The organism is Pseudomonas sp. I2 (assembly GCF_040984075.1).
Classification (GTDB): Bacteria; Pseudomonadota; Gammaproteobacteria; order Pseudomonadales; family Pseudomonadaceae; genus Aquipseudomonas; species Aquipseudomonas guariconensis_B.
The window spans coordinates 168,792-209,871 of sequence record NZ_JBCGFQ010000003.1; the positions used below are offsets into that span (position 1 = coordinate 168,792).

Below are 41,080 nucleotides of genomic sequence, written 5' to 3' on the forward strand. Positions count from 1 at the left end.
TGCGCCAACGACATTTTCGCGTCCAGGCCGTCCAGTTTCAGGCCATAAAGTGCCGCCACCGCGCCCAGCTCGGCATCCCCTTCGAGGACGAAGTCGCCGAAGAAGCGCAGGTCCAGGCCACGCTGCGGCGGCTGGCTGAACAGTTTGCCCAGGGCTGGCAGGTCGTGCTCATGGCCGATCACGCAGAGCATGTCGTTGGCTTCCAGTACCGTGCTGCCCGAAGGGTGCAGCAGTTGCTCGCCGCGAAACAGCGCGGCGATACGGGTGCCTTCGGGCATCTTCAGTTCGCGCAGGGCGGCGCCGATGCACCACTTCTCGGCGCCCAGGCGATAGACGAACAGCTCCCACTCGCTGGTGATGTGCACTTCCAGTGCGGAACGGGAGATCGGCGCGGGGTTGGGCGGTACCGTGACCTTCAGCAGCTTGGCCATCCACGGCAGGCTGGTGCCCTGCACCAGCAGCGATACCAGGACGATGAAGAAGGCCAGGTTGAAGAACAGCTGGGCATCCGGCAGGCCGGCCATCAGCGGGAACACGGCCAGGATGATCGGCACCGCGCCGCGCAGGCCGACCCAGGAGATGAACGCCTTCTCGCGGCCGTGGAACGCCTTGAACGGCAACAGGCTGGCGACCACCGACAGCGGCCGGGCGAAGAGGATCATCCACAGCGCCAGGCCCAGGGCCGGCACGGCGATGGGCAGCAGGTCGTGGGGCGTGACCAGCAGGCCGAGCACCAGGAACATGCCGATCTGCGCGAGCCAGGCCATGCCGTCGAGCATGTGCAGGATGCCATGACGGCTGCGGATCGGCCGGTTGCCCAGCACCAGGCCGCACAAGTACACGGCGAGGAAGCCGCTGCCGTGCAGGGCGTTGGTCAGGGAGAACACCACCAGACCGCCAGCGACTACCAGGATCGGGTACAGGCCGCTGGCCAGGTTGATGCGGTTGACCAGTTGCAGCACCAGCCAGCCACCGCCCAGGCCGAGCAGGCCGCCGATGCCGAATTCGCGGACCAGATGGCCGAGCAGGCCCCAGTCCAGGCCTGTCTGGCCGCTGGCGATCATGTCGATCAGGGTGACGGTGAGGAACACCGCCATCGGGTCGTTGCTGCCCGACTCGATCTCCAGCGTGGCCATGACCCGTTCGTTCAGACCCTTGCCACCGAGCAGGGAGAACACCGCCGCAGCGTCGGTGGAGCCGACGATGGCGCCAATCAGCAAGCCCTGGATCAGGTTGAGGTCGAACAGCCAGGCCGCGACCATGCCGGTCAGCCCGGTGGTGATCAGCACGCCCACGGTGGCCAGCGACAACGCCGGCCACAGGGCCACGCGAAAACTGGCCACTCGCGTGCGCAGGCCGCCGTCGAGGAGGATCACGGCCAGGGCCAGGTTACCCACCAGGTAGGCGGTCGGGTAGTTGTTGAAGATGATGCCGCCACCATCGACGCCCGCGACCATGCCGACGGCGAGGATGATGACCAGGATAGGAATGCCCAGGCGGGACGAGAGCGAGCTGACCAGGATACTTGCGCCCACCAGCAATGCGCCGATCAGAAACAGGCTATTGATGGTGCTCGCATCCAAAGGCAGTACTCCGGGGAAAAGCGAAGGGAGGGGCGACTTGCGCGCGCACAGGCTGTGTGCCAAGCGATTCTAACCTGATGCCGCAGCGGGCTGTAAAGCGTTACCGCACGGCTATCCGAGACTTAGGGTTCAGTGGGGCTCTTTAATAACGAAGCGAAGGTCGAGCGCCATGAGTACCCACGATGAACCGACACTGGAGATGATTGCCAAGCGCTACCTGGGGCAGTTTCCTGATCTGCAAGGGCTGGCCCGCCAGGCCGCCGGCCATGTACTGAGGCGACAATTGGGCTATTGGCTCGATCCCGACAAAATCTATTGGCATGGCTTCGATACTGCAATCGGCAGCCGGCGCAGTTATACCGGTTGGCAGCACCTTGGGCGGCCGCGCAGGTCCTTGACCCTTACGGAGCTGGTGATACAGCGTTTTAGTCCACAGCAGCAGGACAATGCCGATCTGCTGGCGACCTACGGTGGCTTTTATCGCGTGGACGGCAGCCATGCGTGCTATGACGAGCGCAATGAGCTGCGCCTGGCACCGCAGGCGGTGCTCGAGATGTTCTGGGCAATGGATTTCGCCCAGGTGTACGCGCGTCGGCTGGTGCGTTTCCAGACGCAGCGTGGCGAAGACTTCTGCGTATTGGCGCGGGCGCGCTTTCTAGCCGCGGTCGCTCGGGCATCGCTCGAAGCGCAGGAGCGCAAGCAAGTGCTTGCCGCTGCCTTGGGCAAAGCGCAAACCCCCCTCACGCTCGAGGCCCTGCGGGCGCCTCGCGAGCAGGGGGCAGCTCGGGGTTTCGGTATGTTGATGGTCGATGGGATCCCGGCGCGTACCCTGCTGCACCTTGTGCTGGATACGGGCAGGCACTGCCTGTATGCGGCGGACGACCAGGGCGCGCTGATGATGTTCAAGGGGCTTCGGGGTCTTGAAGACTGGATGCGGGGACTCGTCGGTACGATGCAAGGTCGCGAGCGCTTCATGGCGTATTTTCTCGGCGAGGATGCGCACGCCCGGTCGATGCGTCCGCAGTTGGAGAAAATCTGTGAGCGGTTACACGCCTCGCCCTCCACGGTCCGTATTGAAAACCAGCAAGTGCCCGGCGATGTATTCGTGCGCCTGCGCGACCAGGCCATGGATGAACTGGCGAGCAACGCCCACGAGCGCCTGACCACCAATGCCCAGTTGCGCAAGGCCAATTGGTTGTCAGGGTTGCACACCGCGACCCTCGTCATCGCGCCCATGGCCCCGCTGGGGTGGCCTGTTGCGCTGACAGCGCTTGGCGTCGGCATGGGCAGCCTGGCTTTGCATCTGGACCAAGCGATCGCTGGCAAGACGGCGTGGCGCGCAGCCGCCTGGTGGGCTGTGTTGCTGGATGTGCTGTACATCATCCTGGATTCCCTGATGATCCGCTCAGGCGCGTTGTTCAGTGAGGCGCCGCTGCCGCGACAGGTAGCGCCAGAAATAACCACGCCCACGGATTCGTGGTGGGGCCGCTATATGCGTCCGGCGGCGGATGAACTCCTGCAACTCTCGGATCAGGCGCTGGTACGTCAACGCGGGCTGCTGGGGCAGGTGCCGTGGTGCGATGGGCAGTCGGTCGACGCGGTGGGGCGGTACCTGGATAGCTTTGGCGAGCCCTATGCGGTGTACCAGGATGGGCTTGGCTTTGGCTCACGGGCCATTCGTGAATACACCCACGCGCCGAACCGCTACAACAACCTGTGGCGTGGCCTGCCTCTGGAGGATGATCTTGCTGCGAATATCAGGCGTAGCCATGACCTTGCTGAAGCCTTGGAGTACATCGGTGCCAATGGCCAGGTACGGCTGTATCGAGCCGTATCGGCCTGTCGAGGGACCGGCATGGCGGCCTGGCATGAAGGGCGGTTGGGGGTGGGCGATGTGCTGGTCACGACAGACTTCACCTCGTTCACCGAAAACCCTTATGTCCTCTGGGAGACATTCAACGATCCGGCGGCGCAGGTGAGTGGCAGGGGGGTATTCGACGAAACCGCTGTCGTGTATGTGCTGGAACCGGGGGAATTGGCACATGCGGTACCCGTGGCGCCTTTTTCCGATTTGCAGCACGAGGCCGAATCGCTGGTGATGCCGGGGAGGTATCTGAGGGTCGAGGAGGTGAAGGCGGTGGAGGGGGAAAACTACCGTTTCATGCAGGTACGCCTCAGGGCCTTGGACAAGCCGGCACCTGGCGCTGCTGTGCATGACCTGTACAACGGTGAGCTATTCGACCGGGAGGTATTGGCGCAGCGCCTTGGGGGTGGCGACGACTCTTTGATGCGCCGGTTCTTTGCGCTGGCTTCGTGAGTCTGACGATCCGCAGGGCTTGCGAATCAGGGCTGCCATGCCGCCCATCGCTGGCAGGCCAGCTCGACTCTTGGGTTGCTTAGAACTTTTCAAAAGCCATTGAGTCGCCCCCAGGTTCACCGCAACGTTCAGGAACGGCGGCGAACCCTGTGGGGTCGGCTTGCCGGCGATGGGCCGCGCAGCGGCCCCGCGGGGTCAGCCCTGCTTCACTTCACGCATCGGCTTGCCCTTGACCGGCGCATCACCCGCCACATAGTACTTGGCGGTGCTGCGTGGCAGTGGCTGGCGGCCACGGATCCGGTCGGCGATCTTCTCGGCGATCATGATCGTGGTGGCGTTGAGGTTGCCGGTGATGATGATCGGCATGATCGACGCATCGACCACCCGCAGGCCCTGCATGCCATGCACGCGGCCCTGGCCATCGACCACCGCCATGTCGTCGTCGCCCATCTTGCACGAGCAGGACGGGTGGAAGGCGGTTTCGGCGTGGGTGCGGATGAACTCGTCCAGTTGCTCGTCGGTCTGCACGTGCTCGCCCGGGCTGATCTCGCGGCCGCGGTACGGGTCCAGCGCCGGCTGGTTCATGATCTCGCGGGTCAGGCGGATGCCGTCGCGGAACTCCTGCCAGTCCTGCTCGGTGGCCATGTAGTTGAACAGGATGCTGGGGTGCTGGCGCGGATCCTTCGACTTGACCTGGACGCGGCCACGGCTCGGCGAGCGCATCGAGCCCATGTGCGCCTGGAAACCGTGCTCCTTCACGCCGTTGGAGCCGTTGTAGTTGATGGCCACCGGCAGGAAGTGGTACTGGATGTTCGGCCATTCGAACTCGGGACGGGTGCGGATGAACCCGCCGGCCTCGAACTGGTTGCTGGCGCCGATACCGGTGCCGTTGAACAGCCACTCGGCACCGATGGCCGGCTGGTTCCACCACAGCAGCGACGGGTACAGCGAGACCGGCTGGGTGCAGGCCCACTGCATGTACAGCTCCAGGTGGTCTTGCAGGTTCTCGCCGACGCCCGGCAGGTCATGCACCACCGGGATGTCCAGGCTTTCCAGCAGGGCGCGCGGGCCGACGCCGGAGCGCTGCAGCAGCTGCGGCGACGCGATGGCCCCGGAACTGACGATGACTTCCTTGCGTGCACGGGCTTGCACGCGCTCCTCGCTGTCGCCGACCAGGTAGGTCACGCCGATGGCACGCTTGCCGTCGAACAGCACGCGGTCGCTCAGGGCGTGGGTGACGATGGTCAGGTTGGGGCGCTTCCTGGCCTGGTCCAGGTAGCCACGGGCGGTGCTGGCGCGGCGGCCTTTCGGGGTCACGGTGCGGTCCATCGGACCGAAACCTTCCTGCTGGTAGCCGTTGAGGTCTTCGGTACGTGGGTAGCCCGCCTGTACGCCGGCCTCGACCATGGCGTGGAACAGCGGGTTGTTGCCGGCCTTGGGCGTGGTCACGCTGACCGGGCCGTCGCCGCCATGGTAATCGTTGGGGCCGATGTCACGGGTTTCGGCCTTGCGGAAGTACGGCAGGCAGTCCAGGTAGCTCCAGTCTTCCAGGCCTGGCAGCTTGGCCCAGCCGTCGAAGTCCAGGGCGTTGCCGCGGATGTAGCACATGCCGTTGATCAGCGACGAGCCACCCAGGCCTTTGCCGCGGCCGCACTCCATGCGGCGGTTGTTCATGTGTGGCTCCGGGTCGGTCTCGTAGGCCCAGTTGTAGCGGCGTCCCTGCAGCGGGAAGGCCAGGGCGGCCGGCATCTGGGTGCGGAAGTCGAGGCGGTAGTCCGGGCCGCCGGCTTCGAGCAGCAGGACGCTGACGTTGGCGTCTTCGGTCAGGCGGGTGGCCAGCACGTTACCGGCAGAGCCGGCGCCGACGATGATGTAATCGTATTCCATGGGGTTCTCCCATTTGAGCGGCAGGCTTCAAGCGACAAGTAAGGGTAGTCGTGCGAAGCGTGCGAATGGTTGAGGTCTGCAAGGGCCGGTGGCGCAACGCCGACCGGCTCTTTCTTGCAGCTTGAGGCGTGGCGCTTGGCGGTCGGTCAGAATACCGACGTGTAGTCACCCAGCTCGACCTGGACCGACTTGATACGGGTGTACTGGGCCAGCGAGCTCACGCCGTTCTCACGGCCGACACCCGACTGCTTGTAGCCGCCGACCGGCATTTCCGCCGGCGACTCGCCCCAGGCGTTGATCCAGCAGATACCGGCCTCGAGCTTGTGGATGATGCGGTGCGCGCGGCTGATGTCGTTGGTGCACACGCCGGCGGCCAGGCCGTACTCGGTGTCGTTGGCGCGGCGGATGACTTCGTCTTCGGTTTCGTAGGTCAGGATGCTCATGACCGGGCCGAAGATCTCTTCCTTGACGATGGTCATGTCGTCGCGGCAATCGGTGAACACGGTCGGTGCGACGAAGGCGCCCTTGGCGAAGTCACCCTCGGTCATGCGCTCGCCGCCACACAGCACGCGGGCGCCTTCTTCCTTGCCCTTGGCGATGTAGCCGAGCACGCTTTCCATGTGCGGGAAGCTGACCAGCGGGCCGAAGTTGGTGTTCTCGTCTTGCGGGTTGCCGGCGCGGATGCGGGCCACGCGCTCGACGATCTTGGCTTCGAAGGCCTCTTTCAGCGCAGCCGGGACGAACACGCGGGTGCCGTTGGTGCAGACCTGGCCGGAGCTGTAGAAGTTGGCCATCATGGCGATGTCGGCGGCCTTGTCCAGGTCGGCGTCGTCGCAGATGATCAGCGGCGACTTGCCGCCCAGTTCCATGGTGACTTCCTTGAGCGAGGAGCTCGAGGCGCTGGCCATGACTTTCTTGCCGGTGGTGGTGCCGCCGGTGAAGGAGACTTTCTCGATGCGCGGGTGTTCGGTCAGCCAGGTGCCGACTTCACGGCCGCTGCCGGTCAGGACGTTGAACACGCCGTCCGGCAGGCCGGCTTCGGTGTAGATCTCGGCCAGCTTCAGGGTGGTCAGCGAGGTGACTTCCGAAGGCTTGAAGATCATCGCGTTGCCGGCGGCCAGGGCCGGGGCGGATTTCCACAGGGCGATCTGGATCGGGTAGTTCCAGGCGCCGATGCCGACGGTCACGCCCAGTGGCTCGCGGCGGGTGTAGACGAAGGAGCTTTCGCGCAGCGGGATCTGCTCGCCCTCGATGGCCGGGACCAGGCCCGCGTAGTACTCCAGCACGTCGGCGCCGGTGACGATGTCGACGTAGCGGGTCTCGGAGTAAGACTTGCCGGTGTCCAGGGTTTCCAGCATGGCCAGCTCGTCGTTGCGCTCGCGCAGGATCTCCACGGCACGGCGCAGGATGCGCGAACGCTGCATGGCGGTCATCGCGGCCCAGACCTTCTGGCCACGTTCGGCGCTCTCGACCGCGCGCTCGACGTCAGCTTCGGTCGCGCGCTGTACATGGGCGAGGACTTCGCCGTTGGCCGGGTTGATGGCTTCGAAGGTGGCATCGCTGCCAGCGTCGACATAACCACCATCGATGTAGAGTTTTTGCGTTCCGAAACGGGCCATAGTGTCCTCGCAAGTGCAGTGTGTGGTGGGCTATCCGCGTCGTGCTCCTGCCGTTTGGGCAATCGCTTCGCGCGGGTGTTCAGAGGCCTGGTCGATCGTGTCCGGGCGCTGCTGCTTAGCCAGTTGTAGTTCCATGTATTCGTAAGCAATCCGTATCGCCTGGTCGGTGTCGAATGCGTCTCCCGACAGGGCTCCACGCAGCCACAGGCCGTCGATCAGGGCCGCCAGCCCGCGGGCTGCCGTGCGCGCTTGATCCAGCGGCATGGCGCGGCGGAACTGGCAGCACAGGTTGGAATACAAGCGGTGGTCGTTGATCCGCTGCAACCTGTGCAAGGACGGCTGGTGCATGCTGGAGGCCCAGAAGGCCAACCAGGTTTTCATCGCCGGGCCGTTCACCTGGCTCGCATCGAAGTTGCCCTCGATGATCACCTTCAGGTGGGCGCGCGGGCTGTCGTCCGTCAGTGCCTGGCGCCGTGCTGCCACGCCTTCGTTGAGCATGCTCATGATGTAGCGCATGGTCGCTGCGATCAGGCCGTTCTTGTCCCGAAAGTAGTGGCTGATGATGCCGTTCGACACCCCGGCCAAGCGGGCGATCAGCGCAATGCTGGCATCTCCCAGTCCGACCTGATCGACCGCCTGCAAGGTGGCTTCGATCAACTGCTGGCGGCGGATGGGTTGCATACCGACCTTGGGCATCTTGCTATCTCCTCAGGCCTGCGAGCAGACGACGAGCGGCTGACTCGGCGAAGGCCAGTCTATTTTGTTTTGATTGAACGTTCAATCAATAAAGAATAAGCTCTGCGACAATTTGTGCCATTGACAGTTTTTCAGGCGGTCGAGCAGGCACGGATTGACACCCCAGGAAATCGCGTAACCCCCGGAATACAAGGCGTTGACGGGCATGAGCGATGCATGTGGCAGATTCTGCCGAACGGTCGTTGGCTGTGCGGCAAGCCCTCGGAGCGGGGCTTCGGTCTGTTTTTTCGCATCGATTCGATTCGGGATCACGGTTTCCAAGGTGCTTTTATAACACCTGACGCAGTGGGGCTATTGCACCATTTGCTCGGGAAAAGACTGATTAGCCTCCACTCCCGCACTGCCCGGAGCATTCGTGCAATGAGTTCTGCCTCCCTAACCAAACCCCCCGCCGAGAGGGTCCGGGTCAACAGCGTGGTGTTCTACACCTCGGCGCTGCTGATCCTCGTGTTGACTGCCTTGCTTATCGCTGTCCCTGACACTGCCGGCCGTGTGCTCGGCGTCGCCCAGTCGTGGCTGACGCGCACGTTCGGCTGGTACTACATGCTGGTGATCTGCGGCTACCTGCTGTTCGTGATCGTTCTTGCCTTCTCCGACTTCGGCAAGCTCAAGCTTGGCGGCAAGGATGACAAGCCGGACTTCAGCTATGGCGCCTGGGCCGGCATGCTGTTTTCCTCTGGTATCGGTATCTCGCTGCTGTACTTCGGCGCCTCCGAGCCGCTGGACCACTACTTCAACCCGCCGGAAGGCACGCCCGCCAGCCTCGAGGCTGCACGCCAGGGCCTGCAACTGACCTTCCTGCACTGGGGGCTGCACGGCTGGGCGATCTACGCCCTGGTGGGCCTGGCCGTGGGTTACTTCGCCTATCGTCACAACCAGCCGCTGGCCCTGCGCTCGGCCCTGTACCCACTGGTCGGCGAGCGTTGGGTCAAGGGTGGCGCCGGCCATGCCGTGGACATCTTCGGCATGTTCGTCACCCTGTTGGGCCTGGTGACCAACCTGGGGATCGGTTCGATGCAGGTGGCATCGGGCCTGGAATACCTGTTCGGCATGGACCACAGCAAGACCAACCTGCTGGCGGTGATCCTGACCATGAGCAGCGTGGCCACCATCGCCGCGGTGTCGGGCGTGGAGAACGGCATCCGCCGCCTGTCCAACCTGAACATCCTGCTGTTCAGCGGCTTGCTGGTGTTCGTCCTGCTGGGCGGCAACACCCTGCACCTGCTCAACGGCTTCGTGCAGAACGTTGGCGACTACCTCAACGGCATCGTGCTCAAGACCTTCGACCTCTACGTGTACGAGGGCGAAAGTGGCAAGTCCGAGCGCTGGCTGGGTCTGTGGACCGTGTTCTACTGGGCCTGGTGGATTTCCTGGGGCCCGTTCGTCGGCATGTTCATCGCCCGTATTTCCAAGGGCCGCACCGTGCGTGAACTGGTCGCCGGTGTGTTGCTGATCCCGCTGGGCTTCACCCTGGCCTGGCTGTCGATCTTCGGCAACACCGCGTTGGACCTGGTGATCAACCAGGGCGCGGTGGAGCTGGGCAAGACTGCCTTGGAGCAGCCGTCGATGTCGATCTACCAGTTGCTGGAATACTTCCCGGCGGCCAAGATCGTCGTCGGTGTGGCGGTGTTCGTCGGCTTCGTGCTGTTCCTCACGCCGGCCGACTCCGGTGCGGTGATGATGGCCAATCTGTCGTGCAAGGGCGGCCAGGTGGATGAAGACGCGCCCAAGTGGCTGCGCATCTTCTGGTCGGCGGTGATCACCCTGGTGACCATCGGCCTGCTGTTCGCTGGCAACTTCGAGGCGATGCAGACCATGGTGGTGCTGGCCGGCCTGCCGTTCTCGGTGGTCCTGGTGCTGTTCATGTTCGGCCTGTACAAGGCCATGAAACAGGATGCCCAGGTCGAGCAGGAGCGTGCCGAGCTGGCTGCCCGTGGTCGTCGTGGCTTCAGCGAGCGCCTGACCCAGCTCGAGCTGCAGCCGACCCAGGCCGTGGTCCAGCGCTTCATGGACAAGCAGGTCAGCCCGGCCCTGAAGGAAGCCGCGGCGCAGTTGCGTACCCTGGGCTTCGAGGTCGAGACCCGTGTCGGCCAGTCCCGTGCCCTGATGGGCCTGCGGGTGATGATGGAGGAGGGCAACCCCTTCGTCTATGAGGTGAGCCTGGATGGCTACCTGGCCGCGCCGAGCGAGGCGCCGGTCGAAGGTGAACCGCAAGTACGCCAGCGCTTCTACCGCGCCGAGGTGTACCTGCACGATGGCAGCCAGGAGTACGACCTGATGGGCTTCACCCCTGACCAGATCGTGCGTGACGTGCTGGATCAGTTCGAGAGCCACCGCCAGTTGCTGGGGCGCGTGTACAGCTGATCGAGGCTGAAGTGGGCAGGGGCCCGGCGTGCGAGCGTCGGGCCCCTGTCGTTTCGGGAGCGGTAAGTCGTCAGTTGCAATATGTAGTGCCTGTGGCGAGGGGATGCGACGCATCGTTGGCGGCTCATCAACCAGCAGGCCAATCCCATGACGCACCCATCGACCCCGATATTCGATTTCAAAGCCGCTGCCGCCAGGCAGTTCGCCAGCCGACCGACCCTGCGCCAGGTGGTGAGCAAGCAGGTCCTGGACCTGTTGCTCCAACAGCTTCCCTGGCTGGCCTATGTCGAACCCAAGCTGGTGGACGCCGATCCGCTCATGCTCGACAGCCCCGATCCCGATACCGAGTACTGGACCACCGAACCCTTGGTGGACGTGGTGCTGCAGGCGATGCTGGAGGGCAAACCGCTGGACCTGGAGCCCATTGGCGCGCGTGCCCATAACCTTGGGCTGGCGGACACCCATCGTTTTCCTGGTTCCCACAGCGCGTTCGATACACGGCGCCTGGCGGGAACGAGCGAAGCGTTCAACGAACTCCTGTCACGTTTGACGGAGCACTTCTGCCAGGCGCAGGTGGACTACTGGCGTGGTCAGGGGACCTCCGGCAAGAGCCGTGATCAGTGGTTGCAGTTGCTGTTGAAGATGGCGCTGCTGCGCAACCTGCCCCTGCAAGGGTTGGACGAGCAGCAGCAAGCTGTCATTCGTGGCTTGGTCAAGGGCGGTGCGCAGCAACCCCCGGTCTTTGTCGTGCAGGCCCATCTGACGGTGGGCGATCGGCATTTCAACGAGGTGCAGCCTGGTCTGCTGGTCACCGGTGAGTGGGATGAGCGGCACGTTGTCCTGTGGTGTTCGCCATCGAGTCAGGTCAGGGCATTCGATACCCTGGATGATTTTGCCCTGGCGCTGCGCGACGAACTCGCCCTTCGCTACCATTTCGACGCCCTGCGCTGGGACCGCCAGGCACTCGAAGGCGATGTGTTCGCCCAACAATGCACGCTGCTGCTCGCCCGCATGCTCGACAACATCGGGCGGGCGCGCTACCGGGACCTCACCGTGGCGCAGATGGAGCGCCTTTTCGCCGACCTCAGCGACCCTGCGCAGTGGTTCGTCGAGGGTTACTACATCGAGGAAAGCGCCACGGTCATACCGCCACCCGGCATCCACTGGGCGTCGGCCAACGACAGCTTCGCCTACCAAGAGGCGCTGTTGGACCTGGCGCTGGATCACGCCGATGCCGGCGGGCTGGCGGCGCTGGATGGCGTCCTGGACCTGCAAAGCTACACCCGCCAGCGCCTGCGGGAGCGGATGCTGGCGGACTACCCGGTGGAGGCCAACTACTTCCCTGACGATCTGATCCTGGAGCTTGAAATCGCCCGTGGCATGCCGGGTGGCGCCGCCACAGGCAGTGGAGGCGGCGAGCCGCTGGAGCCGGCAGGCGAAAAGACCCTCACCGAGTTCGCCATCGGCAACCTCAGTTCGCTCGCAGGCGCCGTCATCAAAGGGATCAGGCATCGGGACGATCAACTGATCATGCCTTGGATGAATGCCGACTACCTCAAGTCGCTGGTGCAGGCCGTCGATATCGGGGGCAACTATCCCCGCTACGTGGCCGATGCCCTGAACGACCCGCAGACGCGTTCCGAGCGTACCAGGCGGTTTGCCCGGGAATGGCGCCAGTCCTTGGTGTTCAGCGCCCTGCAGGCGAAGCTCGATCGCAAGATCACGGAGCTGGGGCTGCAATGCATCGTCGACTTCTGCAGGGGCCATGTCGATAGTGTGTTGCCGAACATCGCGCTGATCCCGCTCGCCTTCAAGCGTCAGCCCCATTCCGCGAAGCATGACCTGGTTCGCGGCATGTATGTGCTTTTTTCGGCCGAGCCTGCCGTGGTGCTGCTGTATCGCCCCCTGTATGGCCATGATCCGCTACGGCAGTTCGCCAGCATCGAGGCGATGATGGCGGGTATCCGTGAGTCCGAGTCGCTCCAGGCCAGCATGGTGAACTGGATGGAACCCCATGTGCGGCATATCTATGACCACGGCGGGTTCACCGAACCCCATGTCACCAGCATCGGCATGGACCCTTACGACCTGCCTGAAAAGCCCGAGCCCGCTGCACTGGGTGCACGCCTGTGGCTGACCGACGTGGATGAAAAGCTGTACACGGCGAACTACGAGCTGTTGCTGGAACTCGCCAACCGGCAGGCAACCTCCACTGCGCAAAGCCGCTGGGCGATCCTCAGCCAGGGCGCCTGGCTGCTGTTCGACCTGGCCACGCTGCTGTTGCGCGGGCCCGTCGCTTCGGCAGCCTGGCTCGTGCAGGCTATCTCCAGCCTCGAGCGCGATACCGGGGCTTTCGAGCAAGGCAGCGAATTCGACCGCAGCGCTGCCACCGTCGACCTGATCGTGAACCTTGGCATGGCGTTGTTGCATGCGCGCCTGCCAAGCGAGGCCCCGGCAAGCTCGCAGCCGCTGCCCGGCGCTGCCGCTTTCGATGGGCCGCCCGCGCAAGACGGCGGCTACCAGGCAATGCGTGTCAGGCCAACCCAGGGCAAGGTCGGCATGGCCGGGCCGTTGGCGTTTGCGTTGGCGCCGAGCGAGGCGGGCCTGCAGCTCGATTTCTCCTGGCGTGGCAATCGGGGCTTCAACTGGCTGGCGCCGGAACAGCGCAAGGCATTGATGGCCATGCGTTCGAAGGTCGGTCTCGATGGTTTGCAGTCTTCGGCGGATGGGCTCTATCAGCTCGGCGAGCAGCGCTATGTGACGATGCTGGGTGAAACCTTTGCCGTGAGTGTGCTGGAGGAGGGCGTCCGAGTCGTCGATGCCGCAGGCAACCTGGGGCCTTGGCTGTCGTTCGAGCTAGGGGCCTGGCGTATCGACTCGCAATTGCGCTTGAGAGGGGGCGCGCCCGAAGGGCGTGTCAAGCAGGCCTTTGGCAGACTGTACGCGTCCTCCAACGACCTCACCCGCAGGACCAACGAGGCCGGGGAGGTTTTCACTCACCTTGGCAGGGAGATCGTCACCTTGCAGGGCAAGGTCGATAGCCTCGAAAAATTGAAGGAGGCCGAGAACGCCAGGCGCAAAGCGGCCGAGGAAGACAAGAGCGTGCCCTTTGACTGGGCTGGCTCCGACAGGATGATCGACTCCTACGATAAGCGCTGCGCCGAATTCGCTGCACAGGTGAAATCCAAGCGGTTGCTGGCTGTCGAGCATCTCGAGATCACGGTACGGCTCGACCGCGAGCAGCGTGGTGTCCTGGAGAGCATGCTCGAAGCCAAGTATGGCTCCTTTCTCAATGACCAGCTTGAAGAGAGCATAAGGCAGCAGAGGATCCAGGTCGTGACCAACCTGATCCGTAACAGTGACTTTATCCTTAACGAGCTCAAGAGCCTGGCGGATTATCCGCATATCAACGAGCTGATGAGGCGGCACGAGGGACGTGTCATCTCGGAAGTCCGCGAGGGCTACCAGGAGCTTCGCGTTTATCTACAAGCGTTGACCGAGTTTCAGGAGCGTATGCTCGATGCCATGGGCGTATTGGACGAGCTGTTGACCGAGGCACCCCGTGACCTGGATATCGGTATGGTGGATACCCGGCGGACAGTGACCGAACTGATCGATGAGCGAAAATACTCAACCGTCGACTTTCGTTTCCAGCATGCCCTGGTCCTGGCGGAACTGACCTTGCATCTGGATCTCGCCACGGGAGAGCGACGGGTGGCGCGGATCAGGGAAGGGCTTGCAGGTACTCGGCTCAGAAGTGCAGCCAACGCTCATGGTGAGTCGCTCATGTCCAACCTGGATGTGGCCGACAGGATCAGCATCCTGCAGGAGGCATGGGACGAGTATGCCGCGGCGATCATCCGTACCTTGTACATCGAGCGTACGGGTGGGGCGATGATCGATGTCGCGATGCTCGCGCGCTACCGGACGCACATGCAACTGCTCAAGGACGACGCCGGGCGTCGATTGGTCGCTGCCATCGCCGAGCAAGACGGTACGCCGCTTCCATCCCCGACGTACTCGGCCTACAGGATTTCCAGCGATCACCAGCGAGTGCTGCACAACAACGCAGGCCAGATCGTCATCGCCACCGAAGTACAGGAAGATGGGCGCACCGTCTATGAAGTGCGCGCCCCATTCAACGGAGACATCCTGCAGGTCTTTGACTTCAAGGACGGTGCCTGGGTAGAGCGCCCTGGCCAGCCGCTCAAGCCGATCCCGTTGGACGAAGGGAGCGACGATGCGCAGGTACAGGCCTTGCTCAACGACAACCAGGAGGTTATCTCCATCGCCAGGGCGTATGTTGACGAGGGCGCAAACGGCGCGGCACTGGAGGCCCTGCTTCAACGTCAGGTGGATCGGTTGCAGCACGCGGCTGCGGAGTTGGCCGAGCGGGGGGCGGGCGAGGGTGTGAGGGCTCGTCTGCACACCGGGGTACAGGACCTGGAGTCGCTCAGGATCAGCCTGTTGACCGAACTGTACACGCGCACCAAGTACCCGACCGCCGATGCCTTGCGCTTCCTCCATGACCAGCGATTGATCAAGGTGGATTATGTCAGGCGCGATACGTCGGCCATGACCAGCCCTTTCGACGAGTTCAAGATCACGCGCTTGAATACTCCCGGTGTCGACAAGGGGAGGGCCATCTGGGCTGCGCATTTTCATCTGCTTTCGCAGGATGCGCCGCTGGCGGACTTCACCCATGGGCACCTCAAGCTCTGGACCCATCGGCACTTGGGGCGGCGCTACGAAACCGTCAGTGGTGAGCGGGTGCATCGGGGGCGCCTGACGCATGCCGATGTGGCAGGCATCATTCCCTTGACGTAAGCGGCTTAGCGGTTCGTGTAACGGCCTTGCCTGCCATGAGCAGGCATGGCCTGGTTGCCGCGTTCGGCGATCATCTGCTCAAGGCCGATCAATTCGATGCCCTGGCTCCGTAGCCGGGGCATTTCCTTTTCCAGCACCTCGAGGGTCTGGGGGTAGGGGTGACCGATCAGCACCGCCGAGCCCTGTTTGCGCGCCAGCTCGATGCCTTGGCGCAGTTGCCCGGCGATGGCTTCGCTGGTGCGTACGTCATCCAGGAACACGTCTCGCGAGACGTGCGCCAGCCCCTGCGCTTGCGCCTCGGCCGCCGCCACCGTGGCCGCGCTGGTGCGGCTGTCGACGAAGAACAGGTGGCGCCGCTGCAGCTCGCTCATCAGCCAGGCCATAGGTTCGCGGTGGGCGGTCATGCGGCTACCCATGTGGTTGTTGATCCCGGCAGCGAAGGGCACCTTGGCCAAGGCGGCGTCCAGGCGCCGGGCCAGTTCCTCGATCGGCGTGCCGGGGTGCCAGGCGTAGGGGCCGGTGGCCGGGTCCATGGGCATGTGCAGGATGACCGTCTTGCCAGCCTTGTGGGCCTGGCGAGCGAAGTCGGTGGCATGGGGCGTGTCGGGCATGATGGCCAGCGTGACCGGGCCAGGCAGGGCGAGGGTGCGGTTGTCGCGTTCGATGCTCTGCCCCAGGTCGTCGATGATGATGCTCATGTAGGCCTTGGCCGGCGCCGCGTGAGCGACACCGGCCAGCAGGCAGGACAGGGCCAGCAACAGCAAGCGCATGGGCTGGGTCAGTCGCCCTTGGTGATGTTCAGGCCCTTGAGCAGGCTCAGGGCCTGGCTGAGCTGGAAGTCATCGTCCTGCGGGCGCTCCTTGCGCTTGCTGCTGCCGGATGGTCGGTCGGCGCCGCCATTGCCATTGCCCAGGTGGCCCTGCAGGTCGGCTTCCTTGAAGTTGTCGGTGTCGGCCTCGGCGGTGAGTTTGGCCGGGCGCACCTCGATGTCCGGGACGATGCCCTGGGCCTGGATCGAGCGGCCGTTGGGGGTGAAGTACAGCGCGGTGGTGAGCTTGAGCGCACGGTCGTTGGCCAGCGGCAGCACGGTCTGCACCGAGCCTTTGCCGAAACTGTCGGTGCCCATGAGCACCGCGCGTTTCTGGTCCTGCAGGGCGCCGGCGACGATTTCCGAGGCCGAGGCGCTGCCGCCGTTGATCAGCACCACCAGCGGAACGCGCTCGCTGGCGTCGGCAGGGTTGGCGGAGAAGCGCAGCTCGGAATTGGCGATGCGGCCCTTGGTATAGACGATCAGGCCCTTGGTGAGGAAGTGGTCGGCCACTTCCACCGCCGACTGCAGCACGCCGCCGGGGTTGTTGCGCAGGTCCAGGACCAGACCGCGCAATTTCTTGCCGTTGTCCTTGCGCAGCTTGGCCAGAGCCTTGCCCACCTCGTCGCCGGTCTTGACCTGGAACTGGGTGATGCGGATGTAGCCGTAGTCGTTCTCCAGCAACTGGCTCTTGACGCTCTTGACCTGGATCACCGCGCGGGCGAGCGTCACGTCGAATGGCGTACCGCCATCGCGCACCAGGGTCAGGGTGATCTTCTCGCCGACCTTGCCACGCATCTTGTCGACCGCTTCGGTCATGCTCTGGCCGCGGGTCGGGGCGCCGTTGATCTTGACGATCAGGTCACCTGCCTCGATGCCCGCGCGCGAGGCGGGGGTGTCGTCGATTGGCGACACCACCTTGACGAAGCCGTCCTCCATGCCGACCTCGATGCCCAGGCCGCCGAATTCGCCGCTGGTGCTTTCCTGCAGCTCCTGGAAGTCTTCCGGGCCGAGGTAGGCCGAGTGCGGGTCTAGGTTGCTGAGCATGCCCTTGATGGCGTTCTCCAGCAGGGTCTTGTCGTCCACCGGCTCGACGTAGGCGGCCTTGATGCGGTCCATGACCTCGGCGAAGGTGCGCAGTTCGTCCAGCGGCAGGGGGGCCTTGGCCGTCACCTCGGTGGCGGGCACCGCGGCAGGCCTGGTCGGTTCGGCGGCGATGGCCAGGGGCGCGCCGACCACCAGGGCGATGGTCAGGGCCAACTGGGTGAGGCGAGGCGAGTGCAGCATGTCGAACGAACTCCTGATCCTGTTGGCGCTCCGCGAGGAGCATCGGCGCAGCCAGGGCCTGCGCTACGCCGTAAGAGAGTGAATGTGCCTAGTGGCCTGCGTGCTCGATTCGTGCACTCGAATCAACCGCCCGGGCCACTAGCCACGGCACCATTGCGCAGGGTCGGTCGGGCGGCCCTGCTGGCGAATGGCGAAGTACAGGCCTGCGCTGTCCTGCCCACCGCTGTCGCCGACGGTGGAGATGGCCTCGCCGGCCTTGACGATGTCGCCGGCGCTCTTGAGCAGGCTCTGGTTGTGGCCGTACAGGCTCAGGTAACCGTTGCCATGATCGAGAATGACCAGAAGTCCGGCGCCGCGCAACCAGTCGGCGAACACCACGCGTCCGCCGTGCACGGCACGTACCTGGGTGCCCGGCGCGGCACCGATCATCACGCCGTCCCACTTGGCCCGGGCATCGCCGCCTCGCGCATCGCCGAAGCGTGCCAGCAATCGACCATTGACCGGCCATGGAAGTTTGCCACGCGCGGCAGAAAATGCGCCGCCGTAGCTGGCGCCAGTACTGGACACCATCGGGCCGAGGGTGGTGCGGGCCTTTTTCGGTGCCTCTTCCTCGCGGTTGGCCGAGGCTTGCTGCTGGCGGCGTCGCTCGGCTTCCTGCTGGGCCAGGAGCGCCTTCTTGCGTGCCTCCTCGGCTTCGCGGGCCTGGCGCGCCAGGGTTTCCTCGATGGTCTTGAGTACCTTGGTCAGCTCGGCCTGGTCCTGCTGGCGGGCCTGGAGCTTCTTGTCGCGCGCCTTCAGGTCGCTGTCGAGTTTGGCCAGGACCTGCCGGCGCTCACTGCGCACGGCCTCGAGCGCCTGGCGACGGCTGTCGAGGTTGCCGCGCTGGACCAGCAACTGGGCCTGCTGGCGGCTGATGTCCTGTTCGACGCTGGCCAGTTGGCGCAGGGTTTCGTTGAAGGCGCGCAATTGCTCCAGGCGCGCCTTGCTCAGGTAGTCGTAGTAGGTCAGGGTGCGGGCGAATTTCTCGGGGTTCTGCTGGTTGAGCAGCAGCTTGAGGTATTCCTCGCGGCCGTTCTGGTAGGCGGAGCGGGCCTGGATGGCGATCAGTCGTTGTTGTTCAACGCGGGCGCTCTGGAGTTTTTTTTTCTCGGTATCAAGGCGCTCCAGCTCGCCCTCGGTCTTTTTTAGTTCCTGTTGCAGAGCCTCCACCTGCTTTTCGAGATTGCCGATGTCGGTCTCGGTGGCCTTGAGGTCTTTCTGCACGCCGGACTTCTCCGCCTGCAGCTTGCCCAGCATCTTCTTCAGCTCGGCGATGTCCTGGCGGGTGGCGTCCAGTTGTTGCTGGGTCTGCGCGCGCTCATCGGCGAAGGCCGGGCTGAGCAGGCAGGACAGGGCGAGTAGGATCAGGGCGCGGAGCATGGAGTCGGGCGTACCAGGGATGGAGACTGGCCTAGTATGCCCGCCTGGGGCTGCAAAAAAAACGTTTCGCGGTATCAGCGGCAAGCTTCGAGCTGCAAGCGGCAAGAAAAAGCTCAACTGGCGGCCTGTGCTGTCAGTCAGGCGGGGCCTTGTGATCCTGGGGCTGCAAGCCGGCTCCCACAGGGACCGCGCCGCTCTTGAGGTTGGCGCAGAACCTGTGGGGGGCGCTCAGCCGTCGACCAGAATGGAGGTCCCGGTCATTTGCGCCGGTTTTTCCAGGCCCAGCAGCTTGAGCATGGTCGGCGCCACGTCGGCCAGCACGCCGCCTTCGCGGACCTTGAGGTTGCGCTTGCCAACATAGATGAACGGTACGGGCTCGGTGGTGTGGGCGGTGTGCGCCTGGCCGGTGCACTCGTCTTCCATCTGCTCGACGTTGCCGTGGTCGGCGGTGATCAGCGCCTCGCCGCCGACCTGCTCCAGGGCCTCGACGATGCGCCCGACGCAGTTGTCCAGGGCCTCGACCGCCTTGACCGCGGCGTCGAACACGCCGGTATGGCCGACCATGTCGCCGTTGGCGTAGTTGACCACGATCACGTCATAGCGCTGCTGCTCGATGGCCTCGACGATACGGTCGGTGACCTCCGGCGCGCTCATCTCTGGCTGCAGGTCGTAGGTGGCGACCTTCGGCGACGGGATGAGGATGCGCTCCTCGCCCTCGAACGGCTCTTCGCGCCCGCCCGAGAAGAAGAAGGTGACGTGGGCGTACTTCTCGGTCTCGGCGATGCGCAGCTGGGTCTTGCCGTGCTTGGCCAGGTATTCGCCGAGCACGTTGTCCAGGCTGGCCGGGGCGAAGGCCGCCGGGGCGGGGATCTTGGCCGAGTACTGGGTCAGGCCGATGTAGGCGGCGAGCTTGGGCAGGCGCGTGCGCGGGAACTCGTTGAAATCGGCCTCGACGAACACGCGGGACAGCTCGCGTGCGCGGTCGGCGCGGAAGTTCATGAAGACGACGGCGTCGCCATCCTCGACCTTGACCGCCTCGCCGATGCGGGTGGCCTTGACGAACTCGTCGCTCTCGTCGCGGGCATAGGCTGCCTGCAGGCCGGCCACGGCATTATCGGCGCTGTATTGGGCGACGCTGTCGACGATCAGCTCGTAGGCGGCGCTGACGCGGTCCCAGCGATTGTCGCGGTCCATGGCGTAGTAGCGGCCGATGATGCTGGCGATACGGCCCTTGCCCAGGCGGGCGAAGGTGGCGTCGAGCAGCTCGAGGGACGATTGCGCGCTGCGCGGTGGCGTGTCGCGGCCATCGAGGAAGGCGTGCAGGTAGATCTTCTCGGCGCCCCGCTGGGCGGCGAGTTCGGCCATGGCGATGATGTGGTCCTGGTGGCTGTGCACGCCGCCATCGGAGAGCAGGCCGAGGATGTGCACGGCCTTGCCGGCGGAGGCCGCCTTGTCCACCGCATCGGTGAGGACCGGATTGTGGAAGAACTCGCCGTCGCGGATGGCCTTGGTCACGCGGGTGAAGTCCTGGTACACCACGCGCCCGGCACCGAGGTTCATGTGACCGACCTCGGAGTTGCCCATCTGCCCGTCGGGCAGGCCGACATCCATGCCCGAGCCGGAGATCAGGCCGTGCGGCTGGCTGGCGCGCAGGCGATCGTAGACGGGGGTGTTGGCTGCGAAGATGGCGTTGTACTCGGGGCTTTCGCTGTGACCGAAACCATCCAGGATGATCAGGACCAGGGGTTTAGGCGTGCTCGTCATCAATCCCACTCACGGTTGTTCAAAGATGATAAAGACACGCATTTTAGGGCAAATACGCCATGTGCGGCGAATATTCCTCCTGGCGCCCGACCAGCGCCGCCACAGACCGGACATGAAAGCTGTTTCGCGGCCGGTCCGTCGGGCTTTGGCCGGCTTGGGGGGCTGTGTATACTGACCGGCATTTTCAATCGCGTGGAACACCCCTGATGGTTGCTAACCTGATTCAATTTGCGACAAACCACTACATCCTGGTGGCGATCTTCTTTGTTCTGCTGATCCTGCTGCTGGTCAACGAAATCCGCCGTGGCGGCCAGAGCCTGAGCAGTGGCCAGCTGACCGCACTGATCAACGCCGAGAAAGGCGTGGTGATCGACATTCGTCCGAGCAAGGAGTACTCGTCCGGCCACATCGTCGGCGCGCTGAACATCCCGCAGGACAAGCTGGTCAACCGTATGGCCGAGCTGGAAAAGCACAAGGGCAAGACCCTGATCGTGGTAGACAGCATGGGCCAGCAATCCGGCTCCATCTGCCGCGAGCTGCTCAAGGCGGGCTACACCGCCGCCAAGCTCAGCGGTGGCGTTTCCAGCTGGAAAGCCGATAACCTGCCCCTGGTGAAGTGAACATGAAGCCTGTCATCGTCTATTCCAGCGACTACTGCCCCTATTGCATGCGCGCCAAGTACCTGCTCGAGAGCAAGGGCGTGGCGTTCGAGGAAATCAAGGTCGATGGCAAGCCGCAGGTGCGTGCCGAGATGAGCCAGAAGGCCGGCCGCACCTCGGTGCCGCAGATCTGGATCGGCAGTACCCATGTCGGTGGATGCGATGACCTCTATGCCCTGGAGCGGGCGGGCAAGCTCGATGCCCTGCTCGAGGCCTGACTCACACCTTTTTCAAGACCATTAGGAAAAGATCTGCCATGACCGACCAACAGAACAACGGCGCAGCCGCCGACGACAACGCCCCGCAATTCTCCATGCAGCGCATCTACGTGCGCGACCTGTCCTTCGAGGCACCGAAGAGCCCGCAGATCTTCCGCCAGCAGTGGGAGCCGAGCGTCTCGCTGGACCTGAACACCAAGCAGAAGGCCCTGGAAGGCGACTTCCACGAAGTGGTGCTGACCCTGTCGGTGACCGTCAAGAACGGTGAGGAAGTCGCCTTCATCGCCGAGGTGCAGCAGGCGGGCATCTTCCTGATCAAGAACCTCGACGCGGCCTCCATGAGCCACACCCTCGGCGCGTTCTGCCCGAACATCCTGTTCCCGTACGCCCGCGAGACCCTGGACAGCCTGGTGACCCGTGGTTCGTTCCCGGCCCTGATGCTGTCGCCGGTCAACTTCGACGCCCTGTACGCGCAAGAAATGCAGCGCATGCAGGAGGCCGGCGAGGCGCCTTCGCTGCAGTGATCTGCCGCGAGAGACGAAAACCCTGCGGGGTAATGCTGTTCACTTAAGTCTGATGTGGCATCGATTGGGGCTGCCTTGCAGCCCTTCGCGGGCGAGCCCGCTCCCACAGGATCGTGCATTCCTTGAGGTTTGCAGCGTACTTGTGGGAGCGGGCTTGCCCGCGAAGGGCCGCAAGGCGGCCCCAATTGCTTAAGTGAACAGCATTACCCCGTGGGGCGCTTTTTTCATGGAGTGTGTCGGCGGAGCTGGCGTTGTCGGTACCGGCACCTCAAGCAAACCCTTGCTGGCGCCACGCCTCGTACACCGTCACCGCCACCGTATTGGACAGGTTCAGACTGCGGCACCCTGGCCGCATCGGTAGGCGCAGGCGCTGCTCGGCCGGCAGGCTGTCCAGCACCTCAGCCGGCAGGCCACGGCTCTCGGGGCCGAACAGGAAGGCGTCGCCCGGCTCATAGTCGACTTCATGAAACGGATGCGAGCCCTTGGTGGTGAAGGCGAACAAGCGCGGATGGTCAAGGCTTTCCAGGCATCCTGCCAGGCTCTGGTGGCGTTTGAGCGTGGCATACTCGTGGTAGTCCAGCCCTGCCCGGCGCAGGCGCTTGTCGTCCAGCTCGAAGCCCAGCGGTTCGATCAGGTGCAGGTCGCAACCGCTGTTGGCGCAGAGCCGGATGATGTTGCCGGTATTCGGCGGAATCTCTGGTTGAAAGAGGATGACGTGAAACATGCACGGCTCCAGACATGAAGATGACGAGCATTCTACCCTCGAACCCGACCCGCGTTCGAAGGCCTGGCCGCGCGTGCTGTTTTCCCTGGCTATCGTCGGCCTGATGGTCGGCCTGATGATCGGTCGCCTGACCGCGCCCGAGGAGCACGTGCTGGAGCGGGTGGAGGTGGTGCAGGACGGCCTGGACCTGTGGTTCGACGACGAGCCTAGGTTGCGTGGGGAGAACGTGGACGGGACCTTGGCCTTGCTGTTCCAGGCCGAAGGCAAGGCCCAGCAGGGCCAGTTGCGCTTGCAGGGGAAGCCGGTGGGTTGGCGTGTGCGCAAAAGCGAGGAAGGGTTGTTGCTGACCGTGGTCGCCGCGCGCCCCCTGCACGGCGAATGGGCCGGTGCGAAGGAGGCGGGGCGCTGGCGGGTGCAGGTGAGGCTGCACGAATAAAAGAGGGGATATCCCGGCCTGCCTGTACCGAGGTCCCCAAAACTGGAGATACCTGGCTTATTGCAGATGCCGTGCCAGTTTTGCAAAGCCCGGAAATAGTGGGGTTGGAGCGGTTTTTCTGGGGGATTTTCGGGCCAGCATGCATCTGGGCGGTGCAGCGGGCACAGAATCGGTGCGCGGGGGGATTGATGGCGATCCTGGCGAAGGCGGGGCTGCAAAGCAGCCCCACAGGTGTGCCGTTGCGCTTGAGTGCGGCGCCGGACCCTGTGGGAGCGGGCCTGCCCGCGAAAGCGCCTGTGGGGTAACGCGAAACCTCAGTGTTCCTCGCCGTCGTCGTCATCCCCGCCATCGACATTCATCCCCAGCTCCTTGATCTTGCGGGTCAGGGTGTTGCGTCCCCAGCCCAGCAGCACGGCGGCATCGCGGCGGCGGCCGGCGGTGTGCTTGAGGGCGGTCTCGATCATGATGCGTTCGAAGCTGGGCACGGCGCTGTCGAGCAGGTTCGACTGGCCCCGGGCCAGGGCCAGGTCGGCCCACTGGCGCAAGGCCTGCTCCCAGTTGGTCACCGGAGCGGCGTCCTGGGGCAGGTTGAGCAATTCCGGCGGCAGGTCGCCGATCAGCACTTCGCGGCTGGAAGCCATCACGGTGATCCAGCGGCAGGTGTTCTCCAATTGCCGCACGTTGCCCGGCCAGGGCAGGTTGCGCATGAATTCCTCGGTTTCCGGCTTGAGCAGCTTGGGCTCGACCGCCAGCTCCTGCGCCGCGCGGCCAAGGAAGTGGCGGGCAAGGGCGGGAATGTCCTCGCGGCGGTCGGCCAGGCGTGGAATGTGGATGCGGATCACGTTCAGGCGGTGGAACAGGTCTTCGCGGAACTTGCCGGCCTGCACCAGCGACTCGAGGTTCTGGTGGGTGGCGGCGATGATGCGCACGTCCACCTTGACCGGCACATGGCCGCCGACCCGGTAGAATTCGCCATCGGCCAGCACCCGCAGCAGGCGGGTCTGGGTGTCGGCGGGCATGTCGCCGATCTCGTCGAGGAACAGGGTGCCGCCGTCGGCCTGCTCGAAGCGACCGCGCCGCAGGTTGGCCGCGCCGGTGAAGGCGCCTTTCTCATGGCCGAACAGCTCGGACTCCATCAGGTCCTTCGGGATGGCCGCCATGTTCAGGGCGATGAACGGCGATGCTGCCCGCGGGCTGTGGCGGTGCAGGGCGTGGGCCACCAGTTCCTTGCCGGTGCCCGACTCGCCGTTGATCAGCACGGTGATGTTGGAGTGGCTGAGCCGGCCGATGGCGCGGAACACTTCCTGCATCGCCGGCGCCTCGCCGATGATCTCCGGGGTGCGGGCCAGGGTTGGCGGCACGTCGAGGGCCTGCTGCTCCTGGGCATGCTGGTTGGCGCGCTTGACCAACGACACCGCTTCGTCCACGTCGAACGGCTTGGGCAGGTACTCGAAGGCGCCGCCCTGGTAGGAGGCCACGGCGCTGTCCAGGTCGGAATGGGCGGTCATGATGATGACCGGCAGACGCGGGTGCTGCTCGCGGATCTGGGCCAGCAGGTCAAGGCCGCTGGTGCCAGGCATGCGGATGTCGGAGATGATCACGTCCGGCTGCTGGCGGGCCAGGCGGCCCATGACGCCATCGGCGCTGTCGAAGCTCTGGGTGGTCATGCCTTCCTGTTGCAGGGCTTTTTCCAGGACCCAGCGGATGGAGCGATCATCGTCGACGATCCAGACGGTTTCACTTCGGCTCATGAGGCGGTGGCTCCTTGTTCCAGAGGCAGGAAGATCGAGAATGTGGTGTGGCCGGGGTGGCTGTCACATTCGATCAGGCCCTGGTGCTGGCTGATGATGTTCTGGGTGATGGCCAGGCCGAGCCCGGTACCGTCCGGGCGGCCACTGACCATGGGATAGAAGAGGGTGTCCTGCAGTTCGGCGGGGATGCCCGGGCCGTTGTCGGTGATCTCGACCCGCGCCACCAGCCGGTGGCGGATGTGCCCGATGGTGAACTGGCGCACCGCGCGGCTGCGCAGGGTGATGCGGCCCAGGCGCAGCTCGTTCTGCCCGCCGATCGCCTGCATCGCGTTGCGCACGATGTTGAGCACGGCCTGGATCATCTGCTCGCGGTCGATCAGCACGTCCGGCAGGCTCGGGTCGTAGTCGCGCACCAACGTGATGCTGCCTTGGCTTTCCGCCTCCACCAAGCTGCCGACCCGCTCCAGCACTTCGTGGATATTGGTCATGGCCAGCGACGGCAGCTTGTTCGAACCGAGCATGCGGTCGACCAGGTTACGCAGGCGGTCGGCCTCCTCGATGATCACGTTGGTGTAGTCGCGCAGCCCCTCGTCGGGCAGCTCGCGCGACAGCAACTGCGCCGCGCCGCGAATGCCGCCGAGCGGGTTCTTGATCTCGTGGGCGAGGCCGCGCACCAGCATCTTGGTGGTTTCCTGCTTGCTCAGCTGGGCCTCTTCCTTGGTGATGCGCAGCAGCCGGTCGCGGGGGTGGACCTCCAGCAACAGCAGGGTCTGCCCTTGGTGCAGGATCGGCGTCACGGCATAGTCGACGGTGATGGTCTGGCCGGTCAGCGAGGTCAGCTGGGCCTCGCGCTTGGTGAACGGGTGCGCCTGTTCCACGGCTTGGCGCAGGGAGTTGAGCGCTTCGGTGGACTCGGTGAACAGCTCGCTGATGAACTGCCCGTGGCTGCGCTGGCCGCTGACGGCCAGGAGCATCTCCGCGGCCGGGTTCATGTACTCCAGGCGCAGCTCGGCATTGAGCAGGAGCGTGGCGGTGGTCAGGTTGTCCAGGAGCAGACGGTGCTGTGCATCGCTGATGGTCATAAGGCGTCGTTGACCTCTTTTGGCACATGGAGTGCCCTGGCGGTAAACAGGGGCGGGCGCGCAGGTGTCCGCTCGTTGCCAGGAAAATGCAAGAAACAAACCAAAGCTCCGAAAAGAAGCGGCATTTGCGGATAAAGCCCTGGATCTGCGCGAATTCGGGCCAGAAAGCCCTGGTTTTCCGTGGCTGCTGACCCAAATTGGGATGCATGGCGGGGCGTAGCGGTTTTCTGTGCACCAATATAGAGCATAGGGTGCGAGAGGGCTGCCTGCCGCTTTCCATCGGAGCGGGACGCGAAAACGAAAACGGCCTCCCGAGGGAGGCCGTTTCGATGAGGGCGTCGACGCGAGGCGTCGCCTACATCAGACGCTGTAGTACAGGTCGTATTCCAGCGGGTGGACGAAGGTGCGGACCTTGATCTCTTCTTCCGACTTCAGCTCGATGTAGGCATCGATGAAGTCGTCGGAGAACACGCCGCCCTTGGTCAGGAACGCACGGCCCTTGTCCAGCTCTTCCAGGGCTTCCTTCAGGCTGCCGCAGACCTGCGGGATTTCCTTGGCCTCTTCAGGCGGCAGGTCGTACAGGTTCTTGTCGGCGGCATCGCCTGGGTGGATCTTGTTCTGGATGCCGTCCAGGCCGGCCATCAGCAGCGCGGCGAAGCACAGGTACGGGTTGGCGGCCGGGTCCGGGAAGCGCGCTTCGATACGGCGGGCTTTCGGGCTCGAGACGTACGGGATGCGGATCGAGGCCGAGCGGTTGCGGGCCGAGTAGGCCAGCATGACCGGCGCTTCGAAGCCTGGCACCAGGCGCTTGTAGGAGTTGGTGGACGGGTTGGTGAAGCCGTTCAGGGCCTTGCCGTGCTTGATGATGCCGCCGATGAAGTACAGGGCGGTGTCGGACAGGCCGGCATAGCCTTCGCCGGAGAAGGTGTTCTTGCCGTCTTTGGAGATCGACATGTGGACGTGCATGCCCGAGCCGTTGTCGCCGTACAGCGGTTTCGGCATGAAGGTCGCGGTCTTGCCATAGGCGTCGGCGACGTTGTGCACGCAGTACTTCAGGGTCTGGACTTCGTCAGCCTTGGTGACCAGGGTGTTGAACTTCACACCGATCTCGTTCTGGCCGGCGGTGGCGACTTCGTGGTGGTGAACTTCGACGACCAGGCCCATTTCCTCCATGGCGTTGCACATGGCGGTACGGATCTCGTGGTCGTGGTCGCATGGCGGAACCGGGAAGTAGCCACCCTTGACGGCCGGACGGTGGCCCTTGTTGCCGCCTTCGACGTCCTGGTCGGTCATCCAGGAGCCTTGTTCGGAGTAGATCTTGAACATGGAGCCGGAGATGTCGGACTTGAACTTGACCTGGTCGAAGATGAAGAACTCAGGCTCCGGGCCGACGAACACGGTGTCGCCGATGCCGGTGGACTTCAGGAATTCCTCGGCGCGCTTGGCGATGGCGCGTGGGTCGCGGTCGTAACCTTGCATGGTGGAAGGCTCGATCACGTCGCAGACCAGGATCAGGGTCGGCTCTTCGGTGAACGGGTCGAGCACGGCGGAGGAGTCGTCCGGCATCAGGATCATGTCGGAGGCTTCGATGCCTTTCCAGCCTTCGATCGACGAGCCGTCGAACATCTTGCCGGCTTCGAAGAAGTCCTCGTCCAGCGCATCGCGAGCGGGCATGGTGACGTGGTGCTGTTTGCCTTTGGTGTCCGTGAAACGCAGATCAATCCACTTGACGTCATGATCTTTGATGAGTTGAACCGACTTCGACATGTTGTCCTCCGGATGGGTCTAGGGCGCGGTGGGCCGCTGCCCTGGAAAAAGGGTGTCGCCGGGCGCGGATAGTCGGCCAAGCTTACCTGCCTCACAAGAGAGCAAATTGCATGCCAGTGCCCAAAAATGGCGAGGCGGGGATAAAACCTGGCGGTTTCGGGCGTTTTGCGGGGTTAGGGGGCTTTAGGCTGCACCTATAAGAGGCGTTTTTCTGGCTGGATGCACCAATATGGTGCTTGCTGGATTTTGCGCTGACTGCCTTGGCCTTATTCGCGGGCAAGCCCGCTCCCACAGAGGGGCGAGTCAAAGACAGTCGATGCGGTTTGCAGGGCTTGGGCCCCAGTGGGAGCTGGCTTGCCGGCGACAGGGGCGGTACAGGCACCCCGAAAATCATTCCCTATCGTCGAAATACCAAAACCTTCTGCTCAAAAGTTGCTCAAACCTTGAGCAATTTCCGCTATAATTCGCGCCCCTCATTTTCGGCAGGCCCCGCGCGCGCTGTTATCCAATGAAACTCATCGTCAAAGTCTTCCCTGAAATCACCATCAAGAGCCGGCCGGTGCGCAAGCGTTTCATCCGCCAGCTCAGCAAGAACATCCGCCTGGTGCTCAAGGACCTGGATCCCGAGCTGGTGGTCGATGGTGTCTGGGACAATCTCGAGGTGGTCACCCGCGTCGAGGACGAGAAGGTCCAGCGCGAGATGGTCGAGCGCCTCACCTGCACCCCGGGCATCGCCCACTTCCTGCAGGTCGAGGAATACCCGCTGGGCGACTTCGACGACATCGTCGCCAAGTGCAAGGAACACTTCGGCCCGCTGCTGGCCGGCAAGCGCTTCGCCGTGCGCTGCAAGCGCGGCGGCCACCACGACTTCACCTCGATGGACGTCGACCGTTATGTCGGCAGCCAGTTGCGCCAGCAATGCGGCGCCGCAGGTATCGACCTGAAGCACCCCGAGGTGGAAGTGCGCCTGGAGATCCGCGACCAGCGCCTCTATGTGGTGCACACTCGTCACCCGGGCATCGGCGGCTACCCGCTGGGCGCCCTGGAGCAGACCCTGGTGCTGATGTCCGGCGGCTTCGACTCCACCGTGGCCGCCTACCAGATGATGCGCCGTGGCCTGATGACCCATTTCTGCTTCTTCAACCTCGGTGGCCGCGCCCACGAGCTGGGGGTGATGGAAGTCGCCCACTACCTGTGGAAGAAGTTCGGCAGCAGCCAGCGCGTGCTGTTCATCAGCGTGCCGTTCGAGGAAGTGGTCGGCGAGATCCTCGGCAAGGTCGACAACAGCTACATGGGCGTGACCCTCAAGCGCATGATGCTGCGCGCCGCGGCCAAGGTCGCCGAGCGCCTGGAGATCGACGCCCTGGTCACCGGCGAGGCGATTTCCCAGGTATCGAGCCAGACCCTGCCGAACCTGGCGGTGATCGACCAGGCCACCGACAAGCTGGTGCTGCGCCCGCTGCTGGCCAGCCACAAGCAAGACATCATCGACACCGCCTACCAGATCGGCACCGCCGAGTTCGCCAAGCACATGCCCGAATATTGCGGCGTGATCTCGGTGAACCCGACCACCTGTGCCAAGCCGCACCGGGTCGCCCATGAAGAGAACCAGTTCGACATGGCGGTGCTCGAGCGCGCCCTGGAGCGCGCCCGCTTCATCTCGATCGACCACGTCATCGACGAGCTAGGCCAGGATATCGAGGTCGAGGAAGTGAGCGAGGCCCTGCCGGGCCAGATCATCCTCGACATCCGTCACCCGGACGCCCAGGAAGACGAACCCCTGGTGCTCGAAGGCATCGAAGTCCAGGCGCTGCCGTTCTACGCGCTCAACAGTCGCTTCAAGCACCTGGATGCCAACCGTCAGTACCTGCTTTATTGCGATAAAGGTGTCATGAGCCGTCTGCATGCTCATCACCTGCTCAGCGAGGGACACGCCAATGTGCGCGTTTATCGCCCCGCCTAGGAAGCACGATGGCGACCGTTCTCGCCATCGTCCTCCCGACCGGTACTGAGCGCCGAATGCCTTGAACCCGATGCCTGCGGGCAGCGGTCACCGAATACCTAGATCGAGAAACACACAGTGATTGAGAATCTGCGCAACATTGCCATCATTGCCCACGTCGACCATGGCAAGACCACCCTCGTCGACAAGCTGCTGAAGCTCTCCGGCACCCTCGACCGCAAAGAGGCGGAAAGCGAGCGCGTGATGGACTCCAACGACCAGGAAAAGGAACGCGGCATTACCATCCTGGCGAAGAACACCGCCATCAAGTGGAACGGCTACAACATCAACATCGTCGACACCCCCGGCCACGCCGACTTCGGTGGCGAGGTCGAGCGCGTGATGTCGATGGTCGACTCGGTACTGCTGGTGGTCGACGCCCAGGACGGCCCGATGCCGCAGACCCGCTTCGTGACCCAGAAGGCGTTCAAGGCCGGCCTGCGTCCGATCGTCGTGGTCAACAAGATCGACCGTCCGGGCGCCCGTCCCGACTGGGTCATCGACCAGATCTTCGACCTGTTCGACAACCTGGGCGCCACCGATGAGCAGCTGGACTTCCCGATCGTCTACGCCAGTGCCCTGAACGGCATCGCCGGCATGGACCACGAGAACATGGACGACAACATGGACGCCCTGTTCCAGGCGATCATCGACCATGTGCCGGCCCCGGTCGTCGACACCGAAGGCCCGTTCCAGATGCAGATCTCCCAGCTGGACTACAACAGTTTCCTGGGCGTGATCGGCATCGGCCGCATCACCCGCGGCAAGATCAAGACCAACACCCCGGTCGTGGCCATCAGCGACGACGGCACCAAGCGCAACGGCCGCGTGCTGAAGATCATGGGCCACTCGGGCCTGCAGCGCGTCGAAGTCGCCGAGGCCGAAGCCGGCGACATCGTCTGCGTCTCGGGCATGGACGAGCTGTTCATCTCCGACACCCTGTGCGACCCGCAGAACGTCGAGGCGCTGCCGCCGCTGACCGTCGACCAGCCGACCGTGAGCATGACCTTCCAGGTCAACGACTCGCCGTTCGCCGGCAAGGAAGGCAAGTTCGTCACCAGCCGTAACATCAAGGACCGCCTGGACAAGGAGCTGCTGCACAACGTGGCGCTGCGTGTCGAGCAGGGCGACAGCCCGGAGAAGTTCAAGGTTTCCGGCCGTGGCGAGCTGCACCTGTCGGTCCTGATCGAAACCATGCGCCGTGAAGGCTTCGAGCTGGCCGTGGGCCGTCCGGAAGTGGTGATCATCGAGAAGGACGGTGAGAAGCAGGAGCCGTACGAGAACGTCACCATCGACATCGAGGAACAGCACCAGGGCCCGGTGATGGAGCAGATGGGCCTGCGCAAGGGCGACCTGACCAACATGGTGCCGGACGGCAAGGGCCGTATCCGCCTGGAGTACATCATCCCGGCCCGTGGCCTGATCGGCTTCCGTAACGCTTTCCTGACCATGACCTCGGGTACCGGCATCCTGACCAGCACCTTCGAGAAGTACGGCCCGATCAAGGCCGGTGGCGTGACCCACCGCCAGAATGGCGTGCTGGTCTCGATGGCTGGCGGTACCGCGCTGACCTACTCCCTGGAAACCCTGCAGGACCGCGGCAAGCTGTTCCTGTCGCCGGGCGACGAAGTCTACGAAGGCATGCTGGCCGGTATCCACAGCCGTGACAACGACCTGGTCATCAACCCGACCAAGGCCAAGAAGCTCGACAACATGCGTGCTTCCGGCAAGGACGACACCGTCCAGCTGACCCCGGCGGTGAAGTTCACCCTGGAGCAGGCCCTGGAGTTCATCGACGAAGACGAGCTGGTCGAAGTGACGCCGAAGTCGATCCGCCTGCGCAAGAAGCTGCTGACCGAGAACGAGCGTAAGCGCGCGAGCAAGTGATGCTGCTTTGAGGCATGAAAAACCCGGCTGGCTGGCCGGGTTTTTCATGCCTGCATTGTCGAGACGGCGGGGCATCGTTCCAATGCTGGTGGTTAAGGGGTGTGTTGTCGTTTTGGGGCGCGCAGCGGCCCCAGGATCTCAAGGTCCGCTCAACCGGCAGGGATCGAGGCTTGCCCGGCCGATAAAAAGGCTCAGCGCCCGGTTTGCTTCGGTTTGTATGCACAATACCCCGGTCGCGGCCCCACCTTCGGGTGGTTGCGGCAGGTGTCTGGCCGTACGTCGTAGATGGTGCACATCCGGCTCTTGCGATCCAGGTACAGGCAGTCGTCGTTGCTCATGCGCGCCAGGGTGAAGATCCCTGACTTCTGGTTGAAACGCTCGATGATGCCTTCCTTCTGCAAGCGCTTGGCCACGTTCTTCGGCGGTTCGTCCTTCTCGAACTCATCCACCACGCCGATGCGGATCAGGTCCTTGATCTTCACCTCCACGGGTAAGGTGCAACAGGTCGAATGGCAGCCCCCGCACATGTGGCTGGCATAGCGTTGCCAGGTATCCAGGCGGTCGACTTCGGCGGCGGCGATCAGGGTCGGTTTCATCGTTATGGGGGCGGATCACGGTCTTGGGGCGCGCGATCATACCGGAGCCGTTCAATTTGTGAACAACCTTTCGCCCGATTGCCCAACGGATCATGAAAACCGCGAACCGGCACTGTCGCTCCGTGTCGAAGCGTCTAGGCTGAACAATCTCCCTCCGCTTTCGTCAACTTGCCCGAGGATGCCGCATGTCCCAGGAACCCAAAGCTCGTGACGCAGAGGTGGCTGCTTTTCGCGCCGCTGTACTGGCCAAGCTGACCTATGCGGTCGGCAAGGACCCGGAGCACGCCTTCGACCACGACTGGTTCGAGGCCATCGCCCTGGCTGCCCGCGATCACATGGTCGATCACTGGATGGACCACACCCGACAGGCCTACCGGCGCAGCCAGAAGCGGGTCTACTACCTCTCCCTGGAGTTCCTCATCGGCCGCTTGCTATACGACAGCCTGAGCAATCTGGGCCTGCTGGACATCGCCCGCGAGGCACTGGAAGGGCTGGACGTGGACCTCGAGCGCATCCGTCTGCTCGAGCCCGATGCGGCCCTGGGCAACGGCGGCCTGGGGCGCCTGGCGGCGTGCTTCATGGAAAGCATGTCCACCCTCGGGATCGCCGCCCATGGCTATGGCATCCGCTACGAGCATGGCCTGTTCCGGCAGGCGCTGGTCGACGGTTGGCAGCAGGAGCAGACCGAGCACTGGCTGGATTTCGGCAACCCCTGGGAGTTCGAGCGGGCCGAGGTGATCTACCCGATCAGCTTCGGTGGCAGCGTCGAGACGGTGTACGACACCCACGGCCAGCAGCGCCAGGTCTGGTGGCCGGGCGAGACGGTGCGGGCGGTGGCCTACGACACGCCGGTGGTCGGCTGGCGCGGGGCCAGCGTCAACACCCTGCGCCTGTGGCGCGCACGGGCCCTGGAGGAACTGCACCTGGAGCGCTTCAATGCCGGTGACCACCTGGGGGCGGTGGCCGAGGTGGCGCGGGCCGAGAGCATTTCGCGGGTGCTTTACCCGGCCGACAGCACCGAGGCCGGCCAGGAGCTGCGCCTGCGTCAGGAGTACTTCTTCGTCTCGGCCTCGCTGCAGGACCTGTTGCGCCGCCACCTGAACATGCACGACAACCTGCTCAACCTGCCGGAGGCCGCGGCCATCCAGCTCAACGACACCCACCCGTCGATCGCCGTGGCCGAGTTGATGCGCTTGCTCGTCGACCAGCACGAGATCCCCTGGGACACCGCCTGGGACCTGACCGTCGGCACCCTGGCCTACACCAACCACACCCTGCTGCCCGAGGCCCTGGAAACCTGGCCGGTGGCCCTGATGGAGCGCATGCTGCCCCGGCACATGCAGATCATCTACCTGATCAACGCCTACCATATCGACGCCCTGCGGGCCAAAGGCCTGCACGACTTCGACGTGCTGCGGGCGGTGTCGCTGATCGAGGAGGACAACGGCCGCCGGGTGCGCATGGGCAACCTGGCGTTCCTTGGCTCGCACAGCGTCAACGGCGTCTCGGCGCTGCACAGCCGGCTGATGAAGAGCACGGTGTTCGCCGAGCTGCACAAACTCTACCCGCAGCGGATCAACAACAAGACCAACGGCATCACCTTCCGTCGCTGGCTGTTCCAGGCCAACCCGCAGTTGACCGCCATGTTGGTCGAAGCCTTGGGCGCGGAGGTGCTGGACGACCCGCAAGGCAAGCTCGAAGCCTTGGCGCCGTTCGCCGACAAGGCCACCTTCCGCCGCCAGTTCGCCGCCCAGCGTCTGCACAGCAAGCGTGCTCTGGCCAGCATCATCCAGGATCGCCTGGGTGTGACGGTCAACCCCGAGGCGCTGTTCGACGTGCAGGTCAAGCGCATCCACGAATACAAGCGCCAGCTGCTCAACCTGCTGCACACCGTGGCCCTGTACCAGGCCATGCGCGCCGAGCCGGACACCGACTGGGTGCCACGGGTGAAGATCTTCGCCGGCAAGGCTGCCGCCAGCTATCACCAGGCCAAGTTGATCATCAAGCTGGCTAACGACATCGCCCGGGTGGTCAACAACGACCCGACCGTGCGGGGCCTGCTCAAGGTGGTGTTCCTGCCCAACTACAACGTCAGCCTGGCCGAGAGCATCATCCCCGCCGCGGACCTGTCCGAGCAGATCTCCACGGCCGGCTACGAGGCCTCGGGCACCAGCAACATGAAGTTCGCCCTCAATGGCGCCCTGACCATCGGCACCCTGGACGGCGCCAACGTCGAGATGTGCGAGCAGGTCGGTGCCGATAACATGTTCATCTTCGGCCTGACCGCGCAGCAGGTGGAGGCGCGCCGGCGTGCGGGCGACTTCGGCGCGGCCACGGCGATCGCCGCCTCGAACCGCCTGGGAGATGTACTCCAGGCGATCCGCAGCGGGGTGTTCTCGCCGGATGACCCGGCGCGTTACGCGGGCCTGCTGGATTCGCTGGTGGCTCATGACCGCTTCCTGGTGTGCGCCGACTTCGACGCCTATTGGGATGCCCAGCGGCGGGTCGAGGAGCTTTGGCACGCGCCCCAGGACTGGTGGCGCATGGCGGTGCTCAACACGGCGCGGATGGGCTGGTTCTCGTCGGACCGGACGATCCGCGAATATGCCACCGAGATCTGGAAGGCCCTGGATTGAGGAAGGGCACTCATGGGGCGAGCGGTGCTTTTGGGGGCCGCTTCGCGCCCCAGATGACAGCTGGAAGTCTAGACTGACCGGCATCGAGGCCCGCCAATGAGGCCTCACCTGACAACCGGCCCGGCACTGGCTGAACTCACTGCCCGATGTGCCGTCTGAAAGCCCAGACGAGTCTCACTGCTCGCTAGCCCGCAACTCTCCCTGTAAACTGCGGGGGTTTTTCTACCCCTTTCCATCTTCGGAGCCATACATGTCCCGCGTTACCCTGAGTCGCTATCTGATTGAGCAGACCCGCAGCAACGATACCCCTGCCGATCTGCGCTTCCTGATCGAAGTGGTGGCGCGTGCGTGCAAGGAAATCAGCCATAACGTGTCCAAGGGCGCCCTGGGCGGCGTGCTCGGCAGCCTGGGCACCGAGAACGTGCAAGGCGAGGTGCAGAAGAAACTCGACGTGATCTCCAACGAGATCCTGCTCGAGGCCAACGAGTGGGGCGGTCACCTGGCCGGCATGGCTTCCGAGGAAATGGACAACGCCTACCAGATCCCGGGCAAGTACCCCAAGGGTGGCTACCTGCTGGTCTTCGACCCGCTGGATGGCTCGTCGAACATCGACGTCAACGTCTCGGTCGGCACCATCTTCTCGGTGCTGCGTTGCCCGAACGAGTACCTGAGCCAGAACGAAACGCTGAACGAGAAGGCCTTCCTCCAGCCAGGCGCCAAGCAGGTCGCCGCTGGCTACGCCATCTATGGCCCGCAGACCATGCTGGTGCTGACCCTGGGCAATGGCGTCAAGGGCTTCACCTTGGACCGCGAGCTGGGCAGCTTCGTCCTGACCCACGAGAACATCCGCGTGCCGGAAAGCACCGCCGAATTCGCCATCAACATGTCCAACCAGCGTCACTGGGAAGCCCCGGTGCAGCGCTACGTGGGCGAACTGCTGGCCGGCGACACCGGCCCGCTGAAAAAGAACTACAACATGCGCTGGATCGCCTCGATGGTCGCCGACGTGCACCGCATCCTGACCCGTGGCGGCCTGTTCATGTATCCACGCGATGCCCGCGAGCCGAGCAAGCCGGGCAAACTGCGCCTGATGTACGAGGCCAACCCGATGTCGTTCATCATCGAGCAGGCCGGTGGCGCGTCCACCAACGGTTACGAGCGTATCCTCGACATCCAGCCAGAGAGCCTGCACCAGCGCGTGTCGGTGATCCTCGGCTCGAAGGAAGAGGTGGAGCGCGTCACCGCCTACCACAAGGAGTAAGTCATGCTCGCACCTTGGCAGCCGTTGCTGGAATGGTGGTTCGGTTGGGGGGCCAGCCCCCAGGCCGTGGCTGACGAGAAGAGTACGCTGTGGTTCGGCAAGCACCACGACGACGAGGCGCGCGAGTACTTCGGCGAACTCGTGGAGCATGCCCTGGCCGGCGGCCTGGACGAGTGGCAGCAGAGTCCCCAGGGCTGGCTTGGCCTGCTGTTGCTGCTCGACCAGTTGCCGCGCATGATCCACCGCGACACGCCACGCGCCTTCGAGGGCGACCGGCGTGCCCAGGTGGTGGCCATGCAGGGCTTGCAGAAGGGCTGGGACTACCAGCTGCTGCCGATCCAGCGGGTGTTCGTGCTGCTGGTGCTGGAGCATGCCGAGGTGCTGGACTGGCAGAACCTGTGCGTCGAACGCTACCAGATGCTGCTGGACGAGCAGCCGGAGGCCAACCGCCGGCTGTTCGAGGGGTTCCTTGACTATGCCGAGCAGCACCAGCGGGTGATCGCTCGGTTCGGGCGCTTCCCGCATCGCAACCTGGTGCTCGGCAGGCCGAGTACCAGCGAAGAGATGGACTTTCTCCTGGAACCTGGGTCCAGGTTCTGATCCTGCTGGGGCCGCGCAAAGCGGCCCCACTGCCATCTGCCATCAACCGACCAACGGCAGGGGGTAAAAGCGGGGTGGCCAGGGAACCGAGGCGGCTTTTTGCCTTCTAAGCTGCCTGCAGGCCGTTGCGCTTGTGCCTACATCTCCAGGAGTGTCCCTTCATGTCGTTGCGTTCCCTCGCCCTGTTGTCCTTGTGCGTCGTCCTGACCGCCTGCAGCAAGATCAACCAGGAAAACTATTCCAAGCTCAAGGCCGGCATGAGCAAGGCCGAGGTCGAGCAACTGCTTGGCACGCCCACTGAATGTTCGGGGGCATTGGGCATGAGCAGTTGCACCTGGGGGGACGAGACGAGCTTCATCAGCGTGCAGTACGCGGCGGACAAGGTGCTGATGTATTCCGGGCAGGGTCTCAAATGAGGCCCCTGTACCTGCTGCTGGGGCTTTGCCTGGCCATGCTGCTGGGCGGTTGCGCCACCTCCGCCAACGACCCGCTGGCGCCCAAGACCGCCGGTACCGTCGACCTCAAGCGCTACCAGGGCAAGTGGTTCGAGCTGGCGCGCCTGCCGATGGCCTACCAGCGTGAGTGCGCCCAGTCCGAGGCGCATTACAGCCTCAAGCCCGATGGCAGCGTCGCCGTGATCAACCGCTGTCGCACCCTGGGCGACGAGTGGCTGCGCGCCGAAGGCAAGGCCAAGCCCCAGGAGCAGGGGCGCACCGACCGGCTGTGGGTGGAGTTCGACAACTGGTTCACCCGCCTGGTGCCAGGCGTGGCCAGGGGCGAGTACTGGATCCTGTACGTGGATGAGCGCTACCGCACGGCGATCGTCGGCAGCCCCGACCGCAAGTACCTGTGGATTCTGTCGCGCAACCCGAACCTGCCGGCGTGGGAGCGCGAGAGCCTGCTGTCCAGGGCGCGGCAGCAGGGGTACGACACCACGCGGCTGATCTGGCGGGAAGCGGACAAGCAGATCGTCAGCAGGCATTGAAAGCCTGTACCGCTGCCTTTCAAGGTAGTTCCATGAGCCATTTGAGGCCGCGAAGCGGCCCCAACTGGCGACGCTGAGTTTCAACTGACGGGCTTGGCGCTTGCCCGCATCAGCCGAGCAACTGGCGCAGCACCTCGACGAACGCCCGCCCGCTTTCCTCTTCCTGCCCGTGTCGTCCCTGGCGCACCACCCATTGCCCGTTGACCATCACATCGCGCACCTGGCGATCGCTGCCGGCGAACAACCAGCGATTGACAATGGCATCGCCACTGGCCGTGGCCAGGTAAGGGTCCTGCCCATCGAGCACCAGCCAGTCGGCGCGCTTGCCGACCGCCAGCTCGCCCACCGCCTGGCCCAGCGCCTGGGCACCGCCCGCCAGCGCCGCGTCATACAGCGTGCGCCCGACCATCGGCTGGTCGCCCCGGTACAAGCGGTTGCGCCGCTGGTCACGCAGGCGCTGGCCGTACTCCAGCCAGCGCAGTTCCTCGACCACGCTCAGCGACACATGGCTGTCCGAGCCGATACCCAGGCGGCCACCTTGGGCCAGGTAGTCCACCGCCGGGAAGATACCGTCGCCCAGGTTGGCCTCGGTGGTCAGGCACAGGCCGGCCACCGCGCCGCTGCGCGCCATGGCGGTGATTTCGCCAGGGTCGGCATGGGTGGCATGGACCAGGCACCAGCGCTGGTCGACGTCCACATGCTCGTACAACCATTGCAGCGGACGACGCCCGCTCCAGGCCAGGCAGTCGTCGACCTCCTTCTGCTGTTCGGCGATATGGATGTGCACCGGGCTGGCTGGATCGCCGGCGGCCAGTACCGTCGCCAGTTGCTCCGGGGTGACTGCGCGTAGCGAGTGGAAGCACAGCCCCAGCCGCTGTGCCGGTTGCGCCGCCAGCAGCGGCGCGAGCTGCTGCTGCAGGTCCAGGTAACGCTCGGTGGAGTTGATGAAGCGACGCTGCCCCTCGCTGGGAGGCTGGCCGCCGAACCCCGAGTGGCTGTACAGCACCGGCAGCAGGGTCAGGCCGATGCCCGAGGCCGCGGCCGCCGTGCTGATGCGCCGGGACAGTTCGGCCGGATCGGCATAGGCCTGGCCTTGAGGGTCGTGGTGCACATAGTGGAATTCGGCCACCGAGGTGTAGCCGGCCTTGAGCATCTCGATATACAGCTGGCGGGCGATGACCTGCAGTTGCTCCGGGGTGATCCGGCCAACCAGGCGGTACATCAGTTCGCGCCAGGTCCAGAAACTGTCGTTGGGGTTGCCGGCCACTTCCGCAAGGCCTGCCATGGCGCGCTGGAAAGCATGGGAGTGGAGGTTGGGCATGCCCGGCAGCAGCGGGCCGGCCAGCCGCTCGGCGCCCTCGGCCGAGGCCTCGGCGTCGACCTTGGACAGGTGGCCGTCGTCGCTGACCTCGAGGCGGACATTGCGGGCCCAGCCCGTAGGCAGCAGGGCGCGTTCGGCGAAATAGGCGGACATCGGTGGATAACCCCGTTCTGATTATTTGTATATACATATACAGACGTTTGCCTGCCAGGTAAACTCCGGCAAGCTACCGCTCATTCAATCGCACAAGGAAACAAAGCCGTGCCGACACCTCCTGTCTCCGCGCTGGTTGCCCAGATGGGCGAAGGGCCGGCGCCGCTCTACGCCCGGGTCAAGCAGATGATCGTCCAGCAGATCGAGAACGGCAGCTGGCCGCCGCATCACCGGGTGCCCTCGGAAAGCGAACTGGTCAGCCAGCTGGGGTTCAGCCGCATGACCATCAACCGCGCCTTGCGCGAACTGACCGCCGAAGGCCTGCTGGTACGCATGCAGGGCGTCGGCACCTTCGTCGCCGAGCCCAAGACTCGTTCGGCGTTGTTCGAAGTCAACAACATCGCCGACGAGATCGCCGGCCGTGGCCACCAGCATAGCTGCCAGGTGATCACCCTCGCCGAGGAGGCCGCTGGCTCCGAGCGCGCCCTGGCCCTGGACATGCGTGAAGGCGGGCGGGTGTTCCATTCGCTGATCGTGCACTACGAGAACGGCGTTCCGGTGCAGATCGAGGACCGCTACGTCAACGCGCAGGTCGCCCCGGACTACCTCAAGCAGGACTTCACCCGGCAGACGCCCTACGCCTACCTGTCTCAGGTCGCGCCGCTGACCGAGGGTGAGCACGTGGTCGAAGCCATCCTCGCCGAGCCCGACGAATGCCGCCTGCTGCAGATCGAGCGTGGCGAGCCCTGCCTGTTGATCCGCCGCCGCACCTGGTCCGGCCGCCAGCCGGTGACCGCCGCGCGGCTGATCCACCCCGGTTCCCGTCATCGCCTGGAAGGACGATTCAGCAAATGAGCCCGTTGCAGCTGTTGCGCGCCCAAGACTACCCGCGCATGCCCTGGAAGAACGGTGGAGGCTTCACCGAAGAGATCACCCGCGACGCCGGCGAGGGCCTGGAGGGCTTCGGTTGGCGGTTGTCGATCGCCGATATCGAGGAGTCCGGTGGGTTCTCCACCTTTGCCGGCTACCAGCGGATCATCACCGTGCTGCAGGGCGACGGCATGCGCCTGCTGGTCGATGGCCAGGCCAGTCGGCCATTGTTGCCGTTCGATGCCTTCGCGTTCGGTGGCGAAAGCCAGGTCAGCTGCAAGCTGCTGGGCGGGCCGATCCGCGACTTCAACCTGATCTATGCGCCCCAACGCTACCGGGCACGGCTGCAATGGTTCGACGGCACCCAGCGGGCGTACAGTTCGGCGTCGACGGTGTTGTTGTTCGCGGCCAGCGGGCATGTCGAGGCGAGCGTGCCGGGGCATGGGGTACAGCAGTTGGGCTTGTACGACTGCCTGCACCTGGAAGGCAACGACGGCTTGCTGGAGCTGGATGTGCAGGGACGGTTCTGCCTGATCGAACTGATGCCACGCTGATATTTTCACCGTGAAAAGGGGCTGCTGTGCAGCCCAATCGCGGGCAAGCCCGCTCCCACAGGATTCCGCGTAGCCCTGGCAGGCGGCGCAGTACTTGTGGGAGCGGGCTTGCCCGCGATTGGGTCGCGCAGCGGCCCCTGCTCATTTCTGCCGGGCGAGGAACGGTCGAAAATTTTTAGTTGTCCATGCTTGTACATACAAGTAAAGGTGTGTTTGTATATCCCCATCGACACACCGCCGTCGACCTGACCGCAGAGGACATTCCCGTGACTGACAACAACAAATACCGTGACGTAGAAATCCGCGCCCCGCGTGGCAACAAGCTGACCGCCAAGAGCTGGCTGACCGAAGCGCCGCTGCGCATGCTGATGAACAACCTCGACCCGCAGGTGGCCGAGAACCCCAAGGAGCTGGTGGTGTACG

The 41,080-nt window shown here is 64.4% G+C and carries 32 protein-coding genes (1 of these 32 running past the window's edge); 17 read left to right on the forward strand and 15 right to left on the reverse strand.

The genetic code is table 11. The features are described from left to right. Positions 1–1,583, reverse strand: the 5' portion of a protein-coding gene (locus WCE05_RS02905) for a potassium/proton antiporter (protein WP_225787500.1). 160 nt of this gene lie to the left of the window's left edge; 1,583 of the gene's 1,743 nt are visible here — the first part of the coding sequence; its start codon is at positions 1,581–1,583; its stop codon lies beyond the left edge, outside the window. Positions 1,584–1,752: 169 nt separating this feature from the next. Here WCE05_RS02905 and WCE05_RS02910 point away from each other — a divergent pair, with 169 nt between their 5' ends. After that, positions 1,753–3,900 (forward strand): DUF6543 domain-containing protein, encoded by a 2,148-nt coding sequence (locus tag WCE05_RS02910; protein WP_368815415.1) that lies wholly within the window; start codon positions 1,753–1,755, stop codon positions 3,898–3,900. A 195-nt stretch (positions 3,901–4,095) separates the two neighbouring features. Here the strand turns inward: WCE05_RS02910 and betA are convergent, their stop codons facing one another. The 4 genes from betA to WCE05_RS02930 form a co-directional block, all read right to left on the reverse strand. Further along, positions 4,096–5,787: a choline dehydrogenase gene (betA, locus tag WCE05_RS02915; protein ID WP_225787498.1), complete on the reverse strand. Its 1,692-nt coding sequence runs from the start codon at positions 5,785–5,787 to the stop codon at positions 4,096–4,098. Between the two features lie 146 nt (positions 5,788–5,933). Continuing rightward, a complete protein-coding gene (gene betB / locus WCE05_RS02920; RefSeq protein WP_253079870.1) occupies positions 5,934–7,406 on the reverse strand; it encodes a betaine-aldehyde dehydrogenase in 1,473 nt (490 codons plus the stop codon). A 30-nt stretch (positions 7,407–7,436) separates the two neighbouring features. Next, positions 7,437–8,102 carry a transcriptional regulator BetI gene (gene betI, locus WCE05_RS02925; RefSeq protein WP_225787496.1) on the reverse strand — a complete coding sequence of 222 codons (666 nt, stop codon included), beginning with the start codon at positions 8,100–8,102 and terminating at the stop codon, positions 7,437–7,439. An 81-nt stretch (positions 8,103–8,183) separates the two neighbouring features. Beyond that, entirely contained in the window at positions 8,184–8,423 is a 240-nt protein-coding gene (locus WCE05_RS02930) for a hypothetical protein (RefSeq protein WP_225787495.1), read from the reverse strand. Positions 8,424–8,522: 99 nt separating this feature from the next. Between WCE05_RS02930 and betT the strand changes: the two genes are divergently transcribed. After that, positions 8,523–10,526, forward strand: a complete 2,004-nt coding sequence (betT, locus tag WCE05_RS02935; RefSeq protein ID WP_368815416.1) for a choline BCCT transporter BetT — start codon at positions 8,523–8,525, stop codon at positions 10,524–10,526. A 231-nt stretch (positions 10,527–10,757) separates the two neighbouring features. After that, entirely contained in the window at positions 10,758–15,353 is a 4,596-nt protein-coding gene (locus WCE05_RS02940) for a DUF6543 domain-containing protein (RefSeq protein WP_368815417.1), read from the forward strand. 5 nt (positions 15,354–15,358) lie between these two features. Here the strand turns inward: WCE05_RS02940 and WCE05_RS02945 are convergent, their stop codons facing one another. From WCE05_RS02945 to gpmI, 4 genes are all read right to left on the reverse strand, one after another. Further along, entirely contained in the window at positions 15,359–16,123 is a 765-nt protein-coding gene (locus WCE05_RS02945; protein ID WP_368815418.1) for a divergent polysaccharide deacetylase family protein, read from the reverse strand. Positions 16,124–16,131: 8 nt separating this feature from the next. Continuing rightward, the gene (locus tag WCE05_RS02950) at positions 16,132–17,448 is read right to left on the reverse strand and encodes a S41 family peptidase (RefSeq protein ID WP_368815419.1); all 1,317 of its coding nucleotides are present in this window, start codon (positions 17,446–17,448) and stop codon (positions 16,132–16,134) included. 138 nt (positions 17,449–17,586) lie between these two features. After that, on the reverse strand, positions 17,587–18,867 hold the full coding sequence (locus WCE05_RS02955) for a murein hydrolase activator EnvC (RefSeq protein ID WP_368815420.1): 1,281 nt from the start codon (positions 18,865–18,867) through the stop codon (positions 17,587–17,589). Between the two features lie 228 nt (positions 18,868–19,095). Beyond that, positions 19,096–20,631, reverse strand: a complete 1,536-nt coding sequence (gene gpmI, locus WCE05_RS02960) for a 2,3-bisphosphoglycerate-independent phosphoglycerate mutase (protein WP_368815421.1) — start codon at positions 20,629–20,631, stop codon at positions 19,096–19,098. A 206-nt stretch (positions 20,632–20,837) separates the two neighbouring features. Here gpmI and WCE05_RS02965 point away from each other — a divergent pair, with 206 nt between their 5' ends. Genes WCE05_RS02965 through secB form a run of 3 tightly spaced genes read left to right on the forward strand, consistent with a single transcriptional unit; the run spans position 20,838 to position 22,032 of the window. Then, positions 20,838–21,251 (forward strand): rhodanese-like domain-containing protein, encoded by a 414-nt coding sequence (locus WCE05_RS02965; protein WP_225787488.1) that lies wholly within the window; start codon positions 20,838–20,840, stop codon positions 21,249–21,251. A 2-nt stretch (positions 21,252–21,253) separates the two neighbouring features. Then, entirely contained in the window at positions 21,254–21,508 is a 255-nt protein-coding gene (gene grxC, locus WCE05_RS02970) for a glutaredoxin 3 (RefSeq protein WP_225787487.1), read from the forward strand. Between the two features lie 38 nt (positions 21,509–21,546). Beyond that, entirely contained in the window at positions 21,547–22,032 is a 486-nt protein-coding gene (gene secB, locus WCE05_RS02975) for a protein-export chaperone SecB (protein ID WP_225787486.1), read from the forward strand. A 268-nt stretch (positions 22,033–22,300) separates the two neighbouring features. On the opposite strand, the gene trmL is transcribed toward secB, so the two are convergent. After that, positions 22,301–22,756: a tRNA (uridine(34)/cytosine(34)/5-carboxymethylaminomethyluridine(34)-2'-O)-methyltransferase TrmL gene (gene trmL, locus WCE05_RS02980; protein ID WP_368815422.1), complete on the reverse strand. Its 456-nt coding sequence runs from the start codon at positions 22,754–22,756 to the stop codon at positions 22,301–22,303. Between trmL and WCE05_RS02985 the strand changes: the two genes are divergently transcribed. Next, complete coding sequence (locus WCE05_RS02985) at positions 22,755–23,192, forward strand: hypothetical protein (RefSeq protein WP_368815423.1); 438 nt, start codon at positions 22,755–22,757, stop codon at positions 23,190–23,192. The genes trmL and WCE05_RS02985 overlap by 2 nt on opposite strands. Positions 23,193–23,506: 314 nt before the next feature. Here the strand turns inward: WCE05_RS02985 and ntrC are convergent, their stop codons facing one another. The 3 genes from ntrC to glnA form a co-directional block, all read right to left on the reverse strand. Beyond that, entirely contained in the window at positions 23,507–24,943 is a 1,437-nt protein-coding gene (gene ntrC / locus WCE05_RS02990; RefSeq protein WP_225787483.1) for a nitrogen regulation protein NR(I), read from the reverse strand. Next, complete coding sequence (glnL, locus tag WCE05_RS02995; protein ID WP_225787482.1) at positions 24,940–26,025, reverse strand: nitrogen regulation protein NR(II); 1,086 nt, start codon at positions 26,023–26,025, stop codon at positions 24,940–24,942. Before glnL ends, ntrC begins: the two co-directional genes overlap by 4 nt. 360 nt (positions 26,026–26,385) lie before the next feature. Continuing rightward, complete coding sequence (gene glnA, locus WCE05_RS03000) at positions 26,386–27,792, reverse strand: glutamate--ammonia ligase (protein ID WP_225787481.1); 1,407 nt, start codon at positions 27,790–27,792, stop codon at positions 26,386–26,388. A 508-nt stretch (positions 27,793–28,300) separates the two neighbouring features. On the opposite strand from glnA, the gene thiI reads away from it, so the two are divergent. Together thiI and typA are read left to right on the forward strand one after the other, a co-directional pair. After that, a complete protein-coding gene (thiI, locus tag WCE05_RS03005; protein ID WP_225787480.1) occupies positions 28,301–29,755 on the forward strand; it encodes a tRNA uracil 4-sulfurtransferase ThiI in 1,455 nt (484 codons plus the stop codon). 117 nt (positions 29,756–29,872) lie between these two features. Next, complete coding sequence (gene typA, locus WCE05_RS03010; RefSeq protein ID WP_225787479.1) at positions 29,873–31,681, forward strand: translational GTPase TypA; 1,809 nt, start codon at positions 29,873–29,875, stop codon at positions 31,679–31,681. Positions 31,682–31,872: 191 nt separating this feature from the next. Here the strand turns inward: typA and WCE05_RS03015 are convergent, their stop codons facing one another. After that, complete coding sequence (locus tag WCE05_RS03015; RefSeq protein ID WP_368815424.1) at positions 31,873–32,277, reverse strand: YkgJ family cysteine cluster protein; 405 nt, start codon at positions 32,275–32,277, stop codon at positions 31,873–31,875. A gap of 185 nt (positions 32,278–32,462) precedes the next feature. Here WCE05_RS03015 and WCE05_RS03020 point away from each other — a divergent pair, with 185 nt between their 5' ends. The 5 genes from WCE05_RS03020 (at position 32,463) to WCE05_RS03040 (ending at position 37,759) form a co-directional block, all read left to right on the forward strand. Further along, positions 32,463–34,913 (forward strand): glycogen/starch/alpha-glucan phosphorylase, encoded by a 2,451-nt coding sequence (locus WCE05_RS03020; protein WP_368815425.1) that lies wholly within the window; start codon positions 32,463–32,465, stop codon positions 34,911–34,913. Between the two features lie 250 nt (positions 34,914–35,163). Beyond that, the gene (locus WCE05_RS03025) at positions 35,164–36,174 is read left to right on the forward strand and encodes a class 1 fructose-bisphosphatase (RefSeq protein WP_225787476.1); all 1,011 of its coding nucleotides are present in this window, start codon (positions 35,164–35,166) and stop codon (positions 36,172–36,174) included. A 3-nt stretch (positions 36,175–36,177) separates the two neighbouring features. Then, positions 36,178–36,774, forward strand: a complete 597-nt coding sequence (locus tag WCE05_RS03030; protein WP_225787475.1) for a DUF924 family protein — start codon at positions 36,178–36,180, stop codon at positions 36,772–36,774. Between the two features lie 161 nt (positions 36,775–36,935). After that, on the forward strand, positions 36,936–37,190 hold the full coding sequence (gene bamE / locus WCE05_RS03035) for an outer membrane protein assembly factor BamE (RefSeq protein WP_225787474.1): 255 nt from the start codon (positions 36,936–36,938) through the stop codon (positions 37,188–37,190). After that, entirely contained in the window at positions 37,187–37,759 is a 573-nt protein-coding gene (locus WCE05_RS03040; protein WP_225787473.1) for a lipocalin family protein, read from the forward strand. The genes bamE and WCE05_RS03040 overlap by 4 nt, the downstream gene beginning before the upstream one ends. Before the next feature lie 109 nt (positions 37,760–37,868). Here the strand turns inward: WCE05_RS03040 and WCE05_RS03045 are convergent, their stop codons facing one another. After that, positions 37,869–39,233 (reverse strand): formimidoylglutamate deiminase, encoded by a 1,365-nt coding sequence (locus WCE05_RS03045; RefSeq protein ID WP_368815426.1) that lies wholly within the window; start codon positions 39,231–39,233, stop codon positions 37,869–37,871. Between the two features lie 144 nt (positions 39,234–39,377). On the opposite strand from WCE05_RS03045, the gene hutC reads away from it, so the two are divergent. The 3 genes from hutC to WCE05_RS03060 form a co-directional block, all read left to right on the forward strand. Next, entirely contained in the window at positions 39,378–40,088 is a 711-nt protein-coding gene (hutC, locus tag WCE05_RS03050; RefSeq protein WP_368815428.1) for a histidine utilization repressor, read from the forward strand. Beyond that, positions 40,085–40,657 (forward strand): HutD family protein, encoded by a 573-nt coding sequence (locus WCE05_RS03055; RefSeq protein ID WP_225787471.1) that lies wholly within the window; start codon positions 40,085–40,087, stop codon positions 40,655–40,657. Before hutC ends, WCE05_RS03055 begins: the two co-directional genes overlap by 4 nt. 266 nt (positions 40,658–40,923) lie before the next feature. After that, on the forward strand, positions 40,924–41,080 hold a 157-nt coding region (locus tag WCE05_RS03060; protein WP_225787713.1), incomplete at its 3' end, for a hypothetical protein.

What these genes read in the sequence shown, in the direction of transcription:
- WCE05_RS02910 (WP_368815415.1), top strand. Translation starts at nt 1,753, where the DNA reads ATGAGTACCCACGATGAACCGACACTGGAGATGATTGCCAAGCGCTAC.
- betA (WP_225787498.1), bottom strand. Translation starts at nt 5,787, where the DNA reads ATGGAATACGATTACATCATCGTCGGCGCCGGCTCTGCCGGTAACGTG.
- betB (WP_253079870.1), bottom strand. Translation starts at nt 7,406, where the DNA reads ATGGCCCGTTTCGGAACGCAAAAACTCTACATCGATGGTGGTTATGTC.
- betI (WP_225787496.1), bottom strand. Translation starts at nt 8,102, where the DNA reads ATGCCCAAGGTCGGTATGCAACCCATCCGCCGCCAGCAGTTGATCGAA.
- betT (WP_368815416.1), top strand. Translation starts at nt 8,523, where the DNA reads ATGAGTTCTGCCTCCCTAACCAAACCCCCCGCCGAGAGGGTCCGGGTC.
- WCE05_RS02945 (WP_368815418.1), bottom strand. Translation starts at nt 16,123, where the DNA reads ATGCGCTTGCTGTTGCTGGCCCTGTCCTGCCTGCTGGCCGGTGTCGCT.
- WCE05_RS02950 (WP_368815419.1), bottom strand. Translation starts at nt 17,448, where the DNA reads ATGCTGCACTCGCCTCGCCTCACCCAGTTGGCCCTGACCATCGCCCTG.
- WCE05_RS02955 (WP_368815420.1), bottom strand. Translation starts at nt 18,867, where the DNA reads ATGCTCCGCGCCCTGATCCTACTCGCCCTGTCCTGCCTGCTCAGCCCG.
- gpmI (WP_368815421.1), bottom strand. Translation starts at nt 20,631, where the DNA reads ATGACGAGCACGCCTAAACCCCTGGTCCTGATCATCCTGGATGGTTTC.
- WCE05_RS02965 (WP_225787488.1), top strand. Translation starts at nt 20,838, where the DNA reads ATGGTTGCTAACCTGATTCAATTTGCGACAAACCACTACATCCTGGTG.
- grxC (WP_225787487.1), top strand. Translation starts at nt 21,254, where the DNA reads ATGAAGCCTGTCATCGTCTATTCCAGCGACTACTGCCCCTATTGCATG.
- secB (WP_225787486.1), top strand. Translation starts at nt 21,547, where the DNA reads ATGACCGACCAACAGAACAACGGCGCAGCCGCCGACGACAACGCCCCG.
- WCE05_RS02985 (WP_368815423.1), top strand. Translation starts at nt 22,755, where the DNA reads ATGCACGGCTCCAGACATGAAGATGACGAGCATTCTACCCTCGAACCC.
- trmL (WP_368815422.1), bottom strand. Translation starts at nt 22,756, where the DNA reads ATGTTTCACGTCATCCTCTTTCAACCAGAGATTCCGCCGAATACCGGC.
- ntrC (WP_225787483.1), bottom strand. Translation starts at nt 24,943, where the DNA reads ATGAGCCGAAGTGAAACCGTCTGGATCGTCGACGATGATCGCTCCATC.
- glnL (WP_225787482.1), bottom strand. Translation starts at nt 26,025, where the DNA reads ATGACCATCAGCGATGCACAGCACCGTCTGCTCCTGGACAACCTGACC.
- glnA (WP_225787481.1), bottom strand. Translation starts at nt 27,792, where the DNA reads ATGTCGAAGTCGGTTCAACTCATCAAAGATCATGACGTCAAGTGGATT.
- thiI (WP_225787480.1), top strand. Translation starts at nt 28,301, where the DNA reads ATGAAACTCATCGTCAAAGTCTTCCCTGAAATCACCATCAAGAGCCGG.
- WCE05_RS03015 (WP_368815424.1), bottom strand. Translation starts at nt 32,277, where the DNA reads ATGAAACCGACCCTGATCGCCGCCGCCGAAGTCGACCGCCTGGATACC.
- WCE05_RS03020 (WP_368815425.1), top strand. Translation starts at nt 32,463, where the DNA reads ATGTCCCAGGAACCCAAAGCTCGTGACGCAGAGGTGGCTGCTTTTCGC.
- WCE05_RS03025 (WP_225787476.1), top strand. Translation starts at nt 35,164, where the DNA reads ATGTCCCGCGTTACCCTGAGTCGCTATCTGATTGAGCAGACCCGCAGC.
- WCE05_RS03030 (WP_225787475.1), top strand. Translation starts at nt 36,178, where the DNA reads ATGCTCGCACCTTGGCAGCCGTTGCTGGAATGGTGGTTCGGTTGGGGG.
- bamE (WP_225787474.1), top strand. Translation starts at nt 36,936, where the DNA reads ATGTCGTTGCGTTCCCTCGCCCTGTTGTCCTTGTGCGTCGTCCTGACC.
- WCE05_RS03040 (WP_225787473.1), top strand. Translation starts at nt 37,187, where the DNA reads ATGAGGCCCCTGTACCTGCTGCTGGGGCTTTGCCTGGCCATGCTGCTG.
- WCE05_RS03045 (WP_368815426.1), bottom strand. Translation starts at nt 39,233, where the DNA reads ATGTCCGCCTATTTCGCCGAACGCGCCCTGCTGCCTACGGGCTGGGCC.
- hutC (WP_368815428.1), top strand. Translation starts at nt 39,378, where the DNA reads ATGGGCGAAGGGCCGGCGCCGCTCTACGCCCGGGTCAAGCAGATGATC.
- WCE05_RS03055 (WP_225787471.1), top strand. Translation starts at nt 40,085, where the DNA reads ATGAGCCCGTTGCAGCTGTTGCGCGCCCAAGACTACCCGCGCATGCCC.